Below are 41,016 nucleotides of genomic sequence, written 5' to 3'. Positions count from 1 at the left end.
CGACGCGACCACCGCGTCAACGTCTGGCACTCCTCATCGCTCAACACAAGCTCAGCCTTCGGCCGCCCAGTCCTCGCCATCCACCAAACCTACACTTACCCGACGAATTTCAGGCGGAGGACACTAGACGCCGCCGAACGGTGCTGGACGGTCGCGAACGATTCCGCAATTGAGACCATCAGGACGAGAGTGTGGGGTTGCTTGCACCTGCGTCACTGCGCCATATCCAGCAAGCAAGCCACCCAGTCGCGGCCAAGCTTATCGGGCGTCTACATGCCCCTTCACGAGGTCGGTCTGTGGCGAGCGTCGGGCAGCCACAGCCTCGCGCGCCGTCACCCAGTTACCTTCAGGGCGAGAAGCCGTAGACAGCCCTCCGCGCCCGTCTCGACGCAGTGCCGGGCGACATTCAATCCGGGCCGCTCCTGTTACGCGCTCTAGGGGGCTCTGTGCGGCCCCGGTAGGCGGAAAGACAACCCGACGTTCGGATGTACACGTCAAGGCCCGGGCACAACCCGGCTGAAACACCAGGCGAGGGCGGCGGCGGGACGGCGGAACGTTTCAGCCCTCCACCAAGCCCAGAGTGACGGAGCGACATAGAGAGAGTGTGGGACGGGCGAGTGCCCTCGTCGACGACGAGTTGCAGCGCAGGCCGCGAGTGATCCCTCTCGACGGGAGGCCGGCTGCTCTTCCTGTCCGGGCGACGCCACAGCGTGACCGTGCGTCCAGTCGCCGGCGCCACACGCCTGCGCGCCGCCGTGCGCGCCCCGACCGGGCCGGTCGCGCACCGTGTGCAAGGCGGCCCACCGCGCAGCGACGGAGGTGAGTCTCTCTGCAAGCTCACTACGCCCGGATGGTCGCAAAGGCTCGCCACCACCAAGTGCCCCCGCCGACCCTGCGGGCCGTGGACGGTGGCCGCTAATGCCGACCGGCTTGACGTCGTACGCAGGCCGCGTTGTAGAGACCGACGCCGAGAAACGTCTCCGGAATCGTCTGAGTCTTCTTCATGACGATAGGGGTGGCCGCACGAGCGCTAGTGGGCCACAGCGACCATTTGGGGTCTGGCGTGCTGTAGTGCGATGCGCTGGAAGACCTCGGCCTGCGTTGGGTAGCAGTGCACCGTGTTGGCCAGCGCCTCCAGCGGCAGCTGGTTTGTGATCGCCAGTGTAAGTTCGCTGATCATCTCACCGGCGTGCGCTGCCACAAGCGTCGCTCCTGCGATCTCGCCGTTGTCGCTGTGCGTGTAGATGGCCCCGAACCCGTCCTCCTCGCCGTCGATGAACGCCCGCTCGACCTTGGCCAGGTCGAGCCGGTAAGCGTCGATCGCGACACCTTCGTCGCGGGCTCGGCGCGGAGTCAGGCCGACGGAGGCGACCTCGGGATCGGTGTAGGTGCAGTGTGGAATGACAAGCTCCCGTGTCGGGCGTTGCTCTCCGTCCAGCGCGTTGGCGATACAGAGCCGCGCTGTGGCCATGGCCGCGTGGGTGAACTTCTGCGGGAAGGCCGCATCGCCAACGGCGTAGATGTTGGGGTTGCTGGTGCATAGGTATTCGTCCACCTCCACGCCATCCCTGGCGATGTGCACCCCTGCCGCGTCCAGGTCCAGGTGTTCCACGTTCGGCTTGCGGCCGGTGCCGAGCAGCAGGGCATCATATGTCAGCTCGCGCGTCCCGTCGGGGCCTTGCGCCAGCAAACGGCCGCCGCCGGCCTGTACTGCCGTGAACCCCAGATGGAGCCTTAGCCCCTCCTGGTCGAACCGGCGCTGGATCAGCTCACCGACCTCCGGCTCATCATTGGGCAGCAGGGTCGTGGTGTCGCTGACCACGTCCACCTCGCTGCCGAGACGGCGGAAGGCCTGGGCCAGCTCGCATCCCAGCGGACCGCCGCCGATGACGACCAGCCTGGCCGGCAGCTCGGTCAGTGAGAAGACGGTCTCATTGGTCAGGTACTCGCCCGTCCGCAGTCCCTCGATAGGGGGCACCGCGGGATCGGATCCGGTAGCGATCAGAGCCTTCCGAAATCGCAGGCGCCGGCCATCGACCTCCACGGCATTCGGCGCGGTGAACCGCGTGTGCCCGAGGTAGACCTCCACCCCCGCCTGCTCGGACACCTCGACCGCATCGCCTGAGCTGCTCAGGGAACGCATCTTGCGGACCCGATCCATGACCGACCCAAAATCAGTTCGGGGCGGGGCATCAAGCCGAAAACCGAACTCGGCCCCGCGGCTCGCATCGTGCACCGCACGTGCGCACCGAATCAGCGCCTTGCTCGGCGTGCAGCCAAAGTTGACACAGGTCCCGCCGGTCAGTCGCTGCTCCGTCATCGCGACGCGGTGCCCCCCTGCGGCAGCAGTCATAGCGGCGACGAGGCCCCCCGGTCCGCCCCCGAGCACCACCAAGTCGTAGTCACCACCTCCGCGGTTGACCCAATCAGGAGGGTGACCCTGACGGATCGTCTGCTGGTTGTACACGTCGTCGGGATACAGCTCGATAGTCGTCATGGCGCATCCTCCATGAACTGGCCTCCCCTTGGGCCGCTCGCTCTGCCAGCAACCTCGCAAGCCGCAGACCATCCGGAATCTCGCCAGCTGAGCAGTTCCCGAGCGAGGAGAGGCCGTAGCCCTGATCGGTGGGTGAATCTCGGTGGTGCAGAGCGTCACGCCCTCGGCGGTAGGTATCGGCGGTGGGCCCCGGCCAGGTTGGTCTGCTTCCACGGCAACAAGCCGACCGATGCGAGTTGCGGTCGGCTTCACGCGCCGAGCCCCTTTGCACGACCAGTCTCCGGGCGCGTGGTTCCGAGGACCTAGGGCCTTACGGCCCCCGGATCAACGGGCTCTCGGGCCGGCGCGCAATAGGGGCCGGTGGGCGGCCGCCGCCCCCAAAATGTTCAGCCTCGTCCGGCAAGCCCAGTGTGCGCAGTGATATAGAGAGTGTGGAAACCCAGAGCCTGTCGACTGTCTCCTTGTCACTTGCGTTTCCGCAGGTCAAGCCGGGTGAGTGACAGGTGTGACCGTGACGGCTGGCGCTGAGGCTTTCCTTCCAGGAGCGCCTTTCACGAGCGTAGTGTTTAGCCGCCTGGGTTGCGCCAGCTGGTCCCGGTCGGGAGTAGATGGTCGGCCGCGGTCGGGCCCCACGTTCCAGGTGGATAGGCGTATACCGGTGTGGTGTCGTCGAGGATCGGGTCGACGACGTGCCAGGCTGCCTCGACCGAATCCTCGCGGGCGAAGTAAAATTTGTCCCCTTCGAGCGCGGCACCGATCAGCCGGTCGTAGCGGCGCGGGTCGGCTCCGGGCTGCTGGGCGAATGCGAGCTCCTCGACCTGGGCGTGTGCGGCGATGCCCGGCTTCTTCCCGGCCAGGGTGAGGCTGACCGCGGTGTCGGGGCGTACCCGGAAGCGCAGCTCGTTCATCCCGCGGAACTCCTCGATACCGCAGGCGTTGCGGGCCGGCGCTCGGAAGGTGATGGTCAGCTCGGACGCGGTCCACCGGCAGGCACTTGCCGGCCCGGATGTAGATGGGTACTCCGGACCAGCGCGGGTGGTCGGTGCTCAGGTGCACGGCCAGAAAGGTCTCGGTGGCCGAGTTCGGTGCCACGCCGTCCACCTCGCGGTATCCGGTGTACTGGCCGAGTACCACGTCGCAGGGGGAGAGCGGGCGGAGCGCCTGCAGGGCGTGGGTGCGTTCGTCCCGCCAGGTACGGATGCCCTGGGTCGGCTCCTCGGCTAGGACGCTCACCAGCAGCTGGAGCAGGTGGTTCTGTAGGACGTCGCGGATCGCGCCGGTCCGGTCGTAGAACCGGCCGCGGTCGGCGACGCCGAACGCCTCGGCCATAGTGATCTGGATGCTCTCGACGTAGGCGTGGTTGAGTAGCGGGTCGAGGATGGAGTTGACGAACCGGACGTAGAGGATGTTCTCCATCGACTCCAGACCCAGCCAGTGGTCGACCCGGAAGATCGCGTCCTCGGGCAGCACCTTGGCATGGTGGCGTTCAGGTCCACTAGCGCATCCCTCCCTCGACACTTCTGGTTTGTCGAGATCTCCGGCAAGAACTACTTGCGTCCCTGTGACACCGCGAGTCACTCTGGTAAGAGCTCCTAATGCTCGGAATCTGTGAGTCGCATCTGTATCCTCTTGGAGCGACTGTCGACTCACGAGGTAACGGTTTCGACACCGCCAATGGGCGGTTCGAGGAGATGGTATATATGGCTGCATTGCCGACGTATCGCTTTTGTGCCGATACAGTTACCCTAGTTGGAGCCGCATTTCTCGTGGTGACAGCGATGGCATTCTCGGCCACCGTTGCCGGCTGGCTTGGTTTTGCGGTTTCGGCGGCCATCGTGCTGATTTGTGCGAGCGCCGCCATTGTTGATGGTACACGAGGAGCACGCGCCATCCATTCGATGATGGTTGTCGTCGGGCTCTGGTCGGTTATAGCCGCACTTACGTTCAACGGTTCGGCCCTGACCTGGTTGGTATTCGCTAACGCGCTTGGCTTGGGTGCATTGGCTTTGGTTGATCTGATAGCACACGAGGTCACCACCGAACGAGTAGTCCATGAACTGGACGTCAAGATCGGTGAGCGAGAGATGCGAGAACCGCCGCGACAGCGAGAGCCCGCATAGGTCCACAGACCTGGCCACTATGCGGCATGTCCCTATAGGTGGTGGAGGTTTCCTCCGCCACCGGAAAGGGCCGGTGGACGCGGAGTTGGCGCCTCCCGAACATCTGACCGAGCGGCTTAATGCGCGCTGCGCCAGGAATCTCGGGTGGGCAGATGACCGAAAGGGACATCTCACGATCACGGAGAGGCGACCGCTTTGCATCCTTCACCTGTCACGAAAGAAAGGCCACTGACGTTTCGAGCGAACCGGAACATCGCAAGATCCGATGGTTGCGGACGGCATCGGGATCACTTGGCGCTGCTTGCTCGTCCGTTCGCCGCTCGCACCCACCTGCATAAAACTTTCGCGTGATGGGCGTGACGATTGCGGTGTGTCGTGTGGGGTGCGCCCATGCCGGTTGTTGATCATACCCCGGTGCAGGTGATCGACGCTGAGTCAGATAGCTGGATTCCGGTGTTCAACGGTTGTCGGAGCGGCAGTTCCGCATGCTGGTGGGCATTGTGCGACGTCGCGGTGCGGGACAGAACGGCCAGGGACGTCGGTGGAAGCTGCCGCTTGCTGATCGGGTGCTGCTGTCGCGGTGTACTACCGCACGAATTTGACTCTGCGGCAGGTCGCGTTGCTATGCGGGGTCTCCCGCCGGGCGGGTGGTCGACCACCATGCCTCGTTCTTGGCGCTCTCGCCGGTGCGGCAGTCCAGAGCGGGTACTGGTCGTCGATGGCACCCTGGTGTCCTCCACCCACGACGGAAGCATTGCCGCGTCGGCGAAGAACTACCAGCACTCGACCAACCGGCGGTCCGGTTGACTTGCGACGCCGCGCGATGGTACGGCTGCCGATATTCATTCGAGCCGGCAAGTGCCTTCCGGTGGACGTAACCGACGTCACGATCAGTTTCCGCTCGCCAGCCGGAGTGTCTGCGGTATTGAGGCCACTGCCGTTCGACGACGGCCGGCTCGCCCCGATCGCGGCCGAGGACCAGGCGCGTGCGAATTGTCTGCCGTGCGGAGGGTGACTTGCGTCCAGTCTGGCCAGGCATTTTGTCCCTCGCGACTCTCGAAGATGTCACCGCACCACCGTTGGTTGGCCGCCGGCGCGGTGAAGTCGCGGCCGATCAGGTCCGGCGCCGGGGCGGGCGCTTCGCCGCCGATCGTGGTGCGTTTCCACGGCTTGGGGTGACGTCCTTGCAGGCCAGCGGCCCGCATCAGGCGCCAGACCCGCTTCGGTGCCACCCGGTGCCCCAGCGCGGTCAGCTCGGCGTGCACCCGGCGTACGCCGGGGTTCCCGCGTAGTCGGTCCCACACCTGCTTGATGGGTGGCCAGCAGATCCTCGTCGGTGCGGTCCCGCTCACTCGGTTCTCGCCAGGAGTAGTAGCCAGACCTAGATACCTCCAACTGTCGGCACATGAACTCCACGCCGAACTCGCCCGAATCAGCCCAGTCCGCGATCGCAGCGAACTTCACTGCTTGTCTTTCGCGAACCAGGTCGCTACTTTTTTGCGAACTCGACCTGCATCTTCAACTCCGCGTTTTCCGCACGCAGCCGTTCCAGCTCGGCACGCTCTGAAACGTCCAGCGACTTGCTCGACGAGCCGGCGGACTCCCTGGCCTTCTTCACCCATCTTCCTAACGTCATCTCGTGCACGCCGATATTGCGTGCGACCTCGGAAACAGACCGATGATCATCGATGACGAAAGCTACCGCTTGAGCTGTACTCCTCGGTAAATCGACGGCGTGTCGACCCCATACTCGTGTCTCCCGAAGGATCGGGTGGCATCTACCCCTGTGTCCACCGAGCCGGGAACGGTCCACACCCACTCACACAATTGGGAGGTCGAGAAGCCACAATCCGGGAGGACGGATCGGTATCGGTCTATTCACGGCGCGGCACACCCCTCGCTGACGCCTTCCCCGAGATCGGGGGTGCCCTGTACGCCTACCTACCTCCTCCTGGGACGGTCGTCGACGGCGAGAGCGCTCGCCGATCGCCTCGAGAGCGCGCGAGAGCGAACACCGTTGTCCCGCGTATACCTTGGGCAGAGCCAGAACACATTGTTAGCGTTGATAGTCCATTGACGGGACGAGTCGGCATGGGGTCGACTGAGATAGTTAAGTGAATGCACCAGCCCCGCGCAGGGTAACAGTGACAATGGCGGCCAAGAACGCGGACGCCGAGGGCTCCGCGCGGGGCCCAGGTGTACGCTGGCCGCTGCCGCGGACCCAGACGGGCCGGGATATCCGGACCGCTGGCGGATTCGTGCGGTGCCGACAGTATTGGGCAATCGTGAGCCTTTTGACAGGCCGTCTAGGTAACCACTGCTCGGCCTTGTGAAAGCGCCGTGAAGAACCGGACATGAAAGGACTCTTCGAATTTCCAATTCTGTAAGGGAGTGAGTTCGGACATAGGAAAGGATGGAAACTATGGCTGTCGAGGGCAGTCCTCGCGACATGAACAAGTGGCTGGAACTACTCCCCGACCCGAACATCCAGTTCCCCGGCGAATCGAGCGAATACCGGCGCGCACGCAACCAGCTGTTGGAGTCCGAGGCCGAGCTTCGGCGGCTGAACGAGCGGGTCGCCGCGCAACGCCGGGCACTCCCAGCGGGCGGCGTCCTCGCGGAGGACTACGTCTTCGAGTTCGCGGCCGATGGCAGCGAGGTGAGGTTCTCGGACTTGTTCGCGCCGGGCAAGGACACGCTGGTCATCTATAACATGATGTTCCCGCGCTGGTCAGAAGACCCGCGAGCAGGTGTCCCCGGGGACAGGACGGGCCTGCTGCCGCTTGTCGAGCAGCCGTGCCCCTCATGCACCTCGGTCGTCGACGGGCTCGACGGTCCTGCTATTCACCTCTCCGAGCGGATCAACCTCGCCGTGATCGCGAAGACAGATCCCGATCGGCTCGGCACCTACGCACAGGAACGCGGCTGGCGCAATCTGCGGCTGCTGTCCTCGCGGCACAACACCTTTAACCATGATTATCATGGGGAAACGCCGGAGGGCGAGCAGCTCCCGCTCCTGCATGTGTTCTCACGCGACGAGGACGGGATCCATCACCGGTGGTCGAGCGAGCTGGTGTTCGCGCCCGACGGAGACCCCCGCCACCTCGACCCGATCTGGTCGATCTGGGGCGCTCTCGATTTGACGCCGAACGGGCGCGGAGACTCGGCTAACTACCCTAGGCTGCAGTACTAGTGGAACCCTCGAATCCCCGGCGCCGTTTCCGGTAAGGCGGGCCCCGCAACGGGGTCGCATGGCCCTCGGACCCGGGATGAGGTGGATGCCGTCGACCCACAAGTACACGTAGTCGGAGCCGGTCAACGAGCGCTTGCCGAACACGCCCCGCGTCGTCTTGCCACTGGCTGGTGAGCCGGGCGATGGAGGCCCCGGACAGGCCCGCACCGGAGCCGAGGAACTGCTACAAAGCCGGCGCGAAATCGCCGCTGGACAGGCCGTGCAGACTTACACCGTTGCCGAAGCCGGGCCGCGACCACGGTCTGGGCGATCCGCGATAGTCGGGACGGACGATTCCTACTGCCCCTCCTGCAGTGACGTGTGGAGATGTTTCCCTTGCTGTGTGCGTCTTCGCTGGTCAAGACTCCGTTATGGGTCCGTTGCTGTGAGCATGCCCGAGGGCGCCGACAGTATCGGCGTTGGGTCAGCGGTGTGCGCGGGATTTTGTGCGGCGGGCTGCCGGGTTGAGGTGCCCGGACTCGGCGATCCGTCGGCGGCATGCGGCCTCGACATCGTTGGTCCAGGTGATGCAGAGCCGGTTGCCGGCGCCGCGGCGGGCGTCCAGTTGGCCGGTTTTGAGCCAGTAGTAGATGACGCCGGGGCCGCAGTCGATCCTGCTGGCAGCGTCGGCGACGCTGATTTCGGTGGCAGTGTAGGGATCTGGCGCCTTGATCTTGTAGGCGTGGCGGATCCACTGGACCGCGGCAGTGTCGAACGGGCGGCCGTGGCCGGTGGTCACTCCGGCGGCGTTGAGCCGTTCGACGAGGTCTCGGGTGTCGGTGGTGCGGCCGGGCCGGCGGACGAGCTCCACGGCCGGGGATGGGCTGCGTTTGGCGGGTCCGGGTGGTAGCGGCCGGTCCACGGACAGCTCGTCGACGTCGCCGGTGTGCCAGCGGATCCCGATCCGGGGCTTGGCCACTAACCCCATCCGAGCAGACGAACATCGCGCCATCGCCGCGCCGCTTGACGAACAAGACCTCCAGCCGCTGACCGTTCAACGGGTGGAACGGGTGAGTAACGACGAGCGATCCCAAAAGATCCTTGGACGATACGGCACTATGCCGTGGCCGTCGGCACCCCAGCACCCTGACCTTGCCATCAGGCTTCGGGATCGGCACCGCACGCACCGGCGGCGGGAAGTACGACCCCGACGACATCCGATTCCAGACCTTGTACAGGTTGCCCCGCAGATCCGTCTCAAGCTCCGTCAGACTCACTCCGTCCACCCCCGGCGCGCCCCCTCTCGTGCGTTCGGAGTCCTGTCGACCAAGGTGTGTACGACCTCGGTAACCTTCTCTCTGGGGATGCGATGCCCATCGGTGTGTCGGGATGCCCGGACTGTGGCTTCTGCACTGCAACGCAGAAAGGGCCAACGGCGTACGGTCGCCTCGACCACCGGGGGGAAAGCAGGGTGATCCGGGCACTTTGCAGGCTATCTCTCGTCCAACCCGCCGAAGCGCGACTCGGTAGGCGCGGCATTCTGTGCCTGGGTGTGCATTGGAGGGGAGCGGCTGGTGTGATGGACCGGTGGAACTACGCGAGATGCGGGCGTTCGTCGCGGTCGTCGAGGAAGGGAGCCTGTCCGCGGCCGCACGGCGACTGCACGTGAGCCAACCCGCCCTCTCCCAGACCATGAGTGCGCTCGAGCGACAGCTCGGCGTGCAGCTTCTGATGCGGCGACGCACCGGCGTTCAGGCGACCGAGGCCGGCTTGACGTTGCTGACCGAAGCGCGCGCGGTGCTCGCCCGCTATGACGAGGCGATGACGGTAGTCAGCCGGCATACGGCCGCGGATGGCAGCCCGCTGAGGCTCGGGATTCCACTGGAGCTTCCCACCGGTTTGTTGTCCCCGCCGATCGCCGGCCTCGCCGTTGCGTTCCCGGGTACGAAGGTTCAGGCACTCCATATGTCCACCGCCGCGCAGTTCGCCGGCTTGCGGGCCGGCGAGATCGATGTTGGGCTGGTGCGGGAGCACCTGATTGGTCACGACCTGGACGCGGTGCTGGTCGTTGAGGAGCCTCTGGGAGTGCTTTTGACCACCGATCTAGCCGCGAAGATCGCTGGCCCCGGCGGGGTCCGGCTGGACGCGCTCGCCGGCCTGAGCTGGACAGGGTTCCCTCGCAGCGGCAGTCCTGCCTGGTACGACGAGCTCGTCGCGATTATGCGTAGCCACGGTCTGGAGCCCGGACCCGTTGCTCCCGATGGGCAGGAACTGATCGCCGACGTGAAACTCGCAGCCGTTGCCGCAGGCGGATCTTTCGCCTTCGCGCCACCGAACTGGGCACAGCCGATCCCGGGCTCCATCACCTGGTCGCCCCTGCTCGGGCATCCGGCGGTTCGCCGCACGTGGGCGGCGTGGCTGGGGAGTTCGCATCGGCGTGACCTCGCTCATCTGGTCGCTTCCCTGGAACATCAGGTGCTGGCGTAGTCTCCGAAGGAGATGGCAGCGGGCCGCTTATGGCGGCCATAAGGCGTTCGAACAGCTCACCGGGAACCTTGCGCCGCCCAGGCGGCTTACACCCACCGGTCGCGGGACATCCCCCGACCCAAGCCGTACGTCATGAACACAGAATGTGGGTGAGCAACGATGTCAGAACTGCAAGGAAAGACCGCGTTGGTGACCGGTGGCACCAGCGGCATCGGCCGGGGTGCGGCCATCGCGCTCGCCAACATCGGTGCACGAGTGGTGATCTCCGGGCGCGACGAGGTCCGCGGGACCCAGGTGGTCCAGGAGATCCGCTCGGCGGGTGGCCAGGCGGACTTCCTGGCGAGTGATCTGCGTGACGAGGCATCCGCCCGGTCCCTTGCTGGGCGGGCCAGGGAGCTCGTCGGTCATGTGGATGTGTTGGTCAACAACGCCGGCATCTATCCGTTCGGTCCCACGGAGAAGACCAGTGAGCAGGAGTTCGATGCGGTGGTCGCGTTGAACGTCAAGGCGCCGTATTTCCTGGTCGCTGAGCTTGCACCGGATATGGCGAAGCACGGTCATGGTGCGGTCATCAATGTGACCACGATGGCCGCAGAGTTCGGGGCGTCGGGTATGGGCTTGTACGGCGCGAGCAAGGCCGCGCTGGCGTTGCTCACCAAGTCCTGGGCCGCGGAGTTCGGGCCGTACGGCGTCCGGGTGAACGCGGTGAGCCCAGGCCCCATCCGTACTGACGGCACCGCCGGCATGGGTGACGACCTCGACCAACTCGCCGCCGCGGCACCGGCCGGACGCCCAGGTTCGGTCGAGGAGGTCGCCGAGGCGATCGTCTTCCTGGCCACCGACCGCGCAAGCTTCGTACACGGCGCGATCCTGCCCGTCGACGGAGGACGCATCGCGGTCTGACCGCCTCCGACCCCGCTCCACGCATTCGCCGTGGAGCGGGGGAACCGGCGTGGGCAACGGATCATCGATGGACCCGCACTGATCGGTTCACCGATGGCTAATGGCAGCCGTAAACGGGACCCCTAGCCGAAGGGCAGGTCCGTTGCCGGTCGGATGCTGGAGGCGTGCGTGGTTCGCGTACCCCGGCCGGTGGGTTCGCGCACGTCGCCGACCGGGGACCGCATCCGGCGCAGGCGCGCGGGCCCTGTCGAGTCATGGGAGTTGCGTTCTCAATGGCCAGCGTAAACGGGACCACTAACTCTCACCCTCACCGGCCTACTCACCGCCGTCGCCGCAACCCTCCTGACGATCGTCGGCATACGCCACACACGCAGCCGGAACCGACTTCACGCCACCCACTAACACCTCCCCGGCTCAACGAGGTTCGGGACAAAGAGGGTTCGTGCCCGTCGGCGCCATGTGGCGCATCAAGGATGCTCCATGGCACGTCGGCGACGAACAGGGCTGCCTCAAGAACCAGCCCAATACTCGCCAGCACGTCCGTCTTAGGATCATCGAAAACCGCGGCCCGGGCAGCGGACGGTGGATTGCTGAAGCCGCGTCTCAGCTGGAGAACGAAGGATGTCCGGACCGCCCTTCATTTAGTTCGCAGCCTGCGAACTAAGTCCGAGGCGAAAGTGCAGGTCAAAGCCACTTAGTTCGCAGTTCGCATAGTTCGCAGCCGGCGTCGTACCTCCTCATTCAGCTGGAATCAGGTGCCCGTATCTGATCGGCCCTGACCGAGCCCGAGAACGGCGCGAAACGCCCACACGGCGTCGGGCAGAATCCACCAGGTGTTTCAGCCCCACAACCCGGGCTAACGCGCGAGGTGTGACAGCGACCCAGCCCGTTCGCTGCGGGGCACGAAGGGGGATGGACGCTGAAACAGGGTGGGGGGCAGGCTCCGATGTGAGGCGGACGGTCAAACTGGGAGTCAATGGGCGCGATCACCGTCGAACCAGGGCAAACAAGTGGTGACACCTCCGGGCGAGCGACGATCAGTCTGGCGAGGCCGAAGGCGCGTTCGAATGCTTTGACACGGTAGGGGTCACTGGTTCAATCCCAGTATCGCCCACCCCGTTTGCGCAGGTCAGAGGCCCTATGCGGGATCCGGCACACGTCTGCCAGGGCTCCGCGATGCCTCCCGAGTGGAAACTGCGCGACGCGCGGCCACAGAACGGTCACCCTTCCCGTGCAACTGCTCCCGGAACTGGGCAGATGTCGGGTTTGCCAAAAATGACTCTGGTGAGATCGAGGCGCGCCACCGACGCGCAGCGGCGCACGGCCGCCCCCGCGGGCCGCCCTCAAGGGCCAGTTCGTCACAAGAGGCTCGAACGGCCTGGGGCAACCCTTGTGACTTCCACTTCGATCGTGTTCAGGAGTTGCGATGGCTGCACTGCCGTATGCCGAGTATGGGTCTGTTCCGCTGTCCGATGTCCGGCCGCAAGGTTGGCTGTTGGAGTTTCTCCGGCGTCAGTGCGCTGGGATCACAGGGCACCCACAGGCGAGCGGCTATCCCCTGGATCGTACGTTCTGGGACAACCCGTCACGGCTGCCGGATGTGGCCGACCCGGCGATGGTGTGGTGGCCGTACGAACAGACGGCGTACTGGGTGGACGGTGCGCTCAAGGCCGGCTTCCTGGCCGGTGACGAGACCGTCCATCGCATGGCGTTGGCGCAGGTCGAGGGGGCAATCGCGACCGCCGCGCCAGATGGCTTCCTCGGGCCGGAACTGTTCCGTACCGGCAACCGGTGGCCGTACGCCGTCTTCTTCCGGGCGGTACTCGCCCAGTACGGCATCACTGGTGATCGACGACTCCTCGATGCGCTGGTATCCCACTACCGGAGCACACCGCACCCGATGGATTCCCGCCGCGACGTGTCCGGCGTCGAGATCCTCCTCGCCCTCTACGCCGAGACTCGCGAGCCTGATCTTCTCCAGATGGCGACCGACTTGTACGAGCGGTTCAACTGCGAGGCGACGGACCACAACGTCGACTTGTCCCTGGCCGGCATGGGCTCTGACCGACCCGTCACGACACATGGCGTCGCGTTCAACGAGATCGCGAAGCTCGGCGCGCTGATGTACGCGGCCACCGGTGAGCGCGACAGCCTCGACGCCACGGTGCATGCGTACGCCAAAGTCGAAGGCGCCCATCTGCTGGCCGACGGGTTGCACTCCGCCTCGGAAGCCATGTGCGGGAACGACCCGCTCGCGTCCCACGAGACCTGCACCATCACGGACTACACCTGGTCGCTTGGACACCTGTTACAGATCACCGGAGATTCCCGTTACGCCGACCGGCTCGAACGGGTGATCTTCAATGCCCTTCCCGGCGCCCTGATGAAGGACTTCACGGCGTTGCAGTACTTCTCGTGCCCCAACCAGGTGATCGCCACCAACGCCAGCAACCACAACTCGATGTCTCGCGGTGACAACCGGATGGCGTACCGCCCGGGACACCCGGTGCAGTGCTGTACCGGCAACGTGCAGCGCGCTCTGCCGAACTACGTCGAGCGCATGTGGATGCGCCGCGCTGGCGACCGCGATGGCAGGGTCGATGAGATCGTCGCCGCGCTCCTCGGCCCGAGCCGGATCGAGGCGCGGCTAACCGATACACCGGTGACGATCGAGGAGCACACGCGGTACCCATTCGAGCCTGCCGTCGGCTTCACGCTCACCCCAGCCCGTCCGGTCCGCTTTGCGTTCACCGTGCGCATACCTGGATGGTGCCGGGAACCGGTCGTGACCGTCAACGACCGGCCGATCGCCGAGACCCCCGTCCAGCGGGGCTTCTGCCGGATCGAGCGCGAATGGCATCCGGGCGACCGAGTGGACCTGGCGCTTCCCTTCGAACTGATGGCGAAACGCTGGCCAGGCGGCGGAGTCAGTCTCGAACTCGGGCCGCTGACGCTCAGTCATCCGATCTCGGCACCGCTCACGGTCGACACGGAGGATGATTGGGAGCGGACGCCGCAGGAGTTCCGCCTCGCCGGGCCGCAACGGAGGCTGCCCGGGTTTCCCGCGTACACGCTTTCTCCCGAGAGGCCGTGGGCGTACGCTCTGGCGATCGACGAGACATCGCCGCCCGACATGGCCGACGTGGTGTGGAGCGAGAGCACCGGGTTTCCGCTGGACGTGGACACCCCAGCAGTGCGGGTCTTCGTGCCAGCCCGGCGCGTTCAGGATTGGTCCCTGGTCGAGACCGACCGGGTGTCACGCACGCTGCCGTCGTTCGCCAATGGCCGATTCCGCATGGTCGAGCACGAAGTCACCGGACAGTTCACCCTGACCCCGCCCCTACCCGAGCCCGGCACCCTTCCCGACCGGCTATCGGAGGACGTCGGACGGATCGAGTTGGTGCCACTGGGCAACACCCTCCTGAGACTTACAGTCTTTCCCACCGCGGAACCGCCGGAGAACCGGTAAGCGCCCCCCGCTACCCAGAGGTTCTGATTCGCGCCACCAGGCCGGCGGGCCAAGCGGGTGCGGGGTGGTGCGCACGTTCTGCGGGTTCTGGACGTCTGACTCCCTGCGCTACCTCACGTCGCCTGGGCTAAGGTTAGGCGTACCTAATCCTCGGACTGTCCTAGGAGCGCACCGATGCGGCATCGGCTGGGGCTGCCGGCTGCTATCGCCGGGCTCGGCCTCATCCTCGCCGCCGGGCTGGCGGCCTGTGGCGGCGAGAACGCGGTCGACGACAGCAAGCTCGTGATCTACTCCGGACGCCAGGAGGACCTCGTGGGGCCGCTCATCGAGCGGTTCGAGGAGAGCACGGGGATCGAGACGTCCGTGCGGTACGGCAACACCGCCCAGCTGGCGGCCCAGATCCTGGAGGAAGGCGACCGCACGCCGGCCGACGTCTACTTCTCCCAGGACGGGGGCGCGCTCGGTGCGTTGGCCAAGGGCGAACGGCTCGCCCGCTTGTCGCAAGGCGTCCTTGACAGGATCCCCGAGCGGTACCGCGCCGCCGACGGGACGTGGATCGGCACGTCTGGCCGGGCCCGCGTCATCGTCTATGACCCTGACCAGCTGAGCCCGGACGAGATACCGGACAGCGTGATGGAGCTCACCGACCCGCGCTGGAAGGGCAAGATCGGCATCTCGCCGAGCAACGCGTCGTTCGAGGCCTTCGTCACGGCGATGCGGGTCATGGAGGGCGAGGACGTCACCCGCGAGTGGCTGGAAGGGATCAAGGCCAACGACGTCCAGACGTTCGACAACAACATCCTCGTCCTCAACGCCGCGGAGGACGGCCTGATCGCCCTGGGCCTGATCAACCACTACTACTGGTACGAACAGGTCGCCGAGGAAGGACTCGAGGCCGTGCCGGCCCGGCTGAAGTTCCTCGACAACGAGGACCCGGGCGCGCTCGTCAACGTCGCAGGCGCGGGTGTCCTGCGCGGGGCCGACCATGCCGGTGAGGCGCGGAAGTTCGTGGACTTCCTGGTCTCGCCGCAGGCGCAGAGGTACTTCGCCACAGAGACGAAGGAGTACCCGCTGATCGAGGGGGTACCCGCCGTCGAGGACCTCCCGCCGTTGGACAGCCTGAACAGCCCGGACATCGACCTGTCCGACCTCGACACGCTGGAGCACACGCTGCGGATGATCGAGGACGCCGGACTGACGTGACCACCGCGGCACCCGCGCGGAGCGCGGCACGACCAGGACGGCCCGCCGGGCAGAGGGACCGCCCGCCGCTCGTTCTCCTCGTGCCCGCGCTGATCGCGGCCGCGGTGGCGCTGCTCCCGTTGCTCTACCTCGCCGTCCGCGCGTCCGAGCAGGGCCTCGGCACGGTGGTCGACGTCCTCGCCCGCGAACGCACCCTGCTCCTCGTCGTCCGCAGCCTCGTCCTGGCCGCCACCGTCAGCGGTCTCGCCCTGGTCCTCGGTGTCAGCCTCGCGTGGCTCGTCGCCCGCACCAGGCTGCCCGGCCGGCGCCTCTGGGGAGTGGTGCTCGCCCTGCCGCTCGCGGTGCCGTCGTACGTCGCCGCGTTCGCCTGGCTGTCGCTCCTGCCGCGCTTCGGTGGCCTCGCCGGTGCGACCCTGGTCCTCGGGCTGGCCTGCTATCCGTACGTCTACCTCCCGGTGCTGTCGGCGTTCGAACGGATGGATCCCGCACACGAGGAGGTGTCGCGCTCGCTCGGACTCGGGCCGGTCCGGACGTTCGTGGCGGTGACGCTCCGGGAGGTCCGGCCGGCCGCGGCTGCCGGTGTACTGCTCGTGATGCTGTACGTCCTGTCCGACTTCGGTGCGGTCGCGATCCTGCGCTACGACGTGTTCGCCCGGGTCATCTACACGTCGTACCGGTCGAGCTTCGACCCCACGCCGGCCGCGATCCTCGGCTGCCTGCTGGTGGTTCTCACCGTGGTGATCGTCTGGGGCGAGAACCGCGCCAGGGGCCGCGCCGGCTACGCCCGGGTGGGCGGGGGCGTCGCGCGATACAGGGAGCGGGTGACCCTCGGGTGGCGGGGTGCGGTGCCCGCGGTGTTGTGGTGCGGCGCGGTGGCCGGCGTCGGGGTCGGCGTGCCGTTTGCGGCCCTTGCGTACTGGCTGCTGGGCGGACGGTCGGCCGGTCTCGGACTCGATGATCTGGTCCCCGCGATGCTCACCACGCTCGGCGTCTCGGCGCTGGGCGCCCTGGTGACGGTCGCCCTCGCGGTGCCTGTCGGCGTGGTGGCCGCGCGGTATCGGGGGCGGGTCGGACGCCTGCTCGAGCAGGCGGCGTTCGTCCCGCACGCCCTGCCCGGAATCGTCCTCGCGCTGTCGCTCGTGTTTCTGTCGGTCCGTTACCTGTACCCGCTCTACCAGCGGCTTCCGGTGCTCGTCCTCGCCTACGCCGTGTTGTTCCTGCCCCTCGCGGTGGGTGCGGTGCGGGCGTCGGTCGCGCAGTCACCACCGGTCCTCGAGGAGGTCGCGCGCTCGCTCGGCCGCAGGCCGCTCGACGTCCTACGGCACATCACCCTCCCCCTGGCCGCGCCCGGGGTTGCCGCGGGCGCCGCTCTCGTCTTCCTCACCTGCATGAAGGAACTGCCCGCGACCTTGCTGCTCCGGCCGACCGGGTTGGAGACGCTCGCGACGGAGCTGTGGGGGCGTACGGAGACGGGTGCGTACGCAGCGGCCGCACCCTACGCGGCAGCCCTCGTCCTGCTCGCGGCGCTGCCGACGTTCGTCCTGGGCCGGCGCTGGGGAGCACTACGCGAGGAGGCCGGTCCATGAGCGAGCTCACCGTGCGTGGAGTCGCCAAGAGCTTCGGTGACGCCGCCGTCCTGCGGGGCGTGGATCTCACCGTCGGCAAGGGCACTCTCGCCGCCGTGCTCGGCCCGTCGGGGTGCGGGAAGACCACGCTGCTCCGGATCATCGCCGGCTTCTGCCGCCCGGACGCCGGCGAGGTGCTGCTCGACGGGCGGGTCGTCGCCGGGCCCGCCGGTGTCGAGCCACCGGAGCGGCGGCGCATCGGAGTGGTGCCTCAGGAGGGTGCGCTGTTCCCGCATCTGTCCGTCGGCCGCAATGTGGCGTTCGGACTCCCCCGCGGTCGCCGGCGAACGGCGCGGGTGCCGGAGATGCTCGACCTCGTCGGTCTCGGCGGCTATGCCGAACGCATGCCCCACGAGCTGTCCGGCGGCCAGCAACAGCGCGTCGCGCTGGCCAGGGCCCTGGCACCGGAGCCCGCCCTCGTCCTGCTCGATGAGCCCTTCGCCGCGCTCGACAGCGCACTCCGCGCGACAGTGCGCAGTGACGTCCGCGCCGCGCTGCATGCGGCCGGTGCCACCGCGGTGCTCGTCACCCACGACCAGCAGGAGGCGCTCTCGATGGCCGACCTGGTGGCCGTGCTCCGCGACGGCCGCGTGGTGCAGGCGGCACCGCCGGCAGTCCTCTACGGGGAACCGGGTGATGTGGAGGTGGCGACGTTCGTGGGCGAGGCGAACGTCCTCGATGCCGTGCTGCGCGACGGCCGGGTCGCCAACAGTCCGCTCGGCGAGGTGACTGTGCGCCGATCCCTCCCGTCGGGCCCCGGAGTCGTCGTCATCCGGCCGGAGCAGGTCAGGGTCGAGGCCGCCGGCCACGGTGTCGCCGCCGAGGTCAGCGGCGGGGAGTTCTACGGTCATGACGCGCTGGTGCGGCTCTCCGTACGCCAGGACGGCGGGACGCCGGTTCAGGTGACCGCCCGCGTCCAGGGGGCGCCCGCACCACCTGTGGGTGCCGAGGTCGGCCTGGTCGTGGTCGGCGAGGCGGAGTTCTTCCCCACCGACCACTGACGCCATGGCCGGTGCAGGACCCCGGCCAGCACATCACATGCGGTGCTGACCGGCGCCCACACGGCCTGCCTACTCGCTGGCGGAGCCGGAGCCCGAACCGGATCCCGAACCGGACCCGGAACCCGAACCTGACCCGCTTCCGGACCCGTCGTCGTTGCAGCCGGCGAGACCCAGCGTGCCGGTGAGGGCGAGCGCCGCGATCACGGCGCCCAGCCGGCGACTCATGCGTTCCATCCTGATCGTCCTTCCTCTCGTACTGCGGGCTCATCTCTCAGACACATCTCGTACTGCCGCTCATCTCGTACTGGCCGTGAGTGCTGCCGCGTCCTCGTCCTCGTGGGACGTCTCGTCGAGTACCGCCTCGGCGTTCTCGCGCCGCCTCGCCTGCGACCATCCGGCCGCGACCAGGCAGACAAGGACCGCGCACCAGATCAGGTGACCGACCCAGAAATGTGACCAGCCCGCGCGGTAGTCCGGCAGGAACACGCGAAGGAGCTGGTACGCCGGGTTGTCGACGCCTTCGAAGTGCGCCACCCAGGTGATCTCGCCTGCCCACCCGTCGACCAGCAGGGTCACCAGGGCGAGGACACCGACGAGTCCGAGGACGCCGGCCACCACGCGGACACCGACCGGGGACCTGCCCAGCCACCACAGCACCATGACAAGAGCCAGTGGCAGGACGACGACGACCTGCCTGCCGGGCCACCAGAACCCGTTCATGGTGAGCGCGACGAACGTCGCCACCAGCCAGCCGGCGGCCAGCGGTACGGCCAGGGCGGCCCATCCCCGGGGACGGACGGCCAGGAGCGCACCGAGGGCGGCCACGGCGAGCAACCATGCCGGTTGCCACGCCGCCAGGCCGTACGCCTGGTCGGTGAACAGGCTGACGAGTCGCAGGCTGCGGCCCACGTAGTCGGGCGCGACGCCGACGACGCTGAACTCGCCCGTGTCCACGAAGTGGTCACCGCTCGCGTAGACGGTCCAGCCACCCCAGATCGCCTGATGGGCGGCCAGGTAGGTGATCCCGGAGACCAGCAGTCCGCCCGTCAGACCGAGCACCGCCTGCCGCCGCCGCGCCAGCACCAGCCGGGCCAGCGCGACCAGTACCAGCGCAGCCGCGACGGGTGCGTACTTCACTCCGAGCCACGGCAGCGCGGTCACGGCGAGCACCAGTACGACCAGACCTCGGGCACCGAGCCGGCCGGTCAGCGCCGCGACCGCCACGGCCACCGCGAGTGCCGCCGGGAGCTCCGGGTACACCTGCTGGCCGTAGACGGCGAGCGGTGGCGACGCGAACGCCACCGCCACGCCGGAGGTCGCCAGACCGAGCGGCACCTGGAACCGGCGTACGGCAGTCCAGACCGAAAGGGCAGCGGCGACACCGGCGACCGCTGAAAGCGCCGCCTTGGCAGCAAGGAACCCGCCGAGTCTCATGGGCACGGCCAGCAACACCGGCAGGAGCGGGTCATGCGGACTGAGCTCCCGCCCGTCCTCCAGCGGCGCCGTCTGCATGGGTAGGTCGTCGTGGAAGTACGCCCGCCACCTCTCGGCCGCGAGTTCGTCGGAGATGTCGAGGTCGCCGTCCTCGGCGAGCGAGAGCGCGGTCAGGAGGTACTGCGGCTCGTCGACGGCCGCATGGCCGCCCCGGGTGGCGTGGACGCCGATCCCGAGCAACGCGGCAGTCGTGGCCACGACGAAGACAACCACCATCGCCCAGACCAGGGGAGGCGGCGGCGCGGGGCGGGTCACGTCACCGTCACCACGCCGCTCCCCCGATGGCGAGCCGATCCGGCGGCTGTCCCCACTCCGGTGCCGGCGTCTGTTTGTCCGCTGGCCGCGACCTGGCGGGTGATGACGTCGCGAAGGTCCGTCACCGGGACGAATCCGACCGCTTTCCGCAGCCGGCGCACGTCGGCGAGGGTGTCGCTCACCTCGTCCGGATGGGCGGGCGTCACTGCCGTCGTCACGTCGACACCCAGGACCTCAGCCGTGACGTCGACCAAGGAGCGCAACCGGTGGCCGACGCCGGTACCGACGTTCATCGGCCCGCGGACGTGCCGTTCGGCGAGGGCGACGAGCGCCCGTGCGGCGTCGCGTACGTCGGTGATGTCGCGGGTGCGGTCGAGGGAGCCGAAGATGTGCAGTGCCTGGCCGTTCCGGGCGGCGGCGATCCAGCGGGTGAGGGCCATGTCGGGCCGTTGGCCTTCGCCCGCGACGGTGAACATCCGTGCCATGGCGACGACACCGCCGGCATCGAGGCGCCGACGGCACAGCTGTTCGGCCGCACGCTTGCTCTCGGCGTACCCGCCCATCGGCCGCAAAACGTCGGACTCCACGCACGGCGCCCCGGCTACCGAACCGCCGTAGACGGACGAGGACGACGCCACAACGAGCGGCGTGTGCAGGGGCACCGCGTCGAGTACCACCTGCGTCGCCAGGACGTTGTCGCGGTGGCGCCGCTGCGCGACGTCAGGCCCGCCGTCGCGGACGCCCGGGCACCCGGCCAGGTGGACTACGGCGTCGGCGGAGTCGAGCGCCTCACGCACGCCCGCGTCGCCTGCGAGCAGGTCGGCGGTGAGCGACGTGAAGCGTCGACCGGCAGCCGGGTGGGGGCCCACCGGTGGCGGATGTGGCCGGCGGTCGACGCCGACCACGGCGTATCCCGCGTCGAGCAGCGTCCGGACGGTCGTCTGGCCGACGAAGCCGGCCGACCCGGTCACGACGACAGCCACGCTGTCTCCTCCACTCGCCACATGATGGTGGGGAAGGCTAGCCTAACCTCAGCAGGCTGTCATCCGCGGGGGCGCTTCCTGCTGGTCGGCCCTTGATCGCTTGTCTCCTCCCGAGAGGAAGCGCCCTATGCGCACCGCCCGCCGGGTGATCGGCCTCGCCCTTCTCGTCGTGGCCTGCGGTTACCTCGTCACGGTCGTCGACGCCGGAGTACTCGCGAAGGTCCTGGCCGCAGTCACCGCAGATCCGCTCGGTCTGCTCGTCGCGCTCGCGTGCTACGCACTCGCGTTCGACCTGCGTGCCCGGGCGTGGCGGCGGATGCTGCCCGGACTCGCGTACGGCCACTCCTGGGCAGCCCTTCACGTGAGCCTGCTGGGCAACCACGTCCTGCCGTTCCGGTTGGGTGAGGCCCTGCGGGTGACGAGCGTGCTCCGGCGTACCGACCTCCCCGCCGGGCCAGTCACCGCCACCGCCGTCACCTCCCGGGTGGCCGACCTGCTGAGTGTGGTGCTGCTCGCCCTTGTCGCTGTTCCAGGACTGGTGCTCGATGTCACCGACCCGTGGGTGTGGGCGCTCCTGGCCGGCCTGGTGGCTCTCGCGGTCGCGGCGGTGTGGTGGGTACGCAGGCTCAGGCTCACCGCCGCCCAGACCGGGACCCGGCCCGGCGAGAGGGTACGGCTGCCAGGTGGGCTCGTGGTCGCGGCAGCTGTCGTGGCGTGGGTGCTCGAGTCGGCCGTCGTCTGGGAGATCGCGCGGACCGCGGGGGTGCCGCTGGAGCCCCTTCAGGCCGTCGCGGTCACGGCAGTGACGATCGTGGCGCAGGCGGTGGCCGTCACGCCGGGCGGTTTCGGATCGTACGAAGCCGCCGCCACGGCCGCGCTCACCGGCCTCGGTGTGCCGACGGGTCAGGCCTTCGCGATCGCGCTCGCGACGCATGCGGCGAAGACGGTCTACGCCCTACTCGTCGGAGGTGTCGCGCTCCTCGTGCCTGCGCCGACGTACTGGGGACTGCTGCGCCTGCCGCGTACTGTCCCGCCTCGCCCGACGCCGTGGTCGATCGAGTCCGCGGCACCGGTCGTCGCGATCATGCCGGTGCACAACGAGCAGGACACCGTAGGTGAGGTCGTACGCAGGTTGCCGGAGACAGTCCACGGCAGGCCGGTCCAGTGCGTGGTCGTCGACGACGGGTCCTCCGACGGGAGCGCGGAGCAGGCGGCGGGTGCCGGTGCCCACGTCGTCCGGCACGGCCGCAACCTCGGTCTCGGCGCCGCGGTCCGGAGAGGGCTCGCGGAGGCGACGAAACTGCGGCCCGCCGCGGTGGTCTACCTCGACGCCGACGGGGAGTACCAGCCCGAGGAGCTCGCACGGCTCGCCGAACCAGTCCTCACCGGAGGTGCCGACTACGTGATCGGCTCGCGGTTCGCCGGGGACATCCGCCGGATGCACGCGCACCGGCGACTCGGGAACGTCGTGCTGACCTGGTGGGTGCGCTGGCTCACCCGGCGCCGGGACGTGACCGACGGCCAGAGCGGCTACCGCGCCTTCTCCGCCCGGGCGGCCGCCGAGGCCGAGATCGTGCACGACTACAACTACGCGCAGGTCCTCACCCTCGACCTGCTCGCCAAGGGGTACACCTACACCGAGGTGCCGATCACCTACGCGTTCCGGGAGAGCGGGCGATCGTTCGTCCGGCTCGGGCGTTACCTGCGCAAGGTGGTCCCTGCCGTCCACCGGGAGCTGAACGGGCCGGGATTTCAGTCCTCGACCACGTGGGCGGCGAACCGCTCCCGTGCGGCCGACCATGCCACGTCGTCGAACCCCCGCGCGGAGAGCGCGTCGACCGCGTCGTAGGCCATCGCGAGCGCATGGTGGGTGTTGTCATGGGCGAAGGTGCCCAGCCGCCCGAACGTCGTCACCCGCGGCAGGTCCAGCGCCCAGGCGTCGAGGGCGCTGAGGTGCTGTTCGAAACCCAGGTCGTAGACCGGATAGACATGCGGCAGCCGGCGGAGCTCCACATCCGCGCGGGCGGCCGGGCGGAGGCCCGTCCTGGCGAGGGCGTCGTCGACCATCTCCGCGAGATCCTCGGCCGAGGCCTTCCACACCGGATCACCCATCGCACAAGGGACTTCCGCGCACAAGGCGCTGCGATCCGCGGGATCGTCGACACTGACGCGGTAGTTGGCCGGCTCGGAGATCCGCGTGACCGGTGTCTCGGGTCCAGGCAGATAATGCGCGTCGTACGCCGAGTAGCGGCCACCCTCGTGCACCACGTAGACGAGCACCATCGCCCGGAAGCGCAGGTGTTCCGCCGCCTCGAGCGCGGCGTCAGGACGTGGTTCGGCGATTCGACCGAGCACGGGAAGCGGGATCGTCGAGAACACCTGCTCCGCCCGCAGGGTCGCGCCGTCGGTGGTGCCGATGGTGACGCCTCCCGCGCCGGTCGACAGGCGCTCGGCCGCGACACCCAGGCGGATGCTCGCGCCGGCATCGGTAGCCGCCTCCGCGAGAGCTTCCACGATCTGGCCGAAGCCCCGGCGAGGATAGAAGAAGACCCGGCCCTGCCCCTTCGCCTCGGCACCGCCTCTCTGGCTCCGTCCAGACCGGCGCAGCATCCGCGCGGCGATCTTCCACGGCGTGTCCGCCGTCACCCTGCGGCGGGCCTGCTCCCCCGCGATCCGGTCGCCGGGCAGACCCCAGAGCTTGCGTGCGTACGGTGCGTAGAGCGCGTCGTACAACGCCGGACCGAGGCCGGCCCTCAACACGTCGGCGTAGGTGTCGGCCTGCGGCCGGCGTAGCGGCGCGGTCACCGCATCCCGCGCGACCCGGGCGAGCAGGCCGGGCGGGAGTGCCCTGACCAGTTCGGCGGCGCGCAGCGGGAAGCCCACCCACCGCTCGCCCACCCGGAGGCGGCCGTGGCGCGGTCGGGTCTGCAGGTCGGAGCCGAGGAGACCGTGCAGGTCGGCGAGCAGCTCGGGTGGCGTGGCCGGGTGCAGCCGGTGGCTGCCGTGGTCGACGCGGACACCGGCGACCTCGAAGCTCGCCGCCATGCCGCCGACGGAGGGCGCGCGTTCGAGGACGGTGACGCTCAGCCCTCGCCGCGCCGCGCGCCAGGCGGCCGCGAGCCCGGCCGGACCGGCGCCCAGCACCACGAGGTCGGCCGAAGCCGCGGAACTGTCTGCCACGCCAGCCATTCCTACACTGTGGACCGCCGGCGAGGTGGCGCGGGCCTCACCCCGCGGCCGAGACCTCGATGTCGCGGGCCTCGGCGTCAGGAGCGGCGAAGGCGAGCAGTCGCTCCCCCTCCTTGCCGAGGGCGGCCTGGTCGCGCTTCGCCAGGCGGACGAACGGATCGACTCGGAGCGTCACTTTCCTGCGCTGCTTGACGATCCGCCAGGTCCCGCGGACGAAACCGTCGACGAGAACGGTTCCGGGGAAGATCCCGTTGACGGTGTAGATGCGCGGCCAGTGTTCGTCGGCGATCACCCGGGTGCGGTCGGCATGGGCGAGCAACAGGTTGTCGAACTCCGCGACATACCGGACAGGGGCCGGCGTGTCCGGGTCGGGCCGCGGCGCGTCGGGCAGGTCGACCAGCTCGCGTCCCCGTTCGTCCCGGAACGTCCGCAGCTCCGGCCGGATACCGTCGACGACCTCGCCGAGCTTCGTGAGCCCTGACCACTTCGCGATGTCCGCGACGGTGGCCGGGCCGAATGCGGCGAGGTACCGCCGGACCAGCTCGGCGAGGGCCGGCTGAGGGTCCATCGGAGCGCCCAGCCAGGACTCCGCGGACGTGTGCCGCGCGAGTCCGCCGGCACCCCAGATCGCCCGTGGGGGTACCTGCACGAGGGGGACTTTGGCGCGGACGACCTGGGCGAGTGCCGAGGCGTCCCGGTCGGGCCATTGCTCCCGTAGCTGGGCGCCCAGCTCGGCGAAGGTGAGTGGCCGCTCGTCCACCAGCGCGCGGCCGGCCTTGGCGACCTCCTCGAGTTCCAGCCCGTCGAGGGACCGGCCGAACACGGCACTCAGGCCCCGCTCGGAGACGACCTGAACGAGCGGCCGCAGCAGCCGGCAGTCGCGCGCGGACACCAGGTGGATCGTCGAACGCATCAGCACGATGCGCACGACCTGCCGTGTCGTGAGCAGGTCCGCCAACTCCTCAGGCCGGAAGTCGACGAGCCGTGACCACAGCCCGTAGTACGGCGGGAACGGCGCCTGCGCCTGCAGGCCGGCCACGCGCTCCACCGCGTCGAGTGCGGGCAACCGCCACCGCTGGAGCAGCAGCTGCCGCTCGAGCGTGGTGCGGTTGAGCGCCCGCGTCGTGAGCACGTCGCTCATCGGTGCGACCGGAAGAAGGCGCGGACGTCTCCGGTAAGCAGGTCCGGCACCTCCATGGCCGCGAAGTGTCCGCCGGTGTCGAAGTCGCTCCAGTGCACGATCGTGTTGGTCTGCTCGGCGAACCGCCGGATGGCGATGTCCTCGGCGAACACCGCGACCCCGGTCGGAACGGCGGTCTTCGTGGGCCAGTTCTGGCTGCGCATGCTCTCAAGGTAGAGCCGCGCCGCCGAGCCCGCTGTCGCGGTGAGCCAGTAGAGCATGACGTTGGTGAGCAACCGGTCCCGGTCGATGGCCGCCTCGGGCAGGTCCTCGGCCGGATGCGTCCACTCCTTGAGCTTCTCGACGATCCACGCCAGCTGGCCGACCGGCGAGTCCGTGAGCCCGTACGCCAACGTCTGCGGGCGCGTCGCCTGGATCTGGAAGTACGCGTTGCCCTCGGACAGGAAGCGGTTCTTGCGTTCGATGCGTTCCTTCTCGACGTCGGTGAGCTCGGCGAGCACGGCGTCGTCGACCGGTCCGAACGGGATGAATCCGACGGTGGCGGCGTTGACGTGGACGCCCACGACCCGCTCACCGTCGACCCGCGCGAGGTCCGGTGCGATGAAGGCGCCGAAGTCGCCGCCTTGAGCGCCGTAGCGCTCGTAGCCGAGCCGGTGCATGAGCTCGGCGAACGCAACGGCCATGCGCCGGGAGTCCCAGCCGCCCTCGCGCGTCGGGCCGGAGAAGGCGAAGCCGGGCAGCGACGGGATCACCAGGTGGAACGCATCGGCCGGGTCGCCTCCGTGAGCGCGGGGGTCGGTGAGCGGGCCGATCACGTCGAGGAACTCCACCACCGACCCGGGCCAGCCGTGGCTGAGGATCAGCGGGAGCGCGTCCGGCTCGGGCGAACGCACGTGGAGGAAGTGGATCCTCTGACCGTCGATCTCGGTCGTGAACTGCGGGATCTCGTTCAGCTCCGCTTCGTGCTTGCGCCAGTCGTAGCTGGTCCGCCAGTGCTCCACGAGGTCCCTCAGATAGTCCAGGGATACGCCGTGGGTCCAGCCGACGCCGGGCAGCTCGTCCGGCCAGCGGGTGCGGGTGAGCCGGTCGGCGAGGTCGTCGAGGTCGACCTGCGCGATGTCGAGGTGGAACGGCCGGATCTGCGGACGGCGCCCGGGCGGGTTGGTGTTCGTCATGACAGTCACACTAGGAGCCAGTAAGGTCAGCTCTTGTCCTAACTCTTGGCGAGGATTCAGGGTATGCGGGAAACCTCTGGCCGGCTCCTCCAGCTGCTCTCGCTGCTGCAGAACCGGCGCGACTGGTCTGGCGCGGAGCTCGCCGAGCGGCTCGGCGTCACCGTGCGTACGGTCCGGCGCGACGTCGACCGCCTGCGGGCGCTGGGCTATCCCGTCCATGCGACCCGCGGAACCGCCGGCTACCGGCTGGGCGCGGGCGCCTCCCTGCCGCCGCTCCTGCTCGACGACGACGAGGCGGTCGCCGTGGCAGTGGGCCTGCGCACCGCCGCAGGTGGCACGGTCGCCGGCATCGAGGAGACGTCCGTGCGGGCACTCGCGAAGCTCGAGCAGGTCCTGCCGTCCCGGTTGCGCCACCGGATCAGCGCCCTGCAGGCGGTCACAGTTCCGATGGCCTCGGGTGCGGCGACCGTCGATCCGGGTGCGCTGACGCTCATCGCCACCTGCTGCCGCGACCACGACCGACTGCGCTTCGACTACCAGGCCCACGACCGGAGCTCGAGCGTGAGGACCGTCGAACCACACCGCCTGGTCCACACCGGGCGGCGGTGGTATCTCGTCGCCTACGACCTGGACCGACACGACTGGCGGACGTTCCGGGTCGACCGGATCACACCACGCGCGCCCACCGGTCCGCGCTTCGCGCCGCGCGAGCCGCCCGATCCCGACATCGCGGCGTACGCGTCCAGGGGTGTCTCGACCAGGACCTACCGGTACCAAGCCCGCTTCACGATGCATGCACCCGCCGAGGTGGTCGCCGACAGGGTGACGCCGACCTCGGGCGTCGTGGAGGCGGTCGACGCCGACACCTGCCTGCTCCACACCGGGTCCAACTCGCTCGAGGAGCTCGCGATCTACGTCGGAGTGCTGGGGTTCGACTTCCACGTGCACGAGCCTGCCGCACTCGCCCCGCACATCCGTACGCTCGCGGCGCGGTTCGGTCGCGCCGCTCAGTCCGCCCCTCAGCCGTCGCCGGACGACTCGGGGGCGAGGGCCGGCGCCGGCGATTCGGGCTGAGCACCATGCGCCTCCGCGGCGGTACGCCGCGCCGCCTCGTTCTCGCGCGTGTGTCCGGATCGGCCGCGTGGCTGCTCCCGCCGCTTCCCCACCCGTCGGTTCCCCACCTGCCGGTTCCCCACCTGCCGATTTCCCACCGGTTGCCGCAGAACCGGGTGCATCCGGTCGTTCAGCAGTCGATGGAACGTCGCACTGAACGCGGCGCCGATCAGGAGCGAGATCACGATGAGGTACAACCACAGCAGGACCGCGATAGGAGCTGCGAGCGGACCATAGATCGACGTACTGCCGATCGCGTGCGACAACGTCCAGCGCAGCGCGAAGCTCCCGGCGATCCAGAGCACCATCGCCACCACCGCACCACCGAAGTCCTGCAGCCACGGCGTCCGTTTCGGTACGGCCAGGTGGTAGAGCGTGGTGAGGAACACGCTCGAGGACACCAGCACGGCGGGCCAGTACGCGGTCGTCAGGAAGTCCAACCGTGCCGGAAGGAGGGCATCGACGAGGGACGGTCCGGCGAGGACGAGCGGGAGGACGACGATCGCCATTCCGAGGGCGACGACATACAGCGAGAACGACAGGACCCGGGTCTTGACGATTCCGCGCCGCCCGCCGAGGCCGTGCATGATCGCGATCGTGTCGATGAAGACGTTCAGCGCGCGCGAACCTGACCAGAGGGCGAGGACGAAGCCGACCGAGATGACATCGGCACGACCTTCGTCGAGAACGGCGTCGAGCGTCGGCACGATGACGCTCTGGACGCTCTGCTCGGTGAGGGCGCCTCGGGCGACCTCGACCAGCTCCGCCTTCACGAGTTCGACGGTGTCGGAGCCGAATCCGCCGACGACGTAGCCGATCGAGCCGGCCAGACCGAACACCAGCGGCGGCAGCGACAGGATCGCGAAGAACGCGCCCTCCGCCGCGAGGCCGGTCACGCGGTAGCGCACGCATGCGCCGACAGTTCCCCTGAGAAGTCGCCAGGCCAGCGAGCCACGAAATCCTCGCCGGGTCCGCTCCCCCTGCGCGCCAGCCACCGGCGCCCGCCCGCTCATGCGCATACCGTAGCCACATGGACGCGCAACACCCCGCAACCTCCGTGTCACCTCCCCGCCGGGTACGCCGAGAGAACGAGGAGACGCATGCCGTCACCAACCAGCCTCCGGTCCTGGACTACGACGCGTTCGGCTCGGACAGTGCCCTGAAGGAGGCGCTGAGGCGATGGGCGCCCGAACCGGAGTCCGGGTCCGCGTACTCCCGCCTCCGCGAGATCGGCACCGTGGCCGGGTCACCACAGGCGCGGGCCCTGGCGTTCGACGCGCACCGCCACCCACCCCGGCTCGTGACGCACGACCGGTACGGTCACCGGGTCGACGAGGTGGAGTTCCATCCGTCCTGGCATGAGTTGCTCGGGCGCGCCGTCGGGTGGGGGCTGCACGCGACACCGTGGACGTCGCGCGAGCCGTCTGCGCACCTCACCCGTTCCGCCGGTTTCTATCTCTGGAGTCAGGCGGAGGCGGGGAATGGCTGCCCGGTGTCGATGACCTACGCCGCCGTGCCCGCCCTCCAGGTCGACCCGGCGCTCGCCGCGGAGTGGGTGCCCCGGCTCGCGTCGACGACGTACGACCCCGGCCTGAAGACGGCAGCGGGCAAGGCCGGTTGCCTCGCCGGGATGGCCATGACCGAGAAGCAGGGCGGTTCGGACGTACGCGCGAACACGACCGTCGCGGAGCCACTCGGGTCGGCGGGCGAGTATCTCCTCACCGGACACAAGTGGTTCTGTTCGGCACCCATGAACGACGTCTTCCTGGTGCTGGCGCAGGCGCCCGGAGGGCTCACCTGTTTCGTCGTACCCCGGGTGTTGCCCGACGGCAGCCGCAACACATTCCGGCTGGTACGCCTGAAGGACAAGCTCGGCAACCGGTCCAACGCCTCCGCCGAGGTGGAGTTCGCGTCCACGTGGGCGCGGCGGCTCGGCGAGGAGGGACGCGGCGTCGCCACGATCATCCCGATGGTCGCGAGCACCCGGCTCGACTGCGTACTCGGTTCGGCCGCCCTCACGCGGCGTGCCGTGGTCGAGGCCGTCTGGCATGCGCGCCACCGCCGGGCGTTCGGGAAGGCTCTGGTCGACCAGCCGGCGATGGCGAACGTCCTCGCCGACCTCGCGGTCGAGCAGGAGGCCGCCACCCTGCTCGTGCTCCGGCTCGCGACGGCCGTCGACAGGGCCTCGGCCGACCCGGCGGCGCAGGCGTTCCTACGGATCGCCCTTCCAGCGGCGAAGTACCTCGTGTGCAAACGGACTCCGGCCGTGGTGGTGGAGGCGCTGGAGTGCCTGGGCGGGAACGGCTACGTCGAGGAGTCCGGCATGCCGTTGCTCTTTCGCGAGTCGCCACTGAACTCGATCTGGGAGGGGTCGGGGTCGGTGCAGGCACTCGACGTCCTCCGGGCGCTGCAACGCGAGCCCGCCGCCCTCGAAGCCTGGCTCGGCGAGGTTGCCTCCGCCCAGAGCGCCGATCCCCGCCTTGCCCGTGCTGTCGAGGACGTCCTGACGTCGCTGGCTGACCTCGACCAGGCGGAGTACCGCGCCCGTCGGCTGGCTGAACGCCTCGCCCAGGTTCTGCAAGGCGCCTTGCTCGTGGAGTACGCCCCGGCCGAAGTTGCGGACGCGTTCTGCGCCTCCCGGCTCAGCGGGGACGCTGGCGTGACGTTCGGCACCCTCCCCCGTGGCGTCGACACCGACGCCATCCTCCACCGCGCGGTGCCGGATTTCTGACTCGGTTCCGGCGTGGTGTGATCTTTCCCGCACATATACAGCGCCGTACCCTAAGCGCCATGCCCTCCACCAGGAGTCCACTTGGCGCTTCCCCCAGCTACTACGGCGGGGTGCGCACGGTCATCCCCCTGGTGCTCGCACTCACCTTCATGATCCCGATTGGCGTTCTCATCGGAGGTGCATTCGCAGCACATGAGACGTCGGCCGCTGCGATCTTCCTGGTCGGGGCGATCCTTTCCGCGATCGCCTATGCTCTTTTTCTCCCCGTCGTACGTCTGGGGTTCAAGGGCAGGCTCAAGAGCGCGGATTGTCGCAGGTACTGGCGCCTCCTGGCATTGCTCGCCATAGTCTGCGTTGCGTTCTCAATGCTTGTCTCTGCGACCACGGATAGGCCATCCCGAGCACTCGCCATGACGGCAATAGGGCTGCTCTGCTATGCCGGCGCATATCACTTGCGAAGGATCTATCGGGTACTTGAAACAGCAAATCCAGAGCCTGCGCCAAGAGAGAGGTAGGAATCTATGCAGGGTCCCATGGCGGGGCCACGTACCACCTGAACCCCATGCGACTTCACGCTGACCCCCAGTTTGTCAAGGCTTTCCAGGCAGTCCGCGACGAATTCCTGATAGATGCTCCAAGCCTCGTAAGTCCACGTTACGATCGAGGTCACGATCGCGGAAAGCATTGCCACGATGACTGCCGAACCCGCGCCAGCCGTCATCAGCGTTGCCCCACCACCAGCAATTGCGCCAGCAGTTGCTCCGACCACACTCGTGTTTGCAGCGTCTTCGATGCTCTCGTTCAGTGCTTCCTGGGCATCCGCCATCGCCCGGATTGCCGTGGCGACTGCTTCGCATCGACTTTCCAGCGCGTCGAAGCAGTCATCCACCTTGTTGTTGACGAAGCTGTCCAATGCCTCGGATGCCTCGTCCTGCCACTTCCTGCGAAGCTCATAAGCCGTCGGGGTTGTACCGCCAATACCGCTCCTGCTCAGGGCTCAGTGAGTCACTCATCACGATCAGCCCTCCTGGGCGGCCCCTCGTCGAGTGAGCGTCCGATCCGGTCGAACTCCTCCCTGCTCATCTCTTCGTCTTCCGCACTCCGTGCTGCCGCACGGTAGAGGACCTCCCGGAGTTCACTCATGGCCTCGGCACCATCACGAAGGAAGTCCCGGACTCCGCCCCGGATCCCGTCGTACTTCGCGACGACGTCCTCTTTGCCGCCACCGCTGTAGCCCCAGTCGGGTGCCGACAGGTAGCACGGCCCCTCGTCGAGTCGGCGGGCGAATCGCCAGAAGTCGGCACCGATGTCGAAGAAGCGGTCACCTGCCGCCCGGATTCGCCGGACGATCGATCTCGTTCATCGCCGCTCCTCTCCGCCTGCACCCGCTTACGGCAACCTTGCTCGAAGGACATCCATGCGTTGTCGCAGCCGATCGAGGTTCTCCTCTGCCACCTCCTCGATCGATCGCCCCCTGGTGAGTTCGGCGGCGAGATCGGTACGCCGCTGCACGATCGCCTCTTCACCTTCCCGCAGCGCGGCCTCGATGTTGCCCGCAAGCCGCGCCGGGTCGGTCTCGATGGCATAGCGGGTCCGGATCTCGAGCGAGAGCAGAACACCGTCACCGTTGAACTCGGCGGCGACGGCACCTCGTTCGCGCTCCACGCGGAGCGACTCCGAGGACAGCCTCGCGAGGATGTCCCGCGCCCCCGGGATCGTCGTCACCAAGCCGCGGAGCGCCGCGGCGACCTCGGACCCAGCGGCCTCGCTGAAGCCGGCGTCGGAGTAGGCCACCTGCTCGGCATGCGCCGCCTCGTCACGGGCGGCACGGTAGAGCGCCGCGACCTCCCGGTCCAGCACCTGGGCCTGCAGGACCCGCTGCCACCGCGGGTCGACTTCGACGTGCTTGATCCGGCCGACACCGTCGACGCTCAACTGGATCACCTTGCGTCGGTCCTCGACGGTGTGGCTCCGCGAGACAATCTGGTCGCGGACACGCTGCACGCGCCCATCCAAGGCGACGAACCCGAGCGCGAGATCGTCCGGTCCCGCCCCCATGGCGAAGCCATCCAGACTCACACGTGACCCCCGAGTAGTGCCTGACCTGCGCCGCGCTGGTGGCGAGCACCGTAACGGCTGGACATCGAATCATGTCAAGGTCTGGGGAGCACCTGCCAGCCCACGGGCCCGGCCCTCTGCACTAGGCTCGTGGTTACCGCGACTGGCGCAGGCAAGGTGGAATCGACCACCGGGGAGCGGCGTACGGGCTGCCGTACGACAGACACCGTCCCGTACGACCGAGCACGGGCACCGCGCGCCTGGGTGCCTGGGTCTGAGGGCGTGTCCCTGAACCACAGGGCACGCACGACCAGGCGGTCACCGAGTGACCGTCACCACCGCTGACCCAGGAGGAGCAATGACGCAGCGTACTGGTCTCGACCTCGCCGCCAGGCTGGCCGACGCCGACCCCGAGATCGCCCGGCTCATCGAGGCCGAGGGCCGTCGGCAGTTCGAGAAGATCCGACTGATCCCGAGCGAGAACTACGTGTCCCAGGCCGTCCTCGAGGCGACCGGCACGGTCCTCACCAACAAGTACTCCGAGGGCTACGCCCACAAGCGCTACTACGAAGGCCAGCAGATCATCGACGAGGTGGAGGAGCTGGCCGTCGCCCGCGCCAAGGAGCTCTTCGGCGTCGAGCACGCCAACGTCCAGCCCTACTCCGGCTCGCCGGCCAACCTCGCGATCTACCTCGCGTTCATGCAGCCGGGCGACACGTTCCTCTCCCTCGAGCTAGCGCACGGCGGTCACCTCACCCACGGCTCCCCGGTTTCTGCGACGGGCACCTGGTTCAAGCCGGTCCACTACGGCGTCGACAAGGAGACCGGCCGTGTCGACATGGACCACGTACGCGACCTCGCCCACAAGGAGCAGCCGAAGCTGATCTTCTGCGGAGGGACGGCGATCCCACGGCTGATCGACTTCGAGGCATTCGCGGCGATCGCCCGCGAGGTCGGCGCCATGCTCGTGGCCGACATCGCGCACATCGCCGGCCTGGTGGCAGGTGGCGTCCATCCCACGCCGGTCGGCCACGCCGACGTGATCTCGACGACCACCCACAAGACGCTCCGCGGTCCGCGTGGGGCGATGCTCATGACCACCGAGGAGTATGCGAAGCCCATCGACAAGGCGGTGTTCCCCGGTCTGCAGGGTGGGCCGCACAACCACACCACGGCAGCGATCGCGGTCGCGCTCCGCGAGGCCGCGACCGGTGAGTTCCAGGCGTACGCCAGTCAGATCGTGGCCAACGGGGCGGCGCTCGCCGACGCGCTCACAGCACGCGGCTTCGATCTCATTTCGGGCGGCACTGACAACCACCTGATCCTCATCGACCTCACGAACAAGGACGTCGGCGGCAAGCCGGCCGCGAAGGCGCTGGACCGGGCCGGCATCGAGCTCAACTTCAACACCGTGCCGTTCGACCCACGCAAGCCCTGGGCGCCGTCGGGGATCCGGATCGGCACTCCGGCGATCACCACCCGCGGCATGGCGCCCGAGCACATGCCCCAGATCGCGGCCTGGATGGACGAGGCCGTGGAGGCGGGCAAGAAGGACGATGGGGAGGCGCTCGACCGGATCGCGGCGGACGTCCGCGACTTCACCAAGGCGTTCCCCATCCCGGGCTGGCCGGCCAGCTGACTCTGGTCAGAGACAGCAGGGAGCCCCGCTGACGAGCGTTCGCCAGCGGGGTTCCTCCAGTCCTTGTGGGCGGCGCGGTCAGGCGCCGATGACCTGCGGATCCAGCATCACGGGGAACGGCACAGTCGCCTCCCACACCTGTCCGACCTCCACCTTGGTCACCAGACCGTACTCGCCCGGTCGCACGATCTTGCCCACCTTGATCGAGCCGTCCCTAGCCACGCGCCAGTAGGCGGGAATGCCGGCCCGGGCGTACTTGATCGCCTTGCTGCCATCGTCAAGGTCCTGCGTCGAATCGGACGCGACCTCAACAACCAGGCCGACAGCTGATGGGTCCTGCCACACCAGGTCGAGATCCGCCCCAGGACGGAGAGCCGCACCGTCAGCGATGAAGTTGCCACCCGGCACCCGAAGCCCCACCTCGTGGAGTACCCGCCAACCGGCCGGCGCCGCCGCGCGAAGGACGGCGAGGATGTTTCCGACGATGCTCTGATGCCGGCTAGTGGGCGGTGGGGACACGACAAGGCTCCCGTCGATGATCTCGTACCGGTGCCCATCGTCGGGGAGAGCGGCGAGATCGTCTTCGGTCCAGAAGTCTGGCCATGAGTCCACAGCGAACGCCGGCTGGGTCACGGGGCACCCCCTCTCCATGAACGCGAGTCTAAGCCTGGGAATGGCCACCGACACTCCCACCGGATCGCGCACCTCACCCGTGGTTTGTCCCGGTTCCGCCGGTTCCTGACGTGCCGTGACAGGCGGTAGGCACAAAGCCCGCAGGACCTACAGCTTCGGCGCACTCGATGCGTCCTCTGGCGGACCGGAGAGGTGGCGGCTGAGGAAGTCGAGCTGGCGCGCCATCTGCTTGATCTGCTCCTCGACGACGACACTCATGTGACCGGCCTCGAACCTGTAGTCCTCGTACGGCGTTCCCAGCTCGGCGAGGCGGGCGAGGTAGTTGTCGACCGAGCGGATCGGGCAGCGCGGGTCGTTGGTGCTGGCGATGACGAGAAGCGGCGCCTTCACCCGGTCGGTGTACGTGATCGGGTTCGATCGCGCCCACTTGTCCGGGATCTGCTCAGGTGAGCCGCCGAACAATGACCGGTCGTATTCGCGGACCGGTTCCATTTCGTCCTCGTAGAGCGCGACGAGGTCCCCGATGGGGACGTCGGCGATCCCGGCGGCCCAGCGGTCGGCTTGCGTGCCGAGCGCAAGCAGCGTGAGGTAGCCGCCCCACGACTTGCCGGTGATCACGCACCGGTCGGGATCACTGAGTCCCGTGTCTACCGCCCAGTCGCGCACTGCGGCGACGTCCTCGAGTTCGACCAGGCCGGGCGCCGGTCGCAGCGCGTCGCGCCAGGCCGCGCCGTATCCGGACGAGCCACGATAGTTGACGTGGACGACGCGGAAGCCGGCGTCGACGAACGCGGCCCGGATGGGGAAGAAGCTGTCGGTCATCTCGCCGCCAGGCCCGCCGTGGAGCCAGAACACCGTGGGCATCGGACCGCTCGCGGCCGGAGGGCTGGCCACCAGTGCGTGGATCCGTCCGCCCGGGCCGTCGACCCAGGCATCGTCGAGGGCTGCGGACGGCGGTGCCGGTTCCACCACCTCCAGCACCGGTGACCCGGACTCGGTCAGGATGGCGGACGGCCGGTCCCCCGCCGACCACTGATACTCCACCGTGCCATCCGGTCGTACGCCATGTCCCCAGACGACGCCGCACGCGGTCTCCACCCGTGCGAGGCTCTCGGCCTCCAGGTCGTACCGGTAGAGCTCATCGCGCGCGTGCCAGTGGCGTCGGATCAGCAGAGCCGATCCGTCCGGGTACCAGGAGGCGGACAGTTCACCGGGCAGATCGATGTGCGGCTGGACGAAAGTATCGGCGGCGAGGTCCCAGATCATCGGCTCGGAGCGGCCGGATCGCTCGTGATGGAGGAGGAGTCGGGAGTCCTCGGGGCACGGAGCGAAAGCCACCGCGTGCAGAGTACGGCCGATACCGTCCCACAGCTCGCCCGCGATCGCACCGACGACGGTCCCGCACCCGGTTCGCAGGACACGGATTGCCGGATAGTCCGCGTCACCGTGCTCGGAGTGCTCGATCGCCAGCAGAGTCTCGTCGTAGGACATGGCCGAGACCTGCGCGTGGCGGGCCGACTCGTACAACGTGGTCGTGGCCGCGCTGTCGAACCGGTGGAGGTGGAGTCGCACGCCGCCACGCTCGGACATTCCAACCGCCGCCACCCGGTGACCGAGCGCCAGGCCGACCGGGTAGCCCGGCGCCAGGTCCGGAACCGCGATCTCGGCTTTGCCGCCCGCCGCGCCGGAGACGTCGAACGCCTGTCGCACCCACCGGCCACGCTCGTCATGGGCGGTGTCGTCGAACCACCAGACCGACTCACCGTCCGGATGGATCACGCCCCACGTGGTTCCCTCCGGTCGCGACGTCAACTGGACGTGCCGGGCCTCCTGGCGGTCCCATCCGTACAGCTCGGCGGTACCGCTGCGGTTGGAGGTGTAGAGGCACCGATGCGGGGCGTCACGTGCCCACCGTGGAAAGCTGATGTCGGTCGCCCTGAATCGTCGAACCCACGCTGGCTGAGTCATCGGGCGATCTTGCCAGAGGCCAGCTCCGGCACCCAGCAGTCGGCGACAGAGTGCCGCGAAGCGGGACGAAATCCCTGGGCCGAGGCTGATCAGGGCAACCAGAATCCCTACAAGAATAGTCGGACTTCGAGACGGACGTCTCGCATCGCGGACGATTCAGTTGCCAGTCGGGCCTCATTCACGCAGGCTGATGACCATGATGATGCCCGTAACCCCGCTCCTCGTGGGACGGCGTCACCTCGATTTCGGCCGCATGCGCAGCATGCTGTGTCTCTCGGCGCGCTGAGGCGCCCCACCCTCCCCTGACAGCGGGACCCGGGCGCTCGGTTGCGCCGGCTTCCTCGACTTCGCCGCTCGGCACGGTGGCGTTGACCATCCTGTGCCCTGACCGAGGACCAAACCCTCCATGACATCCACGTCGTCTGCCGCCCGGCCGCGGCCCGCCGCCAACCGTCCCCCACGCCGCAAGCGCGGCGAAGGACAGTGGGCGTTGGGCTACCGCGAGCCGCTCAACAAGAACGAGCAGGCCAAGAAGGACGACGACCCGCTGAACGTCCGTGCCCGGATCGAGAACATCTACGCCCACCGCGGCTTCGACTCGATCGACCCGTCCGACCTGCGCGGTCGCTTCCGCTGGTGGGGCCTCTACACCCAGCGCAAGCCCGGAATGAGCGGGGAGCACACCTCGATCCTCGACACCGAGGAGCTCGAGGACTCCTACTTCATGCTGCGCGTCCGCATCGACGGTGGTCAGCTCACGGTCGCGCAGCTGCGCACCATCGCCGACATCTCCACGACGTACGCCCGCGACTCGGCCGACGTCACCGACCGGCAGAACATCCAGCTGCACTGGATCCGCATCGAGGACATGCCGACGATCTGGGAACGCCTGGAGGCCGTCGGCCTGCAGACCCAGGAAGCGTGCGGCGACTGCCCTCGGGTCATCATCGGCAGCCCGGTCGCGGGAGTCGCCGCCGACGAGATCATCGACCCGACACCGGCCATCCACGAGATCGCCACCAGCTACATCGGCAGCAAGGAGTTCTCCAACCTGCCGAGGAAGTACAAGACCGCCCTCACCGGCCACCCGAGCCAGGACGTCGCGCCGGAGACCAACGACATCGCGTTCGTCGGCGTCGTCCACCCCGACCACGGTCCTGGCTTCGACCTGTGGGTCGGCGGGGGCCTGTCCACCAACCCGATGCTCACCCAGCGGCTCGGCACCTGGATCCCCCTCGACGAGGTCGCCGAGGCGTGGTGGGGCGTCACGAGCATCTTCCGCGACTACGGCTACCGGAGGCTGCGGCACCGCGCGCGGCTCAAGTTCCTCGTCGCCGACTGGGGGGCCGAAAAGTTCCGCGACGTGCTGGAGAACGAGTATCTCAAGCGCAAGCTGGTCGACGGTCCCGCGCCCGAGCCTCCCGCGGTTCCCGGCGACCACATCGGGGTCCACCGCCAGAAGGACGGCCGCTACTACGTCGGCGTCGCGCCGGTCGCCGGCCGGGTGTCGGGGAGCCAGCTCGGAAAGTTCGCCGACATCGCCGCGGCACACGGCTCGGATCGCATCCGTACCACACCGCTGCAGAAGCTGCTCGTGCTCGACGTCGAGGAGGACCAGGTCGAGCACCTGGTGGGCGCACTCGCCGACATCGGCCTGCAGGCACGCCCGTCCGGATGGCGCCGGCACACCATGGCCTGTACCGGGATCGAGTACTGCAAGCTCGCCATCGTCGAGACCAAGGCTCGCGCGGCCGCGTTGATCGATGAGCTGGAGCGGCGCATCCCCGAGCTCGACGTCCCGATCACCGTCAACCTCAACGGCTGCCCCAACTCCTGCGCCAGGATCCAGGTCGCCGACATCGGTCTCAAGGGCCAGAGCGTGCTCGACAATGCCGGGCAGCAGGTGGAGGGTTTCCAGGTCCACCTCGGTGGTGGGCTCGGGCTCGACGCCGGCTTCGGGCGCAAACTCCGCCGCCACAAGGTCACCGCCGACGAGTTGCCGGACTACGTCGAGCGGGTCGTCCGCCACTACCTCGACCAGCGTGAGCAGGGCGAGCGCTTCGCCCAGTGGGTGACCCGGGCGCCAGAGGAGGCCCTCACATGAGCGAGCGCGCGACCCCGTTCTACTGCCCGTACTGCGGCGAGGAGGACCTCCGTCCCGCCGAGGACAGCCACGGCGCGTGGGAGTGCCGCGGCTGCACCCGTGCCTTCTCCCTGAAGTTCATCGGACTGGTGGTGCGTTCATGAGTCTTACTGCCGCTTTGCCTCAGCAGTCGGGGGCGTCCGGGCGTGACGCCGCGGAACTCGAGGCGCTCGCCACCCAGGCGGGCCGCGACCTCGAGCACGCGACCGCAACCGAGATCATCCAGTGGGCGGTGGACACGTTCGGTGAACGGTTCTGCATCACGTCGTCGATGCAGGAGACGGCGCTGTCGCATCTCGCCTCGACGGTCCAGCCAGGCATCGACGTGGTGTTCCTCGACACCGGCTACCACTTCGCGGAGACCGTCGGCACCGCCGACGCCGCCTCGGTGACCATCCCGATCAACCTCGTCACCGTCCGGCCGCGGCAGACGGTGGCCGAGCAGGACGCCACGCTCGGAGCCGACCTGTACGCAAGGAACCCGGACCTGTGCTGCCAGCTCCGCAAGGTCGCACCGCTGGAGCGGGCGTTGCAGGCCTACGACGCCTGGGCGACCGGAATCCGGCGCGACGAGGGACCGGACCGGGCGAACACACCCGTGGTCGCATGGGACGCCCGGCGCGGCAAGGTCAAGATCGCGCCCTTCGCCCGGTGGACCCAGGATGACCTCGACAGCTACATCGTCGACAATGGCGTGATGACCAACCCGCTCCTCCACGACGGCTACCCGTCCATCGGCTGCTGGCCGTGCACGCGGCGGGTGGCGCCCGGAGAGGACCCGCGGAGCGGGCGGTGGGCGGGGCTGTCCAAGACCGAGTGCGGCATCCACACATGAGCCCGCGCTATCCCCTGATGCTGGACCTGTCCGGACGCCGGGCGGTCGTCGTCGGGGGCGGCCCGGTCGCCGCGCGCCGGGTCCGTGGTCTGCTGGACGCCGACGCCGAGGTCGTGGTGGTCGCCCCGGAGTTGTGCGAGGACCTCGCGGTCATGACCGGTGATGCGCAGGTCACCTGGATTCCTCGGGAGTACGCCCCCGGCGACCTCGGCGGAGCATGGGTCGTGCAGACCGCCACCGGTGACGTGTCGACCGACGCGCGGGTCGCTGCCGAGGCCGAGGCGTCCGGCATCTGGTGCGTACGCGCCTCCGACGCCACCCACTCGCCCGCCTGGACGCCGGCCACGGCACGGGTCGACGACGTGACCGTCGCCGTCTCCGCCGGACGCGACCCGCGGCGGGCGCGGGCCATCAAGGACCGGATCGCCACCCAGCTCGAGACCGGCGAACTGCCAGTACGCAGGTTCCGCCGTCCCCGCAACGGCCACGTCGCCCTGGTCGGCGGCGGGCCCGGCGATCCCGGACTCATCACCGCCCGTGGTCGACGGCTGTTGGCCGACGCCGACGTCGTGGTCGTCGACCGACTGGCTCCGCGTGCCCTGCTCGCCGAACTCGACCCGGGCGTCGAGGTGGTCGAGGCCGGCAAGGGCCCGCAGGCCCACACCATGACCCAGATGGAGATCAACGACCTTCTCGTCGAGCGTGCCCGCGCCGGGCAGCAGGTCGTACGCCTGAAGGGCGGCGACCCGTTCGTCTTCGGCCGTGGCGGCGAGGAGGCGCTCGCCTGCGCCGAGGCCGGCGTTCCCTGCGAGGTCGTCCCGGGCGTGACCAGCGCAGTCGCCGTGCCGGAGGTGGCCGGAATTCCGGTGACCCACCGCGGCGTCGCCCGGCAGTTCACGGTGGTGTCGGCGCACACGTCGCGGCGCGGCGAGGAGCCCGACTGGGAAGGCCTTGCCGGCCTGGAAGGCACGCTCGTCTTCCTCATGGGGGTGAGCCAGCTCGGCGAGATCGTCGACGGCCTCCTCTCACACGGACGGTCGCCCGACACGCCGGTCGCTCTCGTCGAGCGCGGCACCCTGCCGGAGCAGCGTCTGACGCCGGGCACACTGGCTACGATCGTCGAAATCGCCGCCGCCCAGGACGTCCGCTACCCCGCCGTCATCGACGTGGGCGCGGTCGTCA

General features: G+C 68.6%; 33 protein-coding genes, 3 pseudogenes and 1 riboswitch. Of the genes and pseudogenes, 16 read left to right on the top strand and 20 right to left on the bottom strand.

Annotated elements, in window-relative coordinates:
- Positions 1 to 1,030: 1,030 nt before the first annotated feature.
- The 3 genes and pseudogenes from ABN028_RS32185 to ABN028_RS35570 all read right to left on the bottom strand — a co-directional run.
- The gene (locus ABN028_RS32185) at positions 1,031 to 2,497 is read right to left on the bottom strand and encodes an FAD-dependent oxidoreductase (protein ID WP_349699213.1); all 1,467 of its coding nucleotides are present in this window, start codon (positions 2,495 to 2,497) and stop codon (positions 1,031 to 1,033) included.
- 566 nt (positions 2,498 to 3,063) lie between these two features.
- The gene (locus ABN028_RS32180; RefSeq protein WP_349699215.1) at positions 3,064 to 3,423 is read right to left on the bottom strand and encodes a hypothetical protein; all 360 of its coding nucleotides are present in this window, start codon (positions 3,421 to 3,423) and stop codon (positions 3,064 to 3,066) included.
- Positions 3,424 to 3,535: 112 nt separating this feature from the next.
- A pseudogene (locus tag ABN028_RS35570) lies at positions 3,536 to 3,913 on the bottom strand (glucose-6-phosphate dehydrogenase); the annotation flags it as partial.
- Between the two features lie 284 nt (positions 3,914 to 4,197).
- Here ABN028_RS35570 and ABN028_RS32170 point away from each other — a divergent pair.
- Complete coding sequence (locus ABN028_RS32170) at positions 4,198 to 4,617, top strand: hypothetical protein (RefSeq protein ID WP_349699211.1); 420 nt, start codon at positions 4,198 to 4,200, stop codon at positions 4,615 to 4,617.
- A gap of 890 nt (positions 4,618 to 5,507) precedes the next feature.
- Here the strand turns inward: ABN028_RS32170 and ABN028_RS35565 are convergent.
- Both ABN028_RS35565 and ABN028_RS32165 read right to left on the bottom strand, forming a co-directional pair.
- Positions 5,508 to 5,921, bottom strand: a complete 414-nt coding sequence (locus ABN028_RS35565) for an IS3 family transposase (RefSeq protein ID WP_502879231.1) — start codon at positions 5,919 to 5,921, stop codon at positions 5,508 to 5,510.
- Between the two features lie 185 nt (positions 5,922 to 6,106).
- Positions 6,107 to 6,430: a transposase gene (locus tag ABN028_RS32165; protein ID WP_349699214.1), complete on the bottom strand. Its 324-nt coding sequence runs from the start codon at positions 6,428 to 6,430 to the stop codon at positions 6,107 to 6,109.
- 609 nt (positions 6,431 to 7,039) lie between these two features.
- Here ABN028_RS32165 and ABN028_RS32160 point away from each other — a divergent pair.
- A complete protein-coding gene (locus tag ABN028_RS32160) occupies positions 7,040 to 7,810 on the top strand; it encodes a DUF899 family protein (protein WP_349699210.1) in 771 nt (256 codons plus the stop codon).
- Positions 7,811 to 7,888: 78 nt separating this feature from the next.
- Here the strand turns inward: ABN028_RS32160 and ABN028_RS32155 are convergent.
- The 3 genes and pseudogenes from ABN028_RS32155 to ABN028_RS35560 form a co-directional block, all read right to left on the bottom strand.
- Positions 7,889 to 8,075: pseudogene (locus ABN028_RS32155) on the bottom strand (IS256 family transposase); the annotation flags it as partial.
- 198 nt (positions 8,076 to 8,273) lie between these two features.
- Positions 8,274 to 8,768 carry a hypothetical protein gene (locus ABN028_RS32150; RefSeq protein WP_349699209.1) on the bottom strand — a complete coding sequence of 165 codons (495 nt, stop codon included), beginning with the start codon at positions 8,766 to 8,768 and terminating at the stop codon, positions 8,274 to 8,276.
- 43 nt (positions 8,769 to 8,811) lie between these two features.
- Positions 8,812 to 9,006: pseudogene (locus ABN028_RS35560) on the bottom strand (hypothetical protein); the annotation flags it as partial.
- A 370-nt stretch (positions 9,007 to 9,376) separates the two neighbouring features.
- On the opposite strand from ABN028_RS35560, the gene ABN028_RS32145 reads away from it, so the two are divergent.
- From ABN028_RS32145 to ABN028_RS32120, 6 genes are all read left to right on the top strand, one after another.
- The gene (locus ABN028_RS32145) at positions 9,377 to 10,276 is read left to right on the top strand and encodes a LysR family transcriptional regulator (protein ID WP_349699208.1); all 900 of its coding nucleotides are present in this window, start codon (positions 9,377 to 9,379) and stop codon (positions 10,274 to 10,276) included.
- Between the two features lie 159 nt (positions 10,277 to 10,435).
- Positions 10,436 to 11,179 (top strand): SDR family NAD(P)-dependent oxidoreductase, encoded by a 744-nt coding sequence (locus ABN028_RS32140; protein WP_349699207.1) that lies wholly within the window; start codon positions 10,436 to 10,438, stop codon positions 11,177 to 11,179.
- Between the two features lie 1,426 nt (positions 11,180 to 12,605).
- The gene (locus tag ABN028_RS32135) at positions 12,606 to 14,648 is read left to right on the top strand and encodes a beta-L-arabinofuranosidase domain-containing protein (protein ID WP_349699206.1); all 2,043 of its coding nucleotides are present in this window, start codon (positions 12,606 to 12,608) and stop codon (positions 14,646 to 14,648) included.
- Positions 14,649 to 14,822: 174 nt separating this feature from the next.
- Positions 14,823 to 15,851, top strand: a complete 1,029-nt coding sequence (locus ABN028_RS32130; protein WP_349330670.1) for an iron ABC transporter substrate-binding protein — start codon at positions 14,823 to 14,825, stop codon at positions 15,849 to 15,851.
- Positions 15,848 to 17,437: an ABC transporter permease gene (locus tag ABN028_RS32125; RefSeq protein WP_349330671.1), complete on the top strand. Its 1,590-nt coding sequence runs from the start codon at positions 15,848 to 15,850 to the stop codon at positions 17,435 to 17,437. Before ABN028_RS32130 ends, ABN028_RS32125 begins: the two co-directional genes overlap by 4 nt.
- A complete protein-coding gene (locus ABN028_RS32120) occupies positions 17,434 to 18,477 on the top strand; it encodes an ABC transporter ATP-binding protein (RefSeq protein WP_349699205.1) in 1,044 nt (347 codons plus the stop codon). The genes ABN028_RS32125 and ABN028_RS32120 overlap by 4 nt, the downstream gene beginning before the upstream one ends.
- A gap of 69 nt (positions 18,478 to 18,546) precedes the next feature.
- Here the strand turns inward: ABN028_RS32120 and ABN028_RS32115 are convergent, their stop codons facing one another.
- From ABN028_RS32115 to ABN028_RS32105, 3 genes are all read right to left on the bottom strand, one after another.
- Complete coding sequence (locus ABN028_RS32115; protein WP_349330673.1) at positions 18,547 to 18,702, bottom strand: hypothetical protein; 156 nt, start codon at positions 18,700 to 18,702, stop codon at positions 18,547 to 18,549.
- Between the two features lie 69 nt (positions 18,703 to 18,771).
- Complete coding sequence (locus ABN028_RS32110; protein ID WP_349330674.1) at positions 18,772 to 20,226, bottom strand: hypothetical protein; 1,455 nt, start codon at positions 20,224 to 20,226, stop codon at positions 18,772 to 18,774.
- Positions 20,223 to 21,209 (bottom strand): NAD-dependent epimerase/dehydratase family protein, encoded by a 987-nt coding sequence (locus ABN028_RS32105; protein ID WP_349699204.1) that lies wholly within the window; start codon positions 21,207 to 21,209, stop codon positions 20,223 to 20,225. Before ABN028_RS32105 ends, ABN028_RS32110 begins: the two co-directional genes overlap by 4 nt.
- 127 nt (positions 21,210 to 21,336) lie before the next feature.
- On the opposite strand from ABN028_RS32105, the gene ABN028_RS32100 reads away from it, so the two are divergent.
- Positions 21,337 to 23,058 (top strand): lysylphosphatidylglycerol synthase domain-containing protein, encoded by a 1,722-nt coding sequence (locus tag ABN028_RS32100; protein ID WP_349699203.1) that lies wholly within the window; start codon positions 21,337 to 21,339, stop codon positions 23,056 to 23,058.
- On the opposite strand, the gene ABN028_RS32095 is transcribed toward ABN028_RS32100, so the two are convergent.
- The 3 genes from ABN028_RS32095 to ABN028_RS32085 are packed head-to-tail and all read right to left on the bottom strand — an operon-like array spanning position 22,962 to position 26,714.
- Positions 22,962 to 24,389: a protoporphyrinogen/coproporphyrinogen oxidase gene (locus ABN028_RS32095; RefSeq protein ID WP_349699202.1), complete on the bottom strand. Its 1,428-nt coding sequence runs from the start codon at positions 24,387 to 24,389 to the stop codon at positions 22,962 to 22,964. The two genes, ABN028_RS32100 and ABN028_RS32095, sit on opposite strands and share 97 nt — an antisense overlap.
- A 46-nt stretch (positions 24,390 to 24,435) precedes the next feature.
- The gene (locus ABN028_RS32090; protein ID WP_349699201.1) at positions 24,436 to 25,539 is read right to left on the bottom strand and encodes a winged helix DNA-binding domain-containing protein; all 1,104 of its coding nucleotides are present in this window, start codon (positions 25,537 to 25,539) and stop codon (positions 24,436 to 24,438) included.
- Positions 25,536 to 26,714, bottom strand: a complete 1,179-nt coding sequence (locus ABN028_RS32085) for an epoxide hydrolase family protein (protein WP_349699200.1) — start codon at positions 26,712 to 26,714, stop codon at positions 25,536 to 25,538. The genes ABN028_RS32090 and ABN028_RS32085 overlap by 4 nt, the downstream gene beginning before the upstream one ends.
- Before the next feature lie 63 nt (positions 26,715 to 26,777).
- Here ABN028_RS32085 and ABN028_RS32080 point away from each other — a divergent pair, with 63 nt between their 5' ends.
- Positions 26,778 to 27,788, top strand: a complete 1,011-nt coding sequence (locus ABN028_RS32080) for a helix-turn-helix transcriptional regulator (RefSeq protein WP_349699199.1) — start codon at positions 26,778 to 26,780, stop codon at positions 27,786 to 27,788.
- On the opposite strand, the gene ABN028_RS32075 is transcribed toward ABN028_RS32080, so the two are convergent.
- Positions 27,734 to 28,840: a YihY/virulence factor BrkB family protein gene (locus ABN028_RS32075; RefSeq protein ID WP_349699198.1), complete on the bottom strand. Its 1,107-nt coding sequence runs from the start codon at positions 28,838 to 28,840 to the stop codon at positions 27,734 to 27,736. The genes ABN028_RS32080 and ABN028_RS32075 overlap by 55 nt on opposite strands.
- A gap of 17 nt (positions 28,841 to 28,857) precedes the next feature.
- Between ABN028_RS32075 and ABN028_RS32070 the strand changes: the two genes are divergently transcribed.
- Positions 28,858 to 30,558 carry an acyl-CoA dehydrogenase family protein gene (locus ABN028_RS32070; protein WP_349699197.1) on the top strand — a complete coding sequence of 567 codons (1,701 nt, stop codon included), beginning with the start codon at positions 28,858 to 28,860 and terminating at the stop codon, positions 30,556 to 30,558.
- A gap of 463 nt (positions 30,559 to 31,021) precedes the next feature.
- Here ABN028_RS32070 and ABN028_RS32065 read toward each other — a convergent pair whose 3' ends face one another.
- From ABN028_RS32065 to ABN028_RS32055, 3 genes are all read right to left on the bottom strand, one after another.
- On the bottom strand, positions 31,022 to 31,471 hold the full coding sequence (locus tag ABN028_RS32065) for a hypothetical protein (RefSeq protein ID WP_349330683.1): 450 nt from the start codon (positions 31,469 to 31,471) through the stop codon (positions 31,022 to 31,024).
- A gap of 92 nt (positions 31,472 to 31,563) precedes the next feature.
- Positions 31,564 to 31,701 carry a hypothetical protein gene (locus ABN028_RS32060; RefSeq protein ID WP_349330684.1) on the bottom strand — a complete coding sequence of 46 codons (138 nt, stop codon included), beginning with the start codon at positions 31,699 to 31,701 and terminating at the stop codon, positions 31,564 to 31,566.
- Between the two features lie 246 nt (positions 31,702 to 31,947).
- Complete coding sequence (locus ABN028_RS32055) at positions 31,948 to 32,637, bottom strand: hypothetical protein (RefSeq protein ID WP_349699196.1); 690 nt, start codon at positions 32,635 to 32,637, stop codon at positions 31,948 to 31,950.
- A gap of 128 nt (positions 32,638 to 32,765) precedes the next feature.
- Positions 32,766 to 32,889, top strand: a riboswitch (ZMP/ZTP riboswitch).
- Positions 32,890 to 32,974: 85 nt separating this feature from the next.
- On the opposite strand from ABN028_RS32055, the gene glyA reads away from it, so the two are divergent.
- Entirely contained in the window at positions 32,975 to 34,255 is a 1,281-nt protein-coding gene (glyA, locus tag ABN028_RS32050; RefSeq protein ID WP_349330686.1) for a serine hydroxymethyltransferase, read from the top strand.
- Positions 34,256 to 34,333: 78 nt separating this feature from the next.
- On the opposite strand, the gene ABN028_RS32045 is transcribed toward glyA, so the two are convergent.
- Together ABN028_RS32045 and ABN028_RS32040 are read right to left on the bottom strand one after the other, a co-directional pair.
- Positions 34,334 to 34,906, bottom strand: coding sequence for a Uma2 family endonuclease (locus ABN028_RS32045; RefSeq protein ID WP_349330687.1), 573 nt, complete (start codon positions 34,904 to 34,906; stop codon positions 34,334 to 34,336).
- Positions 34,907 to 35,035: 129 nt separating this feature from the next.
- Positions 35,036 to 36,856, bottom strand: a complete 1,821-nt coding sequence (locus tag ABN028_RS32040; protein ID WP_349699195.1) for a S9 family peptidase — start codon at positions 36,854 to 36,856, stop codon at positions 35,036 to 35,038.
- Between the two features lie 406 nt (positions 36,857 to 37,262).
- On the opposite strand from ABN028_RS32040, the gene ABN028_RS32035 reads away from it, so the two are divergent.
- The 4 genes from ABN028_RS32035 to cobA form a co-directional block, all read left to right on the top strand.
- The gene (locus tag ABN028_RS32035) at positions 37,263 to 38,960 is read left to right on the top strand and encodes a nitrite/sulfite reductase (RefSeq protein WP_349699194.1); all 1,698 of its coding nucleotides are present in this window, start codon (positions 37,263 to 37,265) and stop codon (positions 38,958 to 38,960) included.
- Positions 38,957 to 39,103, top strand: a complete 147-nt coding sequence (locus tag ABN028_RS32030) for a hypothetical protein (RefSeq protein ID WP_349330690.1) — start codon at positions 38,957 to 38,959, stop codon at positions 39,101 to 39,103. The genes ABN028_RS32035 and ABN028_RS32030 overlap by 4 nt, the downstream gene beginning before the upstream one ends.
- Positions 39,100 to 39,834, top strand: coding sequence for a phosphoadenylyl-sulfate reductase (locus tag ABN028_RS32025; RefSeq protein ID WP_349330691.1), 735 nt, complete (start codon positions 39,100 to 39,102; stop codon positions 39,832 to 39,834). The genes ABN028_RS32030 and ABN028_RS32025 overlap by 4 nt, the downstream gene beginning before the upstream one ends.
- Positions 39,831 to 41,016 (top strand): uroporphyrinogen-III C-methyltransferase (cobA, locus tag ABN028_RS32020; RefSeq protein ID WP_349699193.1); only part of this gene is annotated, 1,186 nt, incomplete at its 3' end. The genes ABN028_RS32025 and cobA, both read left to right, overlap by 4 nt.

Origin of the sequence: Actinopolymorpha sp. B17G11 (assembly GCF_040196095.1) — a bacterium.
GTDB lineage: Bacteria > Actinomycetota > Actinomycetes > Propionibacteriales > Actinopolymorphaceae > Thermasporomyces.
The sequence above is the reverse complement of the archived record's forward strand: the minus strand, read 5'-3'. Positions and strand labels throughout refer to the sequence as shown.

What these genes read in the sequence shown, in the direction of transcription:
- ABN028_RS32185 (WP_349699213.1), bottom strand. Translation starts at nt 2,497, where the DNA reads ATGACGACTATCGAGCTGTATCCCGACGACGTGTACAACCAGCAGACG.
- ABN028_RS32170 (WP_349699211.1), top strand. Translation starts at nt 4,198, where the DNA reads ATGGCTGCATTGCCGACGTATCGCTTTTGTGCCGATACAGTTACCCTA.
- ABN028_RS32160 (WP_349699210.1), top strand. Translation starts at nt 7,040, where the DNA reads ATGGCTGTCGAGGGCAGTCCTCGCGACATGAACAAGTGGCTGGAACTA.
- ABN028_RS32140 (WP_349699207.1), top strand. Translation starts at nt 10,436, where the DNA reads ATGTCAGAACTGCAAGGAAAGACCGCGTTGGTGACCGGTGGCACCAGC.
- ABN028_RS32135 (WP_349699206.1), top strand. Translation starts at nt 12,606, where the DNA reads ATGGCTGCACTGCCGTATGCCGAGTATGGGTCTGTTCCGCTGTCCGAT.
- ABN028_RS32130 (WP_349330670.1), top strand. Translation starts at nt 14,823, where the DNA reads ATGCGGCATCGGCTGGGGCTGCCGGCTGCTATCGCCGGGCTCGGCCTC.
- ABN028_RS32120 (WP_349699205.1), top strand. Translation starts at nt 17,434, where the DNA reads ATGAGCGAGCTCACCGTGCGTGGAGTCGCCAAGAGCTTCGGTGACGCC.
- ABN028_RS32115 (WP_349330673.1), bottom strand. Translation starts at nt 18,702, where the DNA reads ATGAGTCGCCGGCTGGGCGCCGTGATCGCGGCGCTCGCCCTCACCGGC.
- ABN028_RS32100 (WP_349699203.1), top strand. Translation starts at nt 21,337, where the DNA reads ATGCGCACCGCCCGCCGGGTGATCGGCCTCGCCCTTCTCGTCGTGGCC.
- ABN028_RS32090 (WP_349699201.1), bottom strand. Translation starts at nt 25,539, where the DNA reads ATGAGCGACGTGCTCACGACGCGGGCGCTCAACCGCACCACGCTCGAG.
- ABN028_RS32085 (WP_349699200.1), bottom strand. Translation starts at nt 26,714, where the DNA reads ATGACGAACACCAACCCGCCCGGGCGCCGTCCGCAGATCCGGCCGTTC.
- ABN028_RS32080 (WP_349699199.1), top strand. Translation starts at nt 26,778, where the DNA reads ATGCGGGAAACCTCTGGCCGGCTCCTCCAGCTGCTCTCGCTGCTGCAG.
- ABN028_RS32075 (WP_349699198.1), bottom strand. Translation starts at nt 28,840, where the DNA reads ATGAGCGGGCGGGCGCCGGTGGCTGGCGCGCAGGGGGAGCGGACCCGG.
- ABN028_RS32070 (WP_349699197.1), top strand. Translation starts at nt 28,858, where the DNA reads ATGGACGCGCAACACCCCGCAACCTCCGTGTCACCTCCCCGCCGGGTA.
- ABN028_RS32060 (WP_349330684.1), bottom strand. Translation starts at nt 31,701, where the DNA reads ATGAGTGAACTCCGGGAGGTCCTCTACCGTGCGGCAGCACGGAGTGCG.
- glyA (WP_349330686.1), top strand. Translation starts at nt 32,975, where the DNA reads ATGACGCAGCGTACTGGTCTCGACCTCGCCGCCAGGCTGGCCGACGCC.
- ABN028_RS32045 (WP_349330687.1), bottom strand. Translation starts at nt 34,906, where the DNA reads ATGGAGAGGGGGTGCCCCGTGACCCAGCCGGCGTTCGCTGTGGACTCA.
- ABN028_RS32040 (WP_349699195.1), bottom strand. Translation starts at nt 36,856, where the DNA reads ATGACTCAGCCAGCGTGGGTTCGACGATTCAGGGCGACCGACATCAGC.
- ABN028_RS32035 (WP_349699194.1), top strand. Translation starts at nt 37,263, where the DNA reads ATGACATCCACGTCGTCTGCCGCCCGGCCGCGGCCCGCCGCCAACCGT.
- ABN028_RS32030 (WP_349330690.1), top strand. Translation starts at nt 38,957, where the DNA reads ATGAGCGAGCGCGCGACCCCGTTCTACTGCCCGTACTGCGGCGAGGAG.
- ABN028_RS32025 (WP_349330691.1), top strand. Translation starts at nt 39,100, where the DNA reads ATGAGTCTTACTGCCGCTTTGCCTCAGCAGTCGGGGGCGTCCGGGCGT.